The organism is Pseudomonas sp. MF4836, from assembly GCF_002018875.1.
Lineage (GTDB): Bacteria > Pseudomonadota > Gammaproteobacteria > Pseudomonadales > Pseudomonadaceae > Aquipseudomonas.
The window spans coordinates 169,978-226,994 of record NZ_MVOL01000006.1 but is presented as its reverse complement, the minus strand read 5'-3'; the positions used below and the strand labels follow the sequence as shown (position 1 = coordinate 226,994).

The following is a 57,017-nucleotide window of genomic DNA, read 5'->3' as shown; positions in this document are numbered from 1 at the left end:
GCCGATGCGGCCTTGGCGCAGCGGAAAAAACACAGAACTCTAAAGCCACTCCGCGGCGCCATCGAGACTCTACAGTACTTGCGCAGCAATTGTATGAACGCTTATCCGACCCACCACATCCAATATCGACGCCTGATGCGCAACGGGTCAGAAACACAGCGTAGGCCAGCCCTGCGTCATCTTGATAGTGTTTTCACGAACGGGCACGTATCAGCCAGGGAGGGCTTCCAGGCACCTGAACTGCAACAGGGTGTGTGCTGGAAGCGCCTTGAGAAACCCGGGCGTTGGCCGCTGTTGACGACAGATAGGCGCTGATCCGCCAAAGCGTCCGATGGTGCCGGGCCGTCCGGGACAATGAGAACCCAACCGAAGCGGGCGTATTCCAAAATTGTTTAAAAAACGAGCAACCCCAACTGGACTGAACGCGATAGTGATCAATACTTGAACTGTCGGCGTGACATCTCCCCCAAGTGAAGCGCCGATGAAGGTACCGAAGGACCGCGTGCCTTTGTTTTACTCCTAATGGTCTTAACCCGGATTCACCCCCCAGAACCCGGGTTTTTTTTGCCCGGGATTCAGCCAGGCCCCTCCCCTTGGACCCACCCCGCGCCGTTACAGCGGCGTTCTCAGTCAGCTCGCCCGACATGAGCCAACGGAAACAGGCGCTGGAAATTCTCGGTGGTCTGCGCGGCAAAGGCGTCGTAGGACTCACCGCGCAGCATCGCCAGGAACTCCGCAACTTCGCGTACGTACTGCGGCAGGTTGGGCTTGCCGCGATAAGGGATAGGCGCCAGGTACGGCGAGTCGGTTTCCACCAGCAGGCGATCGGCCGGCACCTGGCGCGCAACATCACGCAGCGCGTCGGCATTGCGGAAGGTGACGATGCCAGAAAGAGAAATATAGAAACCCAGGTCCAGGGCCGCCTTGGCCATGTCCCAGTCTTCAGTGAAGCAATGCAGCACGCCGGCCTGAGGCAGGGCCGCCTCGCGCAACAGTGCCAGGGTGTCGGCCCGCGCCCCACGGGTGTGCACGATCACCGGCTTGCCGGTCTGCTGGGCCGCTTGCAGATGCAGACGAAAGGACGCCTGCTGCAACTCGGCGGCTTCCGGCTCGTAGTGGTAATCCAGCCCTGTTTCGCCGATGGCCACCACCCGCGGATGATCCAGCTCGCGCAGCAGCCAGTCGAGCGCCGGAGCGGCCCCCGGTTGCACGTCCAGCGGGTGCACGCCGACCGAGCAATCGACATCGGCGTAGCGCTCGGCCAGGGCCTTGACGTCGGCAGCGTTCTCGACGCTGACCCCGATACACAGGAAGTGCCCGACGCCGCGCTGGCGCGCCGCGTCCAGCGCAGCATCCAGGGAGCCGTCATGGGCGGCAAGGTCAAGGCGATCGAGGTGGCAATGGGAATCTACGAGCATAAGAGGCCGCAACTACATCCAGTCAATGAAAGGGCCGCAGCCGGGGCGGCGGCCAATGGTTCGGTGTGCTTGAGGACGGGGCTTAGCGCTGGCCGGGCAAGGCCGCCCACTGCACCAGCAGGGCTTCGAGCAGCAGCACACGGTTGAGGTTAGCCTTGCTCAGCACTTTCTGGCGGTGAGCGAGGATCCAGTCCTGAATATCCAGGACCTTGCCCTGAGTCGACTTCTGCGCCAGGTACTGCACCACTTTGCGCATATCGGTCAAGCCCAGGCCCTGCTCATCTTCGGTCAATTGATAACGCAGGATCAGGCTCGACCAGTCGCAGAACCAATCGAACAGCAACAGCAGCGGAATCGCGTTCCAGCTTTCAGCCAGTTGGGTCGGGGATTGCTGCTGCTTGAGCAGCTTCTTGACCCCGTCCACCACCTGTGCCCGCTGCTCGCGAGCGCCCTGGGTGTGCAAGCTCACCGCCGCCAGCGGCGAACCGGCAGCCAGGGTCAGCAGCTCCACCCGCTCCTCTTCGCCGCAATCCGGCAGCGCCCGGGCCAGCCATTGCAGACTCAAGGCCTCGCTGGGCAACGGGCAGGCCTGCTGCACACAGCGACTCTTGATGGTCGGCAACAAGCGGCTCGGCTGGTGGCTGACCAACAGCAACACCGTCTCTCCGGAAGGCTCTTCGAGGCTTTTCAGCAGGGCGTTGGCCGCGTTGATGTTCATCGACTCCACCGGCTCGATCAGCACCACCTTGCGCCCGCCCAGCTGCGCGGTCTGCACCACGAAACTGACCAGATCACGCACCTGGTCGACCTTGATCGCCTTGTCGGCCTCTTCCGGCTCCAGCACGTAGTTATCCGGGTGGCTGCCGGCGTGCAGCAACATGCATGACTTGCAGGTCCCGCACGCATCCAGCCCATCCGGACGCTGGCACAGCAAGCGCGCCATCAGGCGCTCGGCCAGGGCCCGCTTGCCGATACCGACCGGGCCATGCAGCAGATAGGCATGGGCATGCTGGGTACGACCCGCCAGCTGCTGCCAGAGGGCGTCCTGCCAGGGATAGGCCTCAGCCACGGTAAAGCTCCAGTAATTGCGGCAGCAATGCATCCAGCGCCTGCTGGACCTGCGTCAGCGGCTGCGCCGCGTCAACCAGGCGATAACGCACAGGGTCCGCTTCGGCACGGGCCAGGTAAGCGCTGCGTACCGCATCGAAAAATGCCCGGCCTTCCTGCTCGAAGCGGTCCAGCCGACCACGGGCGCTGGCGCGCGCCAGGCCGACTTCTACCGGCAGATCAAACACCAGGGTCAGGTCGGGACGCAGGTCGCCCTGGACGAAACGCTCCAGGGTGGCAATACGCTCCACCGAAAGGCCACGGCCGCCGCCCTGATAGGCGTAGGTCGAATCGGTAAAACGATCACAGAGCACCACGGCGCCACGGGCCAACGCCGGGCGAATCACCCCGGCCAGGTGCTGGGCGCGGGCGGCGAACACCAGCAGCAGCTCGGTGTCTGCATTCATGACTTCGTCACCAGGGGTCAGCAGCACTTCGCGGATGCGCTCGGCCAATGGTGTGCCGCCGGGTTCGCGGGTCAGCAGCACTTCGATACCCGCGGCGCGCAAACGCTCGGCGAGGTATTCGCGATTGGTGCTCTTGCCGGCGCCTTCCGGGCCTTCCAGGGTAATAAACAAGCCAGTCACGGGCGGTCCTTAATCAAAGTCATTGCGGGCTTTTCGGCTCAGGCTCGACGGGAGCCTCGGCCGGCGCTTGCTGCGGTACAGGCGCGGGCGGCGCGGCATCCGGTTCGGCTGCCGGTGCCGGGCTCGGTGCCTCCTGAACCGCTGGGGCAGGCGCTGGCGTCGGTGCCGGGCTGGAGCGGTAGTCGGCGCGGCGTTTTAGCTGGAACTCGCGAACCGCGCTGTTGTGCGCGTCCAGGTCATCGGAAAACACATGACTGCCATCGCCACGGGCAACAAAGTACAAGCTTTTGCCCGGCACCGGGTTGAGCGCGGCATGAATCGCCTCGCGACCGACCATGGCAATCGGCGTCGGCGGCAAGCCGGCATTCACATAGGTGTTGTACGGGGTCGGCTCCTTGAGGTGAGCCCGGGTCAGCTTGCCGGTGTAGCGCTCACCCAGGCCGTAGATCACGGTCGGGTCGGTCTGCAGCAGCATGCCGATCTGCATGCGCCGCACGAACACCCCGGCAATCTGCCCGCGCTCCTGGGGCACGCCGGTTTCCTTCTCCACCAGCGAGGCCATGATCAGCGCCTGGTAGGGGTCGGTATAGGGCACATCGGCGGCGCGTTTGCTCCACTCCTTGGCCAGCACGTCATCGAGCCGGTCGTAGGCTTTTTCCAGCAGTTCGGCGTCGCTCATGCCACGCACAAAGCGGTAGGTATCGGGGAAGAACCGGCCTTCGGGAAAGACCCCGGGGTGGCCGAGTTTCTCCATGACCTGGGTGTCGCTGAGGCCGGTCAGGGTCTGTTCGAGTTTTTCATGCTTGGCCAGGGCGGCGCGTACCTGGCGGAAGTTCCAGCCCTCCACCAGGGTCAGGCTGTATTGCACCACTTCGCCACGCTGCCAGACACCGATCAGGCTTTGTGCAGTCATGCCGGGGGTCATGCGATATTCGCCACTGTGCAGTGGCTGGCCATTGAGGTTGAAGCGCCAGTACAGGCGCAACCAGAACGCGTCCTGCAGCACGCCGTCGGCCTCCAGGCGATTGAAGGTCCCGGTCGGTGTCGAACCTGCGGGCACATCGAGCAACTGCTCCTGTGGCAGGTTGAGCGGTTGCTCCAGGGCCGAGTGCAGTTTCCAGGCGCAAGCGCCCGCCAGCAGCCCTGCCAGAACCAGTCCGGTTTCCAGCAGAAGCAGTAATTTACGTCTCACGAATCAAACATCCAGTAGCGCGCGGGAAATGCCCTGCAGTTTACGGGTGAGCGGCCCAACCGACCAGCTCAGGTCAGCACAGGCCCGTACCGGCCAGATGCCATAAACGCTATTGCAGACAAAGACTTCGTCGGCCTGTCGCAACCGATCGAGGCCAATATCGGCGATTTCCACGGGAATGCCCAAGGACTCGGCTTGAAACACTATTTCAGCGCGCATCACCCCGGCCACGCCGCAGCGGCTCAAATCCGGGGTCAGCAAGCGCCCTTCAGCCACCAGGAACAGGTTGCTGAACACGCCTTCGATCAGGCGGCCGCCTGTGTCGCACATCAGCCCTTCGGCATGCTCGGCATCGCGCCACTCGGAGCGAGCCAGGACCTGCTCAAGACGATTGAGATGCTTGAGGCCGGCCAGCAAGGGCTGCTCGGACAGACGGGTGGCACAGGGGAACAGGCGAATGCCCTGTTCGGCATGGGTGGCTGGATAAGTGGCGGGCGGGCTGCCCTGGAGAATCCGACGCGCCTGGGCGGCAGGGTCGGCGGCATAACCGCGCAAGCTGTCGCCACGGGTGAGGATCATCTTGAGCACACCCTCCCCCAACGCTGCCGCATAGGCCAGCAGCTCACCGCGGATCAGCGAGTGGTCCGCAGTGATCGCCAGCCGCAGACAGCCCTCGGCCAGACGGGCCAGGTGCCGCTCCAGCAACAGCGGCTGCCCGGCCTTGACCGCAATGGTCTCGAACAGGCCGTCGCCATACGCCAGGCCCCGGTCTTTTAGCGACAACGTGTCCGCCGGCTGACCGTCGACCCAGCTCTGCATCACTCGGCGAACCGGCGGAACACCAGGGAGCCGTTGGTCCCGCCAAACCCGAAGGAGTTCGACAGCACTACGTCGATGTCCATGCTGCGCGCGGTGTGCGGCACGAAATCGAGATCGCAGCCTTCATCGGGCTCATCCAGGTTGATGGTCGGCGGCGCCACCTGGCTGTTGATCGCCAGCACGCTGAAGATCGCCTCGATCGCGCCCGCAGCACCCAACAGGTGACCGGTCATCGACTTGGTCGAACTCACGGCCAGCTTGTAGGCGTGATCGCCGAACACCGTCTTGATCGCCTCGGCTTCCGCCAGGTCGCCGGCCGACGTCGAGGTGCCGTGGGCGTTGACGTACTGCACTTGCTCGACGTTCAGCTTGGCATCCCGCAGGGCGTTGGCGATGCAACGCGCAGCACCGGCGCCATCGGCGGGTGGCGAGGTCATGTGATACGCATCACCGCTCATGCCGAAACCTATCAGCTCGGCGTAGATGGTGGCGCCACGCGTCTTGGCGTGCTCCAACTCTTCAAGCACCAGGGCCCCAGCACCGTCGGACAGGACGAAACCGTCGCGGCCCTTGTCCCACGGACGGCTGGCACGGGTCGGCTCGTCATTGCGGGTCGACAGCGCACGGGATGCGCCAAAGCCACCCATGCCCAGGCCACAGGCAGCCATTTCGGCGCCGCCGGCGATCATCACGTCAGCCTCGCCGTAGGCGATATTGCGCGCAGCCATGCCGATGCAATGGGTGCCGGTGGTGCACGCCGTGGAAATGGCGTAGTTAGGTCCCTGGGCACCCAGATGGATGGACAGGAAACCGGAAATCATATTGATGATCGAGCCTGGCACAAAGAACGGAGAAATCCGTCGTGGGCCGGAATCATGAAGTGTGCGGCTGGTTTCTTCGATATTGGTCAAACCGCCAATACCCGAGCCCATGGCTACACCGATGCGCTCGCGGTTGGCGTCAGTGACTTCCAGACCGGAGTTGCGCACCGCCTGAAACCCTGCGGCCAGACCGTATTGAATGAACAGGTCGAGCTTGCGCGCTTCCTTGACCGACAGGTATTCCTCGACATTGAAGCCCTTTACCGAGCCGCCAAAACGGGTGGAATAGGCAGAAAGGTCGGTGTGTTCGATCAGACCAATGCCACTGCGGCCAGCCAGAATGCCCTGCCAGCTGCTCGGCACATCTGTACCCAGTGGCGACAACATACCCATACCGGTGACTACGACGCGTCTACGCGACACAGCACTCTCCTTTTTCTAATGACGACTTTGCATCAGGCCTAAAGAAAAAACCGCACGCCATGAGGCAGTGCGGTTTTTCCATGACAGCAAGCAACGACTACAAACTATTACGCCTGGTGGCTAGTAACGTAGTCGATAGCAGCTTGAACAGTAGTGATCTTTTCAGCTTCTTCGTCAGGGATTTCGGTCTCGAATTCCTCTTCCAGAGCCATCACCAGCTCAACGGTGTCAAGGGAGTCGGCACCCAGGTCTTCAACGAAGGAAGCGGTGTTAACAACTTCTTCTTCTTTAACGCCCAGTTGCTCAGCAACGATTTTCTTGACGCGCTCTTCGATGGTGCTCATACCTTGTTTTCACTCCTAATGGACAAATTCAGGCAGCTGGCCAGTGGGTAAGTGTATAGAAAGGCTTTTCAGCTTTTCAACTGAAAGCTTCACTCCTCAAACCCTTTGGCCATCTGCCTATAAATAGATTGCAGCTTTATAACGGATTTTAGACAGCTCGTATGACATTTTTTTGAAGCAATCCGTCACATTTAACTCACATATACATCCCGCCGTTGACCGGGATTGTAGCCCCAGTAACGTATGCCGCACCGTCAGAAGCCAGAAAAGCGACCACTTGCGCGATCTCTTGTGCCTGCCCCAGACGGCCCAGCGGAATTTGTGTCAGCAAGGCATCACGCTGCGCTTCAGGCAATTCGCGAGTCATGTCGGTATCGATGAAACCCGGTGCTACCGAGTTGACCGTAATCGACCGCGAACCCACTTCACGCGCCAGAGCACGACTGAAACCTTCCAGACCCGCCTTGGCGGCTGCGTAGTTTACTTGGCCTGCGTTGCCCATGGCACCCACTACCGAGCCAATACTGATAATTCGACCCCAACGAGCCTTGGTCATGCCGCGCAAAACGCCTTTGGACAGGCGAAACAGACTGTTCAAGTTGGTATCGACCACGTCGTACCACTCGTCATCTTTCATGCGCATCATCAGGTTGTCACGGGTGATACCGGCGTTATTGACCAGGATCGCCGGCGCGCCGAACTGCACCTGAATGCTCGCCAGGACCGCCGCAACCGATTCGTCGCTGGTGACATTGAGCTCAAGGCCAGTGCCTTGAATGCCGTGTTCCTTGAGGGTCGCAGCAATGCGCTCAGCACCCGAGGCGGAAGTCGCGGTACCCACGACAATCGCGCCCAGACGACCCAGCTCAAGCGCGATGGCCTGGCCAATACCGCGGCTCGCGCCAGTCACCAGTGCAACTTTACCTTGCAGACTCATGCAGGCTTCTCCTAATTCAGGCCAGTGCTGCGCGAGCGGCAGCAAAGGCATCGGGGGTATTCAGGTTGGAGGTCGATACGCCTTCGGCGCAGCGCTTGTTCAGGCCGGCCAGGACCTTGCCCGGACCGCATTCGACCAGCTGGGTCGCACCTTTGGCTGCCAGGGCCTGGACCGACTCGACCCAACGCACCGGCTTGTACAACTGCTCCAGCAGGTCGCGCTTGAGGGTCTCGAGGTCTGCCGGCACTGCCGCGCTGACGTTTTGCACCACCGGGATCTGCGGCGCCTGCCAGTCGATCGCGGCGATCGACTCGGCGAAACGCTCGGCAGCCGGGCGCATCAGCTCGCAGTGCGACGGCACGCTGACTGGCAACGGCATGGCACGCTTGGCGCCGCGCGCCTTGCAGCCTTCGATGGCGCGCTCTACAGCCGCCTTGGCACCGGCGATCACCACCTGGCCAGGGGAGTTGAAGTTGACTGCGCTGACCACTTCACCTTGAGCCGCCTCGGCACAGGCCGCCAGCACGTCGGCATCTTCCAGGCCGAGAATCGCAGCCATGCCGCCCTGCCCCGCAGGAACAGCTTCCTGCATCAGTTGGCCACGACGCTCTACCAGCTTCACCGCGTCACCAAGACTCAGGCTGCCAGCGGCGACCAGCGCGCTGTATTCACCCAGACTGTGGCCTGCGACGAACGCCGGGCGAGCACCGCCTTCTGCCAGCCACAGACGCCACAAGGCGACGGACGCAGTCAGAATGGCCGGCTGGGTTTTATCGGTTTGATTGAGCAGCTCTTCCGGACCTTGCTGGGTCAGAGCCCACAGGTCGTAGCCCAGAGCATCGGAGGCTTCTTTGAAGGTGTCGAGGATCAACGGGTATTGCGCGCCCAACTCGGCCAACATGCCGAGGGACTGCGAGCCCTGTCCTGGAAAGACGAATGCGAGGGAAGCAGACATGTAACAAGCCCCTAATGATCTTGTCGTCGGAGAATTGACGCCCTGCCGAAGCGGACGCAAGAAACTGACAGTTGGATGGCCAATTGAACCGAGCGGTCACATTTAAGCACTCCCGAGGGGAAACGCCTAAAGCAACAGATCCTCAAGCCGCCCGTGCAGACGCTCGGGAAGGTTCTCCTGAATCTCTATCAGCGCCCGCTGGATGGCACTCTGAAAGCCCTGAACACCTGCCGAACCATGGCTTTTCACCACGATCCCCTGCAAACCCAGAAAACTCGCACCATTGTGCCGCGCCGGCGCCAGATCAGCCTGCAGACGCCGCATCAGCGGCAATGCCAGGGCTCCCACCAGGCGCGAAGCGACATTGCGCTTGAACAGCGCCTCGATCCGCGCGGCAATCATGGTCGCCAGGCCCTCGCTGGACTTGAGCAGAATATTGCCGACAAAGCCGTCGCACACCACCACATCCGCTTCGCCGCGATACAGCCCATCACCCTCGACAAAGCCGATGTAATTCAAGCCACGAGCATTTTGCAGCAAGGTCGCCGCGAGCTTTACCTGCTGGTTGCCCTTGATGTCTTCGGTGCCGATATTCAGCAGCGCGACCCGCGGACGCGCGATGCCCAGCGTCTCGGCCGCGACCGACCCCATCACCGCAAACTGGAACAGGTGCTCGGCGCTGCAGTCGACGTTGGCCCCCAGGTCCAGCAACTGGCAATAGCCACGCTGGGTCGGGATGGCGGCCACCATCGCCGGACGATCAATCCCCGGCAGGGTTTTGAGCACATAGCGCGACAACGCCATCAGCGCACCGGTATTCCCCGCACTGACACAGGCCTGGACCTTGCCTTCACGCAACAACTCAAGGGCCACCCGCATAGAAGAGTCGGGTTTGCCGCGCAGAGCCTGGGAGGGCTTTTCGTCCATGCCGATCACTTCGGCGGCCGGCACAATCGTCAGGCGCGCGCGATCCACAGCCGAATGGCCGGAAATCAGATCTTCTAAAAGGGAGGGTTGACCGACAAGGGCCAGGTGCAGCGAGGGCGTAGCAGACAGGCAAGCAAGACTGGCCTGAACAATGCTGCGGGGACCGAAGTCCCCGCCCATTGCGTCAATCGCGATGACTTGAGCAGACAAGTGATTACTCGTCAGCGCCCTTGTCGATCACTTTACGGCCACGGTATACGCCTTCTGGCGATACGTGGTGACGCAGGTGAATTTCACCGGTGGTTTTTTCTACAGACAGAGTGCTCGCCGTCAGGGCGTCGTGCGAACGACGCATGTCACGGGCAGAGCGGGATTTTTTGTTCTGCTGAACAGCCATAATTGATTAACTCCTAAACGTTTGGGTCACGCTTTAACTGCGCCAATACACTGAACGGGTTGGACCGCGTTACCTCGTCCTCGCTCGGTTCGGGCTCATCGAGACCCGCCGGCTGCTGGCATTCTTCCGGATGATGAGCAGGCACAATGGGCAAGGCGAGCAGAAGCTCCTCCTCGATCAGTGACTGCAGATCCAAAGGATCTTCGCCCAGTTCCAGCACGTCATAACCTTTCGGCAACGACTGGGTATTCGCACCCTCCTTCACCACAGCATAACTGCATTCGCTATGGATCGGCAGGGTGACCAGCTCAAGACAACGCTGGCAAACCATTTTGACTTCGGTGTCGATAAAACTGTGGATTACCACAGACTTACGTTCATCTCGTTCAAAAACGAATTTTGCCTGCACCGTACCGACATCGTCGGAAAGCGGGTCGCAGAGTCTCTTCAAATCGGCCAGCAGCAGTTCACCTTGAAGGGTGGTGCCACGGTCAGCCAATTTGCGCGGGTCAACGTGAGGTGGAATCGGGTCATTCAACATAGGCGCAGCATTATAGGGATGCACCCGGCCATGTCAAAGGAAATTCAACCCTGTCGGTCACTTGCAAGCCTCGCTAGAATCCGCAACCCGCCTCAGGAGATGCGCATGCTGCCTTTATTACTCGCTTCAAGCTCGGTCTACCGCCGAGAATTGCTGGCCCGCCTGCGGCTGCCGTTCACCTGCGCCTCCCCGGACATCGACGAAAGCCATCGATCCGGAGAGACCGCCACGCAGCTGGTCGAGCGCCTGGCCAGGGAAAAAGCCCAGGCGCTCGCCGCCACTCATCCGCAACACCTGATCATCGGCTCGGACCAGGTTGCCGTGCTCGGCGAGCGCATCATCGGCAAACCTCACAGCTTCGAAAAGGCCCGCGACCAGCTTCTCGCCGCCAGCGGCAACAGCGTGACCTTCCTCACCGGCCTGGCCCTGCTCAACAGCCAGACCGGAGCCTGCCAGGTCGACTGCATTGCCTTCACCGTACACATGCGCAGCCTCACTGCAGAACGCATCGAGCGCTACCTGCACGCCGAGCAACCCTACGACTGCGCCGGCAGCTTCAAAGCCGAAGGCTTGGGGGTCAGCCTGTTTCGCAGCACCGAAGGCCCTGACGCCACCAGCCTGGTCGGCCTGCCGCTGATTCGCCTGGTGGACATGCTCCTTGCCGAAGGCATCGAGATCCCCTGACCCGCGCCCACGAAAAAGCCGGCGCGAAGGCCGGCTTTTCGTGGATACAGAAGAACTTACCGCAGGGCAGGCCCCTGGAAGCCCATCCACATTGCCAACTGCTCAGCCACACTGGCGCCGAGCTTCTTCGAGAAGCGATCAAACGGCGACTCCTGAACAGTGAAGTCCACCAACTCTTTCTCGCCAATCACATCGCGCGCCACCGAACTGGTATTACCCAGGCCATCGATCAAGCCCAATTGCAGCGCCTGCTGACCCGACCAGATCAAACCGGAGAACAGCTCGGGGTGATCCTTGTCCTTGAGACGATCGCCACGCCCCTGCTTGACGCTGGCAATGAACTGCTGATGAGTGGTATCGAGCACGCCCTGCCAGAACTTGGTTTCGTCGGGCTTCTGCGGCTGAAACGGATCGAGGAACGACTTGTGCTCACCCGAAGTGTAGGCGCGCCGCTCCACCCCCAGCTTCTCCATGGTGCCGACAAAGCCGTAACCGGCCGCCGTCACACCAATGGAGCCCACCAGACTGGCCTTGTCGGCGTAGATCTGATCAGCAGCGCTGGCGATGTAATAGGCACCCGAGGCACCCAGGTCGGAAATCACCGCATAAACCTTGGTGTCGGCATGCAAGCCGCGCAAACGGCGAATCTCGTCATAGACATAGCCGGACTGCACCGGACTGCCGCCTGGGCTGTTGATGCGCAAGACAATGCCCTTGACCTTGGGATCCTCGAACGCCGCGCGCAGGCTGCCGACAATATTGTCAGCACTGGCCGCTTCCTTGTCGGCAATCACCCCCGTCACGTCGATCACCGCCGTGTAGCCCGCACCCCGGGTGGCACTTTTCTCCATGTCCATCAGCGGCGTAAACAACACCAGCGCGCCGAACAGGTAAATAAACGTCAGAAACTTGAAGAAGATCCCCCAGCGCCGCGAACGCCGCTGCTCCTGCACACTGGCCAACAGGGTCTTTTCCAGGAGCTTCCAGCTCTTGTCATCGCCGCCTTCAGCGCTCGCCTTGCTCGGCGCCTTCCATTCATCGGTCATGCCATCTACCCCAGCAAAAACTTAATTGGCGCGCAGGCTAAGCCAGGCGTGCAACTCAGGAAAACTATCAATAGCGATGCGCGGCTCGAATGCGCGCAAGGCCTCCAGCGATTGAGCTCCGTAACTGACAGCAACCGAGTCCATGCCCGCATTGCGTGCCATCAACAGATCGAAAGAGGAGTCACCCACCATCAGCGCCTGCTCGGGACGCACATCGCAATGGGCAAGAATCTGCTCCAGCATCAGCGGATGGGGTTTGCTGGCGGTTTCATCGGCAGCGCGGGTGATATCAAAATAATCCTCCCAGCCATGAGCCCTCAACACCCGATCCAGCCCCCGCCGCGCCTTACCTGTAGCCACCGCCAAGCGGTAGCCCTCCGCCCGGAATGCGTCAAGGGACTGCACCACCCCAGCGAACAGCGGCGAAGGCTCCGCCTCAAGGGCGATATAGCAATCAGCATAATGCTGGCGAAAGGCAATCAGCTGCTCGTCATCGATTTCCGGGTACAGGGTGCGAATCGCCTCCGGCAGCCCAAGACCGATAATGCCCTTGACCACGAAGTCATCGCGACGCGCAAAATTGGAACGATCGGAGGCCACATGCATGGCCTCGACAATCCGACCAACGGAGTCGGCCAGAGTGCCGTCCCAATCAAAAATCAGCAGCTTGTAATCAGGATGCACTCAGGCGCTCCACGGTCTTGGCCCAGATCTCATCCACTGGCGCCTGCAACTTGAGCTCACCCCCATCGGGTAGCGGCACAGTCAGCATGTAAGCGTGCAGGAACAGGCGCTTGCCGCCCAGATCACGAATTTCCTTGCTGAAGTCGTCGTCGCCATACTTGGTGTCGCCGGCAATGCAATGCCCGGCGTGCAAGGTATGGACGCGGATCTGGTGAGTCCGGCCGGTGATCGGCTTGGCTTCGATCAGGGTGGCAAAGTCGCCGAAACGGCGCAGAACCTTGAATACGGTGACCGCTTCCTTGCCCTCGTCTTCGTCGACCTCGACCATCCGCTCGCCGGAACGCAGGTTGCTCTTGCCCAACGGCGCCCGAACTTGCTTGATCGAGGCCGCCCAGTTGCCACGCACCAGCGCCATGTAGCGCTTGTCCACGCCATCGCCGCGCAGGGCCGCGTGCAAGTGCCGCAACATGCTGCGCTTCTTCGCGATCATCAGCAGGCCGGAGGTATCACGATCGAGCCGGTGAACCAGTTCCAGCTCCTTGGCATCAGGGCGCAACTGGCGGAAGGCTTCGATCACGCCGTAAGTCAGGCCGCTGCCGCCGTGAACCGCAATGCCGGTGGGCTTGTTGATCACGATCAGCGCCTTGTCCTCGAAGACAATCGAGGCCTCAAGGCGCTGCAGCAGGCCCTGGGCCAGCGGCACCGGCTCGTCGCGCTCAGGCACGCGAACCGGAGGCACGCGCACGATATCGCCCGCCTGCAGCTTGTATTCGGGCTTGATCCGCCCCTTGTTCACCCGCACTTCGCCTTTGCGCAAAATGCGATAAATCAAGGTTTTGGGCACGCCTTTGAGCCGGGCGAGAAGGAAGTTGTCAATTCGTTGGCCGGCATATTCCGGCGAGACTTCAAGCAGTTGCACGCTTGGAGTCGAGGGGGCAGTAGTCGTCATGCCGCAAATGATAACAATTTTTTATGGAATTGAAGCACTTAATGATTGCTGCTATAGTCGCGAACGCCGCCAAAAGCGGCCTGGACAGCGGACTAACGGTCAAAAACCGGCCCTGACCAACGCAATTCACCAGGACGCGAGGCCGTCCTACGGGGCTTTCGCTACGTAACGGTGGAGTTTGCAGGTGTAACGAGCGCAGGTGACATGAGGCCTGAATCAAGCGGCAAAGCAGAGTTTTCACTCGCCTTGCGAGCCAATATTCATGGCCAGTTCACAAAGTGCAGTCAGCTGCGAATGACCCCGAGCGAAGGCTTCGGAAACAACGCCTAAATTAGCCATGATGCGTGACCTCCCCTTTCGGAGCTCACGGTAAATGCCAACCCGCTGCGGATTCTGCGCGCGGCAGCACCCGAACTATCAGGGATACGTGTAGGGTGGAGATGCACAACCGTCGGACTGTGTAGCATTAGGCTTTATCAAGACGCTTCATCTCGTCCACAGTTACCGGTTGATTCCTCCTCCTGACAAACTTTTGCTTAAGCGGTGCCTTATGTCACCACAGCAAGCAGGACGCGTGAGTCGCGACTTCGCCCCCTTTGGTCGAACCTCGCTAGACACTCGAGTGGCCAACCACTCCTGACGCACCTGACACCGACCGTGAGAAGTCGTGTGTGCCGAACGCCGTTTCCGGCAGCCCGGAAACCGACGGTACTACATGAAAAGAATGCTGATTAACGCAACTCAACCCGAAGAGTTGCGTGTTGCACTGGTAGATGGCCAGCGCCTCTACGACCTGGACATCGAATCCGGTGCACGCGAGCAGAAAAAGGCCAACATCTATAAAGGCCGGATTACTCGCATCGAACCAAGCCTCGAGGCTGCCTTTGTCGATTTCGGCTCTGAGCGCCACGGCTTCCTGCCCCTCAAAGAAATCTCCCGCGAATACTTCAAGAAAGCCCCCGAAGGCCGCGTGAACATCAAGGACGTCCTGAGCGAAGGCCAGGAAGTCATCGTTCAGGTCGAGAAAGAAGAACGTGGCAACAAGGGCGCCGCCCTGACCACCTTCATCAGCCTGGCCGGTCGTTACCTGGTTCTGATGCCGAACAACCCGCGTGCCGGCGGCATTTCCCGTCGCATCGAAGGCGAAGAGCGCAACGAACTGCGTGAAGCTCTGAACGGCCTGGTTGCCCCGGCTGACATGGGTCTGATCGTGCGCACTGCCGGCCTGGGCCGCAGCAGCGAAGAAATGCAGTGGGACCTCGATTACCTGCTGCAACTCTGGACCGCCATCAAAGAAGCCTCGCTGGATCGCTCCGCGCCCTTCCTGATCTACCAGGAAAGCAACGTGATCATCCGCGCGATCCGCGATTACCTGCGCCAGGACATCGGCGAAGTGCTGATCGACAGCGTTGAAGCCCAGGACGAAGCCCTGACCTTCATCCGCCAGGTGATGCCGCAGTACGCCAGCAAGATCAAGCTGTACGAAGACAGCGTTCCGCTGTTCAACCGTTTCCAGATCGAAAGCCAGATCGAGACCGCTTTCCAGCGCGTCGTTGAACTGCCTTCCGGCGGCTCCATCGTTATCGATCCGACCGAAGCCCTGGTGTCCATCGACATCAACTCGGCGCGCGCCACCAAAGGCAGCGACATCGAAGAAACCGCCCTGCAGACCAACCTTGAAGCTGCCGAAGAAATCGCCCGTCAGTTGCGCCTGCGCGACATCGGCGGCCTGATCGTCATCGACTTCATCGACATGACCCCTGCCAAGAACCAGCGCGCCGTGGAAGAGAAAGTCCGCGAATGCCTGGAAGCCGACCGCGCTCGCGTGCAAGTCGGTCGCATCTCGCGCTTCGGCCTGCTGGAAATGTCCCGTCAGCGCCTGCGTCCATCCCTGGGCGAAAGCAGCGGCATCGTCTGCCCACGCTGCAACGGCACCGGCATCATCCGTGATGTGGAATCGCTGTCGCTGGCCATCCTGCGCCTGATCGAAGAAGAAGCCCTGAAAGACCGCACCGCCGAAGTTCGTGCCCAAGTGCCGATCCCGGTAGCTGCGTTCCTGCTCAACGAAAAACGCAACTCGATCACCAAGATCGAACTGCGCACCCGCGCCCGCATCGTCATCCTGCCGAACGATCACCTCGAAACCCCGCACTTCGAAGTTCAGCGCCTGCGTGATGACAGCCCAGAAGCCAGCATCAACCAGTCCAGCTACGAAATCGCCGCTGCCGCTGCTGAAGTTGAAGAAGTCCAGCCAGCCGCCGCGACCCGCACCCTGGTTCGCCAGGAAGCCGCCGTCAAGACCGCACCGGCACGTGCCAACGCTCCGGTTCCGGTTGAAGCCGCAGCGCCGGTCGCCGCTCCAGTTGCAGTCGCCGAGCCAAGCCTGTTCAAGGGCCTGGTGAAATCCCTGGTCAGCCTGTTCGCAACCAAGGAAGAGCCTGTCGCCCCGGTCGTGGTTGAAAAGCCTGTGACCGAGCGCCCTGCTCGCAACGAAGAGCGTCGCAACGGTCGCCAGCAAAGCCGCAACCGTAACGGTCGCCGCGACGAAGAACGCAAGCCGCGTGAAGAACGTGCACCTCGCGAAGAACGCGCCCCACGTGAAGAACGTGCGCCGCGCGAAGAGCGTCAGCCACGTGAAGTACGCGAGGCTCGCGAAGAAGTTCAAGCCACCGCTCGCGAAGAACGCGCACCACGCGCTCCACGTGAAGAGCGTCAACCACGTGCACCGCGCGAAGATCGCAAGCCTCGTGGCGAGCGTGAAGAGCGTCCGGTCCGTGAACTGCGCGAACCTCTGGATGCCGCCCCGGCCGTTGCAGCTGCTGCTGCCGCGACCACCGAGGAACGTCCAGCTCGTGCGCCACGCGAAGAACGCCAACCGCGTGCACCGCGTGAAGAGCGTCAACCTGCTGCTGAACAAGCGGCTGCCGTTGCCGATGAAGAGCTGCTGAACAACGAAGAGCAACTGTCGGAAGACGGCCAGGAGAACGCCGAGGACGATCGTCCACGTCGCCGCTCCCGTGGCCAGCGTCGCCGCAGCAACCGTCGTGAACGTCAGCGCGATGCCAACGGCAACGTGATCGAAGGTTCGGAAGAGAACAGCGAAGAACCAAGCTCTGCCGATCTGGCTGCCGGCCTGGCAGTCACTGCCGCCGTTGCCAGCACCGTGATCAGCGCACCTGCCGAAGCCCAGGCCAACGAGCAGGCTGAGCGCGCTACTGCCGCTCTGGAAACCGCAGTGGTTGAAGCGCCTGTGGTTGAAGCCACCACGCCGGTAGAAGCACCTGTCGCTCCTGCGGTTGAAGTACGCGAAGTTCGTGAAGTTCGCGAAGAGCAACTTCAGCTTGAAGTCTCGGTCGAGCCTGCTGTCATTGCCGAACCGGCCACTCCAGTTGTGATCGAGCAACCGGTGATCAGCGAAGCCGTTACTGCAGAACCTGAGTTCCAGGCTCCTGCCGAGCAAGCTGCTGCACCTGCCGAAGAAGCGCCAAGCGCTTTCGAACGCATTGCCGAATCGATCGTGGTCGAAGCACCTGTCGAGGCTCCAGCCCCGGTGGTTGACGTGGTTGAGCAAGCAGCTCCAGTGGCAGCCGAAGTCGTGGAACCGACTCCAGCCGCCGTTGAAGCTCCGGTTGCTGCCGAAGTGGTTGAGCCAGTGGCCGAAGCCGCTCCTGTGAGCGCCTTGGGCAGCAATGGCCGCGCGCCGAACGACCCACGTGAAGTGCGTCGCCGCAAGCGTGAAGCCGAGCGTCTGCAGAAAGAAGCCGAACAGGCTGACGCCGCAGCTCCAGTTGTGGCGCAAGAGCCTGCTCCGGTTGCGGCCCAAGCCGAACCTGCGGCAGTGGTCGAGCCGGTTGTTGAACAGCCAGCTTCCATCGACGAGAGCCCTCGGGTGGTCGAAGAAGCGGTAGAGCAGCAACCTAAAGCCCTGGAAGAAGAGCACGAGCCTAAACCCCTCGTCTGATTCCGGTCGCTACTGAAAAGCCCCGCCTGGTCACCCAGGCGGGGCTTTTTTATGGCTATTGTCGTGCTCCTGCACTCAACCGCTGAACAGCAGCGCCTGCGGCACATCCACATCCCACAGCACACCTGGGTCCGTTACCGACACCGGAACCAGCGTCCCCTGCGCAAACAGCCGCCTGGCCCCACGATCACCGGACAACCCCAGCAACGCAGCGCCATAGCCTCGGCCAAACCCCACCGGATGCCCATACTCGGCGCCCAGCACGGGGACGCTGATAGCGCCCTCCTCCATCTCCTGCACCACGCGCTCGACAGTCGACGCCAGGATGAACGGCATATCCCCCGGCATCACCAGCCAACCGCCCGCATCGGTACAGGCGCCGACCCCGGCCGCAATGCTATGGCCCATGCCCGGCGAATCCACGCGCAGCACCTGGCACCCATAGGCTTGGCCCAGGCGTGCGACTGCGTGTCGATCTGCCGTCGTCACCAACAGCCGCCGGGACAACCGCGCAGGCAGGTTGACCAGCACGTGTTCAAGCACCGGTCGCACCACCCCATCGCGACCGATACAGGGCGCTAACAGCTTGTCCTGATCAGCCCCCGCCAACTGTCGGTAGCGGCTGCCCTGCCCCGCTGCCAGCACAATCACCGCAGGCTCCTGACTCAAGCCGGCGCCTCGTCCACGACCAGCGCGGGCTTTTTCTGCAGCAAGTCGATGCCATTTTTGATCGCCACAATCTCCGACATCAGGGACAGGGCAATTTCGGCCGGCGTATGACTGCCGATATGCAAGCCGATCGGCCCATGCAATCGCTCGATGGCGTCTGCCGACAGCCCCAGCTGGGCAAGGTTGTCTCGCCGCTTCTGGCTGTTGATCCGCGAGCCCAGCGCGCCGACGTAGAACGCCGGCGAATTCAGCGCCGTGAGCAACGCCATGTCATCCAGGCGCGGGTCGTGGGTCAGCGCGACAATCGCCGTGCGCTCATCGGTCTCGATAGTCAGCACCGCATCATCCGGCATACCACCGACGAATCGACCCTGCTGGTCTTCCCAGCCATGGACGAACTCCTTGCGCGGGTCACAGACCAGGACTTCGAAATCCAGCAAGCGCGCGATCTGCGCCACGTATCGCGACAACTGGCCGGCCCCGATCAGCAGCAAGCGCCAGCGCGGTCCGTAGATTGCCCGCAGGGTCTGGCCATCGCAGCTCAAGACGTCGCTCTTGCTCGCCACCTCCAGTTCGACCGCCCCGGTTTTCAGGTCCAGCACCCGGGCGACGATTTCATGGGCCTCGCAGCGCCGCAGCAGTTCGGCGACCCAGGCCGGATCGCCGACCCGCTCTTCGGCCAGGCGCAAGGTACCACCACACGGCAGGCCGAAACGCGCGGCTTCGTCACGACTGACGCCGTAGGTAATCCACTGCACCGGCGGTCCCTCTGCGGGCAAGCGCCCGTCTTGCAAGCGGGCAATCAAATCATCTTCGATGCACCCGCCGGACACCGAGCCAATCACCACTCCATCTCCGCGCAAGGCCAGCATGGCGCCAGGGGGCCGCGGCGCACTGCCCCAGGTCTGGACCACACTGTAGAGCACCACAGCGTGCCCGGCACGGCGCCAATCCAGCACACTGCGCAAGACATTCAGATCGACGCTGTCCATCAACTGGCGGCCTTTTGCTGCCAGCCCTGCAACTGATAGCGCACCGGCAGGTTGCGAATCCGCTGCCCGGTGGCGGCAAAGATCGCATTGCACAACGCCGGGGCGATCGGCGGCACGCCCGGCTCACCCACTCCACCCAGGGGTACGTTGCCCGACGGAGTGACCAAATGCACCGCCACCTGTTTCGGCGCCAGGGACATCCGCGCCACTTCGTACATATGGAAGTTGTCCTGCTGGACCTTGCCCTCCTTGAAGCTGATCTCACCCAGCACCGCATTGCCCAGCCCCATCACGCAGGCGCCTTCGAACTGCGAGCGAATGCGCTCGGGATTGATCTGCGGGCCGCAGTCCACGGCAATGTCGGCCTTGTGCACGATCAGCGTGCCATCGTCCTTGACCTCCACTTCAATCACCGCCGCCACGTAGGTGACAAAGCTGTAGTGCACCGCCAGCCCCAGGCCTCGACCTTTGGGCAGGCTCCGGCCCCAGCCGGCGGCCTTGGCTGCGACTTCCAGCACGCCACGCAAGCGCGCGGTATCGATGGGATAACGTTCCGGGGATTCGCCGTAGTTCCACTCTTCGCTGAGGGTTCGCGGATCAATCTGACGATCCGGCCCCAGCAGCTTGAGCTGGTACTTGAGTGGGTCCTGCCCCGCCTTGTGCGCCAGTTCGTCGACAAAACTCTGAATCGCGAAGCCGTGGGGAATATTCGACACCGAGCGATACCAGCCGACGCGGGTATGGGCTGCAGCCTCGGGGTTCTCCAGGCGCACGTTGGGGATCGCGTAGGCCATGTTGGTAAAGCCCATGCCCAGCTCGAACGCGCCCTCGTGGTTCATGCCCGGGGCAAACAACGCGGTAATGCTGGGCGCCACGGTGCGGTGCAACCAGCCGGAGGGCATGCCGTCCTTGCCCAGGCTGGCCTTGAGGTACTCCGCCGAGACGGTATGGAAGTAGGAGCAGTGGATGTCGTCCTCCCGGGTCCATTGCACCCGCACCGCCTTGCCGGGCACCGCCTGAGCCAGGATCGCGGCCTCGAGGATGAAATCCGGCTTGGATTTGCGGCCGAAACCGCCCCCGAGCAAGGTCACGTTGACCGTGACCTTGTCGAAGGCAATGCCTAAGCGCTCGGCGATCCGCTCGCGGGTGACCTGCGGCGCCTGGCTCGGAGCCCAGGCCTGGCATTCACCGTTTTCGAAACGAGCCACGGCCACCATCGGTTCCATGGGCGACTGGGCCAAGTGCGGCAGGTAGTAGGCCGCTTCCAGGCTGCTGTCGGCGCTGTTCAGCGCGGCATCGATATCGCCGGTGCTGCGCACGACCTTGCCGGGCTTGCGGGCGGCGTCCTCCAACTCCTTGCGGTAGGCAATCGAGTCATAACCGGCATTGATCCCGTCATCCCACTCGATCTTCAAAGCTTCGCGGCCCTTGATCGCCGCCCAGGTGTTGCTGGCAATGACTGCTACACCGCCCAGGGGCTGGAACTCCGAAGGCAGCGGCCGACTGTCGATCTGCAACACCTTGATCACCCCAGGCACTTTCAGCGCTGCGCTGTCATCGAAAGATTTGACCTTGCCGCCATAGACCCGTGGGCGCGCCACGGTGGCGTACAGCATGCCGTCGAAATGCACGTCGGCGCCGTACAGCGCCCGGCCATTGACGATATCCGCGCCATCAATGGCGCGGGTGGCCTCCTTGCCGATGTAGCGAAACTCCGACGGCTGCTTCAGCCGCAGGCTGTCGCGAGCCGGTACAGCCAAGGCCGCCGCGGCCACGGCCAGGGCTCCGTAACCCAGTTCACGCCCGCTGGGTGGGTGCACCACCTTGTGCAACTGCGCCCGGCATTCACCCAGCGGTACATTCCACTGGGCGGCAGCGGCCTGTTCGAGCATGGCCCGTGCCGCAGCGCCGCAGCGCCGCATGGGCTCGTACCAGTGGCGCATGCTGCGCGAACCGTCGGTGTCCTGGTTGCCAAAGCGCACTTCATCGCCCGGAGCCTGTTGCACCTTGACCAGGGCCCAGTCGGCGTCCAGTTCATCGGCGACCACCATGCTCAGGCTGGTACGTACCCCCTGGCCCATTTCCGAACGGTTGCAGACCACCGTCACGCTGCCGTCGGCGGCGATGCTCACATACACCTTGGGATCGTCGACCCAGCCATGGGGCATGCCATCGGCGCCGAACTTCTTGTCTTCGGCAAAGGCATCCTGCCAACCCCAGCTCGCTGCCAACACCAGGGCACCGGTCGCACCGACGCCCTTGAGAAAACCGCGCCGGCTGAGGTTGCTCAGGGTGAAATCATGGGGTAACCGACTCATGCCCGGCCCTCCTTGAGGTGGGTCGCGGCCTGGCGAATGGCGGTCTTGATCCGGTTATAAGTGCCGCAGCGGCAGATATTGCCCAGCATGGCCTCTTCGATCTGCTCGTCGCTGGGGTTGGGGTTGACCTTGAGCAAGGCGGTGGCGGACATGATCTGCCCGCCCTGGCAATAGCCACATTGCGCGACAGCGGTGTCCAGCCACGCCTGCTGCACGACTTGGCCGACAGGGTCGGCGTGCAGGTTGTCGATGGTGCCGACGTTCTGCCCGAGTACCGAGCCGATCGGCGTGATGCAACTGCGGGCCGGCGAGCCGTCGATATGAATGGTGCAGGCACCGCACAGCCCCATGCCGCAGCCGAATTTGGTGCCGTTGTAACCCGCCACATCGCGGATCGCCCAGAGCAGTGGCATGTCCTCGGTGACATCCAGTTGATGATCTTGACCATTGAGCTTCAGGGTAATCATGGGCACGCCCGCATAGGTTCGGTTATGGGGTCGAGCAATCTGCAGCGGGATGGCGCGGTTCGCGGCGCAAACAGATTGACTCAGGCTAATGGGCTCTCTTGTGAGGACGAATCTTCACCGGGCCTTTTGGGGGGCAAAACAGCTGCATTGTCAGCAGGTCACGTTAAGCCGCCGTTAATAAAAAAGCCTTGCCTGGAGTGACCCAGGCAAGGCTTTGGTTCAAGCATTGAGACTAGCTCAAGCCAGGATACTCAATAGAGGTTGGGCTCCATCTCAAGGTTCACTTTGAAACGCCGGGCAACGTCCTGCTGGATCTTTTGCGCCAACTGCAACAGTTGCAAACCGGTGGCCGCCCCGTAGTTGACCAGTACCAGCGACTGCAGGCGATGCACCCCGGCATCGGCCTCGCGAAAACCCTTCCAGCCTGCTTGCTCGATCAGCCAGCCAGCGGCCAGCTTCACCTGCCCATCGGCTTGTGGATAACCCACCAGCCCCGGGTATTGAAGCTTGATCTCGGCCGCCAGGGCCGCCGGAATCACCGGGTTTTTGAAGAAGCTGCCGGCATTGCCCAATACCGCAGGATCCGGCAGTTTTTCGCTGCGAATGCTGCAAATGGCCCTGCTGACATCGCTGGCGGTCGGCTGATCGATGCCCTGCTCGGTCAGGCGCTGGCGCACCGGGCCATATTCCAGGTGCAGATGGGCCACTCGCTGCAAGGTAAAACGCACGCGCAGAATCAGCCAGCGCCCGGCCTGGCGTTTGAACAGGCTGTCGCGGTAGGCAAAGTCGCACTCGTCGACACTGAACTCGCGCAACTCGCCGGTCTGGCGATCGAGGGCGGTCAGGCCGGCGAACACATCCTTGATCTCCACACCATAGGCACCGATGTTCTGCATCGGCGCGGCGCCGACAGTGCCGGGGATCAGGCTCAGGTTTTCCAGACCGGACAGGCCCTGGTCCAAGGTCCACAACACAAACGGATGCCAGGCTTCACCGGCTTCGGCCTCGACCACGACCCGCTGGCCGTCGTCGCTCAGCAAACGCAGGCCACGGGTCGCCATGCGCAGCACCAGTGCCGGGATATCGGCGGTCAACAACAGGTTGCTGCCACCGCCGATCACCAGCAGCGGCAACTGGTGTTCGGCGCAGTAGGCCAGGGCCTCGCGCACGTCGGCATCGTTATGGGCCTCGGCGAACTGCTGCGCCTGCACATCGACGCCAAAGGTGTTGAACGGCTTGAGGGAAACCCGGGCCTGCACCTGCAAGGTCATAGGCGCCCCTTCAATTCGATCACCAGCCGGTCACAGGCCTGTTCAATCAGGTCCAGCACCTGCTCGAAACCCTGGTCGCCGTCGTAGTACGGGTCCGGCACCTCATCCACCGCGCCTTCGTAGCGGCGCAGGAACAAGTCCAGCTCAGCCTTGGCCCCCGTTGGCTGCAGTGCATTGAGGTTGCGCAGGTTGCTCTGGTCCATGGCAAGGATCAGGTCATAGCGGGCGAAGTCTTCGCGGCGGGCCTGCTGGCCACGTTGCGCCGACAAATCGTAGCCCCGCGCCAGGGCCGCCCGCTGGCTGCGAGCATCTGGAGGCTTGCCGACGTGCCAGTCGCTGGTGCCGGCCGACGCCACTTCGACCTGCTCGGCCAGGCCCGCCTGAAGCAGCTTGTGGCGCAGCACGCCCTCGGCGGTTGGCGAGCGACAGATGTTGCCCAGGCAGACAAACAGAACCCGCATCAGGCCTCCAGCAGGCGACGAACGCGCTCAAGGTCTTCGGCGGTATCCACCCCCGGCGGCGGCGCTTGCAGCGCGTCGGCCACATGGATACGCACGCCGTGCCACAGGGCACGCAATTGTTCCAGGGATTCGGTGTTTTCCAGCCAGCACGGGCCCCAGCTGACAAAGTCATGCAGGAAGCCGGCGCGGTAGGCATAGATGCCGATATGCCGCCGATACGGTACGCCTTCCGGCAACAGCCCGGGGTTCCTGGCGAAGGCATCACGGGCCCAGGGCAAGGTGGAGCGGCTGAAGGTCAGCGCCAGGCCATTGAGGTCGCTGACCACCTTGACCACGTTCGGGTTGAACAGGGTCTCGACGTCTTCGATCGGCTCGGCCAGGGTCGCCATGCGCGCCTCGGTGTGGGCGGCCAGGTTGGCGGCCACCTGATCAATCACCGCAGGCGGGATCAAGGGCTCGTCGCCCTGCACGTTGACCACGATGGCATCTGCCGCCAGGCCCAGCTGGGCAGCCACTTCCGCCAGGCGGTCGGTGCCGGAGTTGTGGTCTTCACGGGTCAGCACGGCTTCGGCGCCAAAGGCCTGGCAGGCCTGGAGGATGCGCGCATCATCGGTCGCCACCACCACGCGCTCGGCGCTGCTTTTGCAGGCCTGTTCCCAGACATGCTGGATCATCGGCTTGCCGGCGATCAGGAGCAGCGGCTTGCCCGGCAAGCGGGTGGAGGCATAACGCGAGGGGATGACAACGGTAAAGGCGGTGGTCATTTATCCAGGCGCTCGTCGTTGCTGAGGGTACGGGCTTCGCTTTCCAGCATCACCGGAATGCCATCGCGGATCGGGAAGGCCAGGCCGGCGCCCTTGCTGATCAGCTCGGTCTTGTCGGCGCTGAGTTTGAGCGGCCCCTTGCAGATCGGGCAGGCGAGGATATCGAGCAATTTGGTGTCCATGAGAATTCCCTGGATAACAGCGTTAAGGCAAAAGACGAGCAGGCAACAGGCGCATCAGTTGGGTATCGAACCAGGCCACGAAGGCCGGCGACGGCACCGCATCCACCGCCAGGTACCACCAGTCGGCCGCCGCAAAAGTGCGGCACTTCACCGCGTCCTTTTCGGTCATGACCACGGGCAGCAACGGCGTGAAACTCAAGGCCTGGGCACTGTATTCGGCGTGGTCGGCAAAAGCATGGGGGACGGGTCGCCAGTGTAGCGTTTCAAGGGTGGTGAAGAAACGTTGCGGGTTGCCGATACCCGCCACCGCATGCACCCCCTGGCCTGGCGCAAAATGCTCGAGCCCACGGCGCTCGCCAGTCAGCAGGTTGACCAGCGCCGTGGGCTCCAGGCGAAAGGCAAAGCCATCCTCGCGATCATCACCGGCGCCGTTATAAAGCACGGCATCGACGCTTTGCAGGCGCTCCACCGGTTCACGCAGGGGGCCGGCCGGCAGGCAGCGGCGATTGCCCAGGCCCCGGGCGGCGTCGATCAGCACCAGCTCCAGGTCACGGGCCATGCGGTAATGCTGCATGCCGTCGTCGGAAAGAATCAGGTCCAGAGGTTCGGCGGCGAGCAGCGCTTGCACGGCACGGCTGCGATCCGGATCGATCATCAACGGCACGCCGCTGCGCTGGACAATCAGCAACGGCTCGTCACCGGCGACCTGCGCGCTTTGCTCGGGCGTGACGCGCCAGGGCAGTTGCGGCGGCTTGGCGCCATACCCCCGGCTGACCACGCCAACCCGCAAACCGCTGCGCTGGCAGTGTTCAATCATCCACAAGATCAGCGGCGTCTTGCCGGTGCCGCCAACGGTGATATTGCCGACCACGATCAACGGCACCGGCGGCTGGTAGACAGCCCCCTCTCCCGCCAGAAAGCGCTCGCGCTTGCGCACCACCACCCGTCGATACAGCCATTCCAGGGGCTGCAGCAGCTTCAACGCGGGATGGCCGTTGTACCAGGCGGCGAGCAAGCGATCAGAAAGTGCCATCAGGGTGCCGGTGCCGCCTCGACGGTGGTCATGCGCAAATGGCTGAAACCGAGCTTGCCGGCGGCGTCCATGGCTGTGATGACCGCCTGGTGCTGGGTCTTGCCATCCGCACTGATGGACAGCGGCATATTGGTGTCACCCCCCGACTCCTTCTGCAAGGCATCGATCAGGCCGGCCAGGTCGTTTTTCGGCAGCAATTGGTTGTTTACCGAAAACACCCCATCGGCACTGATGGCGATATCCAGTTGCTTGATCTGCTGGTCTTCAGCGGGCGAACCGCTGACGGCCTCGGGCAGGTCGACACGCAATTGGGTTTCGCGGGTGAACGTGGTGGTGACGACGAAAAACAGCAACAGGATAAACACCACGTCGATCAATGACGCGAGGTTGATATCGACGGTTTCCCGAGGTTTGCGGCGGAATTTCACGCTTTGCCCTCGACCATGTCGACGTCACGGTCGCCCTGTACCACTTCGACCAGCTTGATCGCTTCCTGCTCCATGCCCACGACCAGTTCATCGACCCGGCGTTGCAGGAAACGGTGGAAGAACACCGCAGGGATACCCACCATCAAACCGGCCGCGGTAGTAATCAGCGCCTTGGAGATACCACCCGCCAGCACCGCGGCGTTGGTGGTCATGCCCGAGCCCATGAACGAGCTGAAGATATCGATCATGCCCAGTACCGTCCCCAGCAACCCAAGCAATGGGGCCATGGCGGCGATGGTGCCGAGGGCGTTGAGGTAGCGCTCCAGTTCATGAATGACCCGGGCCGCGGCCTCTTCGATGCATTCCTTCATGATCTCGCGACCATGCTTGGAGTTGGCCAGGCCCGCCGCGAGGATTTCCCCCAGGGGCGAATCGGCACGCAGCTCCTTGAGCTTGTCTTTATTGAGTTGTTTGTCCTTGATCCAGCGCCATACCTGACCCAGCAAATGGGGCGGAGTGACACGGCTGGCGCGCAGGGTCCACAAACGCTCGGCGATGATGCCGACAGCGGCGATGGAACTCAGAATGATCGGCAACATCATCCAGCCGCCGGATTTGACCAATTCCCACACAGTGACAGCCCCCTCGAAAAAGTGCGCCACTCTAACATAGGGCCCGGGCGCACCGAAGACCGTGATGTCGCATCCTCCGACGCTTTAATAACTCACGGCTATTTAAGGAGATGCTGACGCCTGGCGCCAAAACCTGGGTTGCGCGCGCATCACCTGCGGCGCGCTGAAAGCGCCCAATTGCAGCCTCAGGGCGCCGTGGCGCGCGCTGTCGTACACCTCGCTTCCGAGCCGCCGATAACGCTCCAGCACCTCGGGGTGCGGGTGGCCAAAACTGTTGCCGTGGCCCCGGGAAATCAGTACCGCCTCCGGTGACAACTGCTGCAACAAGGCCATGGATGACGAACTGCGACTGCCATGGTGCGGCGCCTGCAACCAGTCGGTAGCAACTGCCAATGGCCCGGCGAGCAATCGGGCTTCGGCCCAGGTGTCGATATCTCCCGTCAGCAACAGGCGCTCGCCATTGGCCTCGACTTGCAGCACACAGGAACGCTGGTTGCCGGTCGCCCCGTCGAGTGCCTGCCAGAGCCTGAAGTTCACCCCATTCCACTGCCAACCGCGTCCGCTTTCGCAAGGACCGGCCTGCAAGCCGGCGGGCAAGGCACTCGGCTCACCACTGACGACCTCAGCCACGGGCAAGCCGCGCTGAACCGCCAAGGCTCCGCCTGCGTGGTCGGCATCGGCATGACTGAGCAACAACAGATCCAGGCGCCGGATCGCCAGTTGCCCCAGGGCCGGCAGCACCACGCGTTCGCCCAGGTCGAAGTCGCCAAAGCGCGGGCCGGCGTCGTACAACATCGCGTGATCGCGGGTGCGCAGAATAACCGCCAGGCCCTGTCCGACATCCAGTTGCCAGACTTCGACCTGTCCTTCGGGCACGCGGTTGCCCGGCGGATACACCGCCAGCAACAACATCGGCCAACCCAGCAGGCGTATCGGCAGGCCCTTGGGCAATAAAAGCAACAGTGCGCCCAAGGTGCTGATCACCCAGGCCCAGAACGGAATCAGCGGTGCGACCCAGGCCGGCCAGTAGCCGGCCACCAGTGCCAGGGCCCAGAACAAGCCGTCGAGCAATCCACCGGCCAACCACAGCAACCCTTCGCCCACAGGCGGCAGCGGCAGCAGCAAGGTCCCGAGCAGGGCCGGCGGCAACACCACCAGGCTGACCCAGGGCACCGCCAGCAAGTTGGCCAAGGGGCCGCTGAGACTGATAGGCAGCCCCAACGCCAGCAACACGGGGCACAGGCCGATGGCAATCAGCCATTGGGCACGGGTCCAGGCCTGCCACCAGCGCCACGCCCCCAATCGCCCGCCAAAGGTGAAGATCAGCACCGCCACCGCGGCAAAAGACAACCAGAATCCCGGCTGCAGGCTGGCCAGCGGCTCCCACAACAACAGCGCATTCAATGCCAGCAGCAGCGGCCACCAGGCCCCCAGATGGCGAAAGCGCAGGCGCCAGAGCAATACCAGGCCGACCATCACGCAAGCGCGCTGCACCGGCACATCGAATCCCGCCAACAGCCCGTAACCCAGCGCAGCGGCAAAAGCCAGCGCACAGGCCCACGGCAGCCAGGGCACGCGTCGCGGCCACACCCCATAGCGCGCCAGCCCTGCAACCGCGGCATAGATCACCCCGGCCAGGAGGCTGATGTGCTGCCCGGAAATCACCATCAAGTGCACGGTGCCGGTGTCCTGCAGCACCCGCCAGTCCTCCCTCGTCAGACCTGATCCGTCGCCCAGCACCAGGGCCACCAGGCCGCCTTCGCGACCTTGGGCATCGACTTCCAGCAGACGCCGGCGCAGGTCATCACGCCAGGGCGCGCGGGCGGAGCGCAGTAACTGGCCGTCCTTGACCGTGCCGGTGGCACCGATGCGCTGGGCAAACAACCACGCCTCATAGTCAAAGCCTTGCACATTGAGCAGCCCCACCGGACGCTTGAGTTTGACCGCCAGCCGCCAGCGCTGGCCGGCATGAATCGGCGGCCCGCCATACCAGGCAAGGCGCAGACGCTGCGGCAAGCGCCCACGCCTGGAGCGAGCCTCTTCCAACTCAAAACGCACCACGCCGTCCACCTGCTGCGGCAAGCCGCTGACCCGCCCTTCAAGCCAGCGGGTCTGTCCGTCGAGCTCAAACGACAGACGGTCATTCAACGCCCACTGCGCGCTGATGCAGGCCCAACTGAAGCCAAGCAGCCAAAAAGCCAGCGGATAACTGCGAAACGGCAACAGCATCAATGCCAGTAACGGCATCGGCCACAACAGCCAGCCAGGCGGCAACTGCGGCAGAAAACGCAGCGTCAGCAGCCCCGTAGCCAGCGCCAACATCCCTGTGCGCATAAGCCAGTCCTTGAGAATCCCCTCTCCTGGCTTAGCTCACGGGCGGCCGCCACCGCTATATCATTTGTCACAAAGTCTGAATGGGCGCCTCGTAGAATCCGGGCATACTTGCCCCTCGAACCGACCGAGAAGCCTTATGCCCCGGCGCTTAATCAGACGTTACATGCCCGATCCGAGCAGCATCAGGGAACACAAATCCTTACGCTTTCTAGGCACCCTGCTGCATGACCCGAACCTCTGGCACCTGAACCGGCACTCGGTGGCCCGAGCCATGGCCGTGGGTCTGTTCGCGGCCTTTATCCCGATACCGATGCAGATGCTGCTCGCCGCCGTGCTCGCGGTGACGGTGCGCGGCAATATGCCGATTGCAGTCAGCCTGGTGTGGCTGACCAACCCCATCACCATGCCTCCCGTGTTCTTCTGCACTTACCAGCTCGGCGCCTGGCTGATGAATGTACCGCCTCGCAGCTTGCCCGATGAGCTGACCTGGGAATGGATCAGCAGCCAGCTCTCGACCCTGTGGCAACCATTCCTGCTGGGTTCGGTGGTGGCCGGCGTGGTGCTTGGCGCCCTCGCCTATTGCCTGACGATGCTCTATTGGCGCTGGTGGGTGGCTCGACAATGGAAGCGCCGCAAGCGCAGCCGCTCCTGAAATGCAAAAAGGCCTCCACATGGGAGGCCTTTTTCATGCAACGGTCGTGGCCATGACGCCTACTGGCGCATGCCGCGCCCGCTGACCAGCAACCGCGCGCAGCCGATGTACAGGACCACGGTCGCCACCAGCATAAAGGTGATGGCCACGCTGATCTTGATGTCCGAAACACCCAGGATGCCGTACCGGAAGGCATTGACCATGTGCAGCACCGGGTTGGCCAGGGACACGGTCTGCCAGAACGGCGGCAGCAGGGTAATGGAGTAGAACACCCCGCCCAGGTACGTCAACGGCGTCAGGACGAAGGTCGGGATAATCGAGATATCGTCGAAGTTGCGCGCAAAAACGGCGTTGATAAAGCCCAGCAGGGAGAAGATCGTCGCCGTCAGCACCACCACCAGGATCGTCAGGCCCAAGTGATGCACCTGCAAATGGGTAAAGAACAGCGAGAGCAAGGTCACGATCACCCCGACCATCAACCCGCGCAGCACGCCGCCCAGGGTGTAGCCGATCAGAATGGTGTGCGGCGACACCGGCGATACCATCAGTTCCTCGATGGAGCGCTGAAACTTGCTGCCGAAGAAGCTCGACACCACGTTGCCGTAGGAGTTGGTGATCACCGACATCATGATCAGCCCCGGCACGATGTACTCCATATAGGTGAAACCACCCATATCGCCGATTTGCCGACCGATCAGATTGCCGAAGATCACGAAGTACAGAACCATGGTGATCGCCGGCGGCAGCAGGGTCTGGGGCCAGATCCGGGTAAACCGCCGCACCTCGCGGTAGACAATGGTATTGAGCGCGACAAGGTTGGGCTGCAGCTCGGAACTCATACCGCCACCTTCGACAAGTTTTTCTCCACCAGGGACACGAACAACTCCTCAAGGCGATTGGTTTTATTACGCAGGCTCAGGACTTCGATGTTCTGCAATGCCAACTGCCCGAACAACGCAGTGATGCCCACGGCTTTGTCGACCTGCACTTCGAGGGTGTGGCTGTCGACCAGACGGTTCGGGTAACCGATCAGTTGCGGCGCCACCTGCATGTCGTTTTTCAGATCGAGCAGGAAGGTTTCCACATGCAGCTGACCTAGCAGGTTACGCATGCTGGTGTTCTCGACGATGGTGCCGTGGTCGATGATGCCGATGTTGCGGCACAGCTGTTCAGCCTCTTCCAGGTAATGGGTGGTGAGGATGATGGTGATGCCTTTCTGGTTCAGTTCGGTGAGGAAGGTCCACATCGAACGCCGCAGCTCGATGTCCACGCCGGCCGTCGGTTCGTCGAGAATCAACAGCCGCGGTTCGTGCACCAGGGCCCGGGCGATCATCAGGCGCCGCTTCATCCCACCGGACAGCGAGCGTGAGGGCACATCGCGCTTGTCCCACAGGCCAAGCTGGGTCAGGTACTGCTCGGCGCGCTCCTTGGCGATTTTCGCCGGGATGCCGTAGTAGCCAGCCTGGGTCACGACGATGTCGAAGGTCTTTTCGAACTGGTTGAAGTTGAATTCCTGCGGCACCACGCCAATGCAGCGCTTGAGCGCGGCCGGTTGACGATCCAGGTCGTGGCCAAAGATGTTCACCGTACCGCTGGTTTTGTTCACCAGGGTCGAGAGGATGCCGATGGTGGTGGATTTACCGGCGCCATTGGGGCCGAGCAGGGCAAAAAAGTCACCTTCGGCGACGTCCAGATCGATACCACTCAGGGCCTGGAAACCGTTGCCGTAGGTTTTGGTTAACTGCCGGATGGACAGAGCGGAACTCATATCGGATTCATGCACCAAGAAGGGGGAAAGAGAATAAATAAGAGCGCACCGTTGCAATTACAACGGCGTCGAACCCGGCAATGTTGCTTGGCGACGCCGCACAAGTACAGTCACGCGTAGTGATAGTCAGTATTAAGTCAACGCGGTCATGACCGCCAGGCGATACGCCGGACGCGCCTTCAAACGTTGATACCAGGCCTCTAGATTGGGCATCTGCGGCCGCTCGACGGGCATCTCGAACCACGCATAAATAAAGCTGCCGAGGGGAATATCGCCGACACCGATTTCCTCGCCGGAGAGGTACGGATGCTGCGCCAGTGCCTGATCGACCACCTGCAACAGATCACCGCAAGTTTTCAGCGCAGCGTTGATCTTGACCCAGTCCTGCTCCGCCGCAGGAGTGCGCAACACGCCCCAGAACAGATGCCGGAACGGTTCGGCAAAGGTCGAGGTGGTCCAGTCCATCCACTTCTCGGCGCTGGCTCGGGCCTGGGGATCAGCGGGGTACCAGGACGAATCGGCGGCGTGGCGCGCGGCCAGGTAGCGCACGATAGTGTTGGATTCCCAGAGCACGAAACCGTCGTCCTCGATCAACGGAATCCGCCCGTTGGGATTCATCGCCCGGTATTCAGGCGTATCGACCACACCAAAAGCGCCGCCGGCATCCAAGGCCTGGTAGCTCAGCCCCAGCTCCTCGGCGCACCACAGTGCCTTCCTGACGTTCGATGAGTTTTTCCGACCCCAGATCTTCAGCATGACCGCTCCTAAATAGTGAGTGCGCAGCAGTCTACGCCGGATCAGCCGCGACTCAAATCACTCTGCATGTCCCCCAACAGCTGGGGTTGCTGCTCGCCAAACAGGTGGGGATAGCATTTTTCCAGGTGGGCAAAGAAGAAGGTCTCGGGCACATCGGGGAACTGGCCGTGGTCCACCAGATACTCCATCAGAGGCGCGCCCTGACGGTTGAACGGGTGGAACACGCTGTCGTGCACCCCGTCGAACTCCAGCGGCGCCACATCGAACAGGGTGCACAAACCTTCGTTGAAGGCAGGCGTGGCCTTGACCCAACGGCCTTCCAGGTACAGCTCGGTATAGCCGTGCATGGCAAACACATCGCTGCGCAGCAACTCCAGCAGGCGCGGAGTCGACAGATGATTGCGCACGTCGGCCAGGCCGATCCGCGCCGGTATCGCGCACTGCCGGGCACAACCGGCAAGCAGGGTGGCCTTGGGCACGCAGTAGCTTTCGCCAGCCTGCAATGCGTAGCTGCCGCACAGGGTCTGGGGATCGAGACTGAAGGTGTAGGGGTTGTAGCGTACCGCTTCGCGAACCGCGTAGTAGAGGCTTATCGCCTGCTGTCGAGGGTCACGACTGGAACCTCGATGAGTTTCGGCGAACTCCACCACCGCTGGGTGGTCACTATCGATGAAGCGGCTGGGGCTCAGGTACTGATGCATGAGGCTGGTCTCCGGCGCAAACCTGGAGTCTAACCAGGCATCCGGCCCAGAGATAACGACGTTTCGGCCAATTATCAGTGCCTGGCGCTGTGTGCTGCACCCCACTCAAGAACCCGCCTGACGTTGTCTGTCGGCTATTTCTTACCGATTCAAAGGTACCGCGCTGATCACCCGTTTTATCGGATGCCGACTAAGCTCTGAGGGTGATTTTGCCCCTGGTTTCACGGAGGATTAAATATGCTGTTGTTGTGGATACTGGTTCTGGTGGTCGGTATTGCCTATCTGGCACACCGGCGCATCGCCCCCCTGCCCGCCCTGGGTGTGGTCGCCGTTTACCTGTTGGCCATGGGCGCATTCACCCACGCGCCAGGCTGGCTGCTGCTGATTTTCTGGGTGCTGCTGGCGGCCGTTGCCGCGCCGTTGCTGCTGCCTGACCTACGGCGCAAGCATTTCAGCGCGCCGCTGTTCAATTGGTTTCAAAAAGTATTGCCACCGATGTCGCAGACCGAACGCGATGCCATCGATGCCGGCACCGTCTGGTGGGATGGCGAATTGTTCAGCGGGCGGCCGAATTGGGACACCCTGCTGGCCTACCCCAAAGCCCAGCTGAGCGAAGAGGAACAGGCCTTTATCGATGGCCCGACCGAAGAGCTCTGCGCCATGGTCAGCGATTGGCAGATCGGCCAATCCATGGACCTGCCGCCTGAAGCCTGGGACCACATCAAGCAACATGGCTTCTTTGCCCTGATCATTCCCAAGGAGTTCGGCGGCAAGGGCTTTTCCGCCTACGCCCACTCGCAAGTGGCGATGAAGCTGGCGACCCGCAGTGGCGACCTCGCCTCCACCGTGATGGTCCCCAACTCCCTCGGCCCGGCCGAATTGCTGCTGCACTACGGCACCGACGAGCAACGCAACCACTACCTGCCGCGGCTGGCCCGTGGCGACGATATTCCCTGCTTCGCCCTGACCGGCCCGTTGGCCGGCTCCGACGCCGGTGCGATGCCCGATACCGGGGTGATCTGCAAAGGACAATGGCAAGGCGGGGAAACCCTCGGCCTGCGCCTGAACTGGGAAAAGCGCTACATCACCCTCGGCCCGGTCGCCACGTTGCTTGGCCTGGCCTTCAAGGCCTATGACCCGGACCACCTGCTGGGCGACAAGGAAGACCTGGGCATCAGCCTGGCACTGATCCCGACCGAAACCCCGGGTGTCGACATCGGCCGGCGCCACCTGCCCCTGGGCGCGGCGTTCATGAATGGCCCGAACTCGGGCAAGGATGTGTTCATCCCCCTCGAATTCCTGATCGGCGGCCAGGAAATGCTCGGCAAGGGCTGGATGATGCTGATGAATTGCCTGTCGGTCGGGCGCTCCATCTCCCTGCCGGCGGTGGGCACCGGCGCGGCCAAGTTCACCAGCCTGGTGACCGGCCAGTACGCCCAGGTGCGTGAGCAGTTCAATGTGCCCCTGGCCGCCTTTGAAGGTATCCAGGAAGCCCTGGCGCGCATCGGCGGCAACGCCTGGCTGATGGACAGCGCGCGCATGCTGACCGCCAACGCCGTCGACCTCGGGGAAAAACCCTCGGTGCTCTCGGCCATCCTCAAGTACCACCTGACCGAACGCGGCCGCGAATGCATCAGCCACGCCATGGATGTGCACGGCGGCAAGGGCATCATCATGGGCCCGAACAACTACCTGGGCCGCAGCTGGCAGGGCGCACCGATCTTCATCACCGTGGAAGGCGCGAATATCCTGTCGCGCAACCTGATGATCTTTGGCCAGGGAGCGATTCGCTGCCATCCGTTCGTGCTCAAGGAAATGGCCCTGGCCGGGCGTGAAGACAAGGATCAGGCCCTGCGCGAATTCGATGGCCTGCTGCTCGACCACATTGGGTTTGCGGTGAGCAACGCCGCCAGCACCCTGGTGCTGAACCTCGGCTTCGGGCATCTCGAACAGGCCCCCGGCGACAAGCTCAGCCAGGGTTATTTCCGCGCCCTCAACCGGCAGGCGGCGGCGTTTGCCATGCTGGCCGACCTGAGCATGATGCTGCTGGGGGGCGAATTGAAGCGTCGTGAACGCCTCTCGGCGCGCCTGGGCGACGTGCTCAGCCATATGTACCTGGCCTCGGCGGCGCTCAAGCGATATCACGATCTCGACTCGCCGGAATACCTGCAGCCGCTGTTCGCCTGGGCCATGGAGGAAAGCCTGGGGCATTCCGAGCGCGCACTGGATGAACTGCTGAGCAACTTCCCGAGCCGGATTCTCGGCTGCCTGTTGCGAGTGGTGGTATTTCCCTTTGGCCGTCGTCACACCGGGCCTTCGGACACGCTGGACGCTGAAGTCGCGGCCATCCTGGGCAGGGCCAAAGGTGACCCGGCGCTGGAAGCGGTGCTCGCCGGCTGTTATCGCCCGCAATCGAGCGACGACCCGGTGGGTGCCCTGCAACACGCCTATGACTTGCTGGGCGCCAGCCATCCGCTGCAGAAAAAACTTCACGAGGCGCTCAAAAGCGGCCAGGTCAAACCTGCCGCGGGTGAACATGCCATCGACGCCGCGCTGCAAGCCGGCGTCCTGCAGCCTGGGGAAGCCCAGACCCTGCGTGACGCAGAAGCTGCGCGCCGCCGCGTGATTGATGTGGATGATTTCGCCAAGGAAGAGTTGACCTTGAGCGAGGGGAAAATCCGCTAGGCCAGATCGCCTCGCAGCGGGGCGATTATGAAACCGGGCGCCGGAGCTATATACTCCCGCGCCCGTTTTGCTCTTGAGGACTTATGTCATGTCCAACGTCGTCGCCGATCATCTTGTCCTGCTTGACCACCTGCGCAGCATTCTGGTCGCGGTAGGTGAAGCCGAGCAGGTTCCCGAAGAAAGCCACGCCCTGTTTCTGGAACGTTTCGACGAACTGCGTGCCCTGCTGCCGGTCGACCCGATCGAAAGCCAGTACCTGGGCCAGGACCTGATGTGCCAGGTCATCCAGCGTTATCCACAAGTGGCACACCTGGTGCCGCGGGATTTGCTGTGGTTCTTCGCCGGTGACTGCCTGCACTACATGCCCGATGAAGAAATCGACCTGTACCAGGCCCTCGAAGAGCGTCGCTTCGAAGCGGAGCAGAATGACGAGCCGTTCGATTGGAACCAGGAAAAACAGCTGCTGGCGCTCTCCGCCCAGGACAGCAAGCACTGAGCCCGAATCGCTTGCTAAAAAGGCCCACACGGTAACCCCGGCGGGCCTTTTTTTATGCTGGAACCTGCGCCCTAGAGCAGGCCGTCGCACTCGGGCAATTCGTATTTACCCGCAACCCGCATCGCGTCGCCCTGCTTGCCCGGCTTGCTCAAGGTCGGCTCCCTGGCCAGGCACTCCACCAGGTAGTCGATAAACACCCGCAACTTGGGCGGCAGATAACGGGTCGGTGAATGCAGCAGCCAGGCGCCGCCGTGGTAGGAGGCGTGGAAGGTCCAGTCCGGCAGTACCTGCACGATCAGCCCCTGGGCCAGGGCATGGCGCGCGGTGAAATAAGGCAGGCTGCCGATGCCGATATGTTCCAGCACCGCGCCCAGGCGCACGCCGGTGTGATTGGCGGCGTAGCGCCCGCGGACGCCCACAGTCACCGCTTTCGAGCCTTTCTTGAATTTCCAGCGGGCGTCGCTCGGGGTTTCTCCCAAGTAGATGCAACTGTGATCGAGCAGGTCATGGGGGTGGCTGGGAGTGCCATGCTGCGCCAGGTAATAGGGTGTCGCGCAGAGGATGTGATCGATGGTCAACAACTGGCGCCCCACCAGCCCCGCCGGCGGCCGATCGGTGATGCGGATCGCCAGGTCGACGTTATCGTCGATCAGATCGACGCTGCGATCCTCCAGCAGCAACTCCACATCCACTTTGGGATAACGGCGCAGAAATTCCGGCATATGGGGGTGCACGACAAACCGCCCCACGGCCTTGGGCACGCTGATACGCACCAATCCTTCGGCCTCGTGGGTGAACTGGCCGCTGATCTCCATCACTGACTTGGCGGCGCTGACCATCTCGCTGCAACGTTTGAACACCTCCTCTCCGCCTTCGCTTAACCGCAGCTTGCGCGTGGTGCGTTGCAGCAAACGCGTGGCCAGGGCCTTTTCCAGACGGGAGATGCTGCGGCTCACCGCCGAGGGCGACGAGCCCAGTTGCCGCGAGGCCTCCGAGAAGCTTCCGGTCTCCACGACTTTGACGAAAATCGCCATTTCACCCAGCAGCGGCAGCGGAAGATTTATGCTCACAACGCAACAGTCCTTTGATGTTTGAATGGATTATCACGCAATCAGCCCCTTCATATAATTAAAAATTCAATTTTAATAAGAGCCGGGAATATGACGCTTCGCCTCTTCTTCCACAGCGATGAACTCAAGGCCAACGTGGAAGTTCTCGAGTGCAGCGCTCACGAGGACCACTTTGCGGTCGTGCTGCGCGCCACCCTTTTCCACCCTCAAGGCGGCGGACAACCCTGCGACACCGGCTGGATCGGCGAAAGCCAGGTACTGAAAGTAGTCCAGGAACCGGAGCGCATCGTGCATTACGTCGACCAGCCGGTGAAACCGGGGATGATTCAGATCCAGGTCGACCCCCAGCGACGCCAATTCAATACCCGGATGCACTCGGCCGGCCACCTGATCGGCCACTTCGCCGAAACCCTGGGCTGGATACCGACCAAGGCCCACCACTGGCCGGGCGAAGGTCGGGTGTCATTCAAACCCGGGGAAAACCCTCAGGATTTCGACACCGCGACCATTCAGCACGCCCTCGAACAATGGATCGACAATGACCTGCCACGCCTGATTTCCCTACGCGAAGGCTCGCGGGAAATCGGCTTCGGCGAGTTGCCTGCCTACGGATGCGGCGGCACTCATGTCAAGCGCCTACAGGAGTTGGGCACAGTCAATATCGCTTCCCTTTCCAACAAAAAGGGAACGCTCTCGGTTCACTACAGCGTGGACTGACTCATTCAGCGATGTCGCTGCAGACATCACGCGCGACTCATCGCCTGAAGCAAGGGGGGATTGCGCGTGCGCGGTCCCCAGGACTATCTAATAGAGGGATCTAGGACATGATGCTTGACGTCGAGCGGCTCGATGAAACGTGCATAAAAAAACTGGCCAACGAGGAAGTGCTCGCCCTGAGGCTGAAAAACTTCCTGGGACAGCCCCAGGCGATCGAACTGGGCGACAAGATTCTCGCCCCCGGCTTTGAAGGCTATATCAATGCCCCCAGCATCGGACGCATCGGCATGGCGTTCTACGAAGCGGAAAACCAGCCGCTGCTGATCGAGGACTACTTCGAGCGCGCCACCTCCAACATCACCGAACTGCGCAATCGCTGCGCGCCCTTCGCCTCCCCCGTCGACACCCTGCGCTGCATGCTCGACGAATCCTGGCCCGCCGGCGCCCACCTGGAGAACCTCTACGGACGCAAGATGTACGTCGGCCTGTCGCGCGTGGTCAAACCCGGCGTGTGCTTTCTGGCTCACCACGACATCTTCGCCAAGGACGCGCCGGAGAGCTTTCAGGCCCGCAGCCTGGAAGCGCAGTTTGCCTGCAACGTCTACCTGAACATGCCCGACGCCGGGGGCGCCTTGCAGATGTGGGACCACGACATTTCCCCCGACCAGTTCGACGAAATGCGCGGCGACAGCTACGGCATCGACCCTGCCCTGCTCGGCCCGCCGACCCTGGAAATCCTGCCCGAGCCCGGGGATTTCATCATGTTCAATTCACGACGCATGCACTCGGTCACGCCCGGCATCGCTGCGCCGCGCCTGAGCCTGTCGTTCTTTGTCGGCTACCGCGGCAATTCGTCGCCCCTGACTTTCTGGAGTTGAAATGCTTTCCAACTATCTTGGCGAATTCCTCGCCCTGGCGACCATCCACTTCCTGGCCGTGGTCGCCCCCGGCCCGGACTTTGCGGTGACCATCCGCCAGAGCGTGCGTTTCGGGCGAATGGTCGGGCTGTGCACCGCCATTGGCATTGGCGCCGGTATTTCCGTACACGTGCTGTACACCCTGCTGGGGGTCGGCGCGCTGATGCACACCACGCCCTGGCTGCTGACGGTGGCCAAGGTGATCGGCGGGGCCTACATCCTGTACCTGGGGATCAGCCTGTTGCGCAGCAAACCCAAGACCGCCGTCGAAGGCAGCAACGATAGCGTCGAACCGGCGCAACAGCAGACGCTGGGCAAAGCCTTCATGACCGGCTTTCTGACCAACGCCACTAACCCCAAGGCCACGCTGTTTTTCCTGGCGATTTTCACCACGGTCATCAGCGCCAGCACGCCGCTGAAGATTCAGGCGCTGTACGGGATGTGGATGTGCATGGTCAACGCGCTGTGGTTCATCATCGTCGCACTGTTCTTTTCCAGCGCCCGCGTGCGCCAGTTGTTCATGCGCCTGGGGCATTGGTTCGAACGCTGCATGGGGGTGATCCTGATTCTTTTCGCCGGGCGCCTGATCCTGTCGATGTAGCCTCACGCATACCAAAAAGGCCCGCCGGCAATGTTTGCCGACGGGCCTTTTTGGTTTTCGCGTGTGCTGAAGATTCAGCGCGACAGCATGAAAGTGTCGTACTCCAGGTCTTCCAGGGCACTGGAAAGACGATGCAGCCCCAGCAGCACGCACACCAGCAGCGACAGGGTGAACCCATAGCCGAAGAAGCTCGGGCCCAGGTACTGGCTGAACAGGGTCAGGACTGCGTTCAACACCGCGAACAACACGCACAACTCCAGGACCACGGTGCGCTTGTCGAGGTAGAAAAACACGTTGAGCAAGGCCATGAATACCACCTGGATACTCACCCCCACCAGGTCGATGTAGAACAGCGGCAGGTAGTAACTGGAGATCCCCAGCCAGTCCAGCAGACGCGGGGCAAACAGAAACAGCAGCACCACCGTCAGCCCCTGCACCTTGCAGATTTCCAGCAGCCCCTGACGAATCGACAAGGTCATTTCGGTTTTCAACTGGCCGATGTGTTGCAGCGTCTCGCCATCGCGAATCGCCCGGAACAGGCGGTCGTACCATTCGGCGAAGTCGGTTTCGATGCGCACCAGGAACACCGCCATGCCGGGGATGATCGCCAGGTACGCGATAAAGATCGGCAAGTCATAGAGGATCGACGCGCGCAACGGGCCGATCACCTGCCCCGAGGTCCCGGGGTTGAACCAGAACATGAACTTGTCGATCCAGATTCCCAGGTTATAGAAGAAGCCGGTGGCCAACAGACTGAGGAATACCTGGCGGCGCTCGAGGAAATCGAAGGCGATCAGTTTCTCGGCGCGGTACTCGCGCAGGATGTCGTACAGGAACAGGAACAGCAGCGTGCTATGGCCAATCAACAACGCCAGCAGCAGCCCGGGCATCTGCAGGAAACTCAGCAGGTAGGCGCTAACCACCATCAGCGTATAGCCCACCAGCATCACCAGCAGGATGCGGTTATAGGCCTTCATCCCCGACAGGAAGATGATCACCAGCCACAGGTTGCACAGCACCACGAAGTTCGCCAGCACCAGCAACCGGTAGATCAGCGGCTGATCGAACAGCAGCGCCAGGATCAACGTACCGAGGATTCCCGCCGCCAGGGTCACCAGCAACAACACCCCCAGCAGGTTGGGCAGGATCTGCTCAAAGCGCCGCTCGAACAATCGGTCGGAAACGAAGCGGGTGAAAAACAGCTGCAAGCCGCCGGTGAGGATCAGCGAGGTGGCCATCAGGTAAGTGACCGTCACCAGAAACTGCCGCACCAGCACATCGGGCAACAGCAGGCCAAGGCTGATGATGCCCACCAGCATCACGCTGACAATCGACAGGACCCAGGGCCCCGAGCTGATCAGCCCGGCATAGACATAGGCGTGCAGGGTGGCGGTGTAGGAATCCCGGGAGAGGATTTTCCGCAGTTCGAAGCCGATCCCGGCCATTAGCAATTCTCCATGGCAGTCTGGTACAGCTCGCGATAGCGCTTGAGCATCAAGGCCTCGGTGTAATAACGGGTCACGCGCAGCAGGCCACTGGCCTGGGCCGCCTGCCAGCTCGCCGGACTGCGCAGCAGCTCGAGGATCGCCGCACAAGTGGCCTGGGGGTCGGCAATCGCCACCACCTTGCCCGCGCTGCCCAGGTCACGGTCTTCGGCGCTGCCGCCTTCGATCAGCTCGCGGCACGAACCCACGTCACTGCTGACCACCGGCGTCCCGGCGGCCCAGGCTTCGAGAATCACCAGGGGTTGCGCCTCGCTGATGGAGGTCAACACCATCAGGCCCAGTTGCGGCAGGATGTCCTGGATGCGCTGGAAACCGAGGAAATGCACCTTGCCTTCCAGCCCCAGACTGGCCATCAGGCTGCGGCATTCGCTGACGTATTCCGGGTCTTCTTCTTCCGGGCCGACAATCCAGCCCTCGGCCTCGGGCATCGCGCTGATCACCCCGCGCATGGCCCGCAGGAAGGTTTTGACATCCTTGATCGGCACCACACGGCCGATCAGCCCCACCACCGGGGCGATGCCCGGCGCGCGCGCCTCAAGGGCGGCGCTCCATTGCGGCAGGTCGATGCCGTTGGGGATCACCTGGGTCCGCGCCGGGTCGGCACCGTCCTTGATCTGCCGTTGGCGGTTGCCGTCGTACAGGGCGATGATCTGGTCGGCGCTGTTGTAGGTCAGTTGCCCGATGCGTTCGAAAAACCGTACCCACAAGGTGCGGATATAACCCGAACCCGCATCCAGGCTGCCGTTCAGCGCCTGGCCCGAACTCTCGGCGATCCAACTGGCCTGGGCCAGGTCGATCTTGCGTTCCTTGGTGTAGATGCCGTGCTCGCTGAGCAGGTAGGCGCAATTCCAGCGCTGCTTGAGAATGCACCCCAGCATGCCCGCGTACCCGGTGGAGATCGCATGCAGCACCCGCGCCCGGGGCATGCGCCGCGACGCTTCGGCCAGCATCAGCAGCGGCGACTGCATCGAGCGCAGGGTCCAGAAATAATTGACGAACGACGGGTCGGCGCAATGCTCGCGATAGCCCTCGCTGAGGGTGGCCCAGCTGGCGCGGCTGCGCAGCACATCATCCAAGGTCAGTTGGCTCTGGGCGATGCTCGCCAGCAGGCGCTCACCGAGCTCGACCGCCGGCTGCTCCGGGTGATGCAGAAAGCGGTACAGGTCCGACAGTTGCTGCTCGTCGGCTGCTCGCGGTGCGGCCCGGCTTTCGCTGAGGTGCGTGGCGTCCTCGAGAAACACCTCCTCGATATGCAGCACATTGGCCGGAATCCCGTAGCGTCGTTCAGCGTACGCCTCGCGCTGGCCGCCGATAAACATCACGGAAAAGGTGAGGTCCGGCAAACCGAGGATCATCTGGTGGATCCAGCTGGAAACACCGCCGCGCACGTACGGCCAGGTGCCTTCGAGCAGCAGGCAGATATCGGTCAACGGGGTGTCGTCGCTATGGCTCATGTCCAGCTCCTGACCAATGCCGCGAAGGGCGGACGCTGGCGCATGTCTTCCGGCAGACGGGCCAGCAGCCCGCCGATCTCGTGGTAGCGCCTGGCCTCGAAGGCCAGCTCGGCACAGAACGGCAGCACCTGGGCTTCATCCATGTCACTGGCGCGGGCCTGGTTCAACAGCACTTCGGCCCGTGGAATATCGCCCCGCTCCAGGGCGATGCGCCCGGCCAGCAGCAACAATTCGCCGCCCTTGCCGGCCAGCAGGCCCTGCTCGGCATGTTCACTGGCCTGGTTCAACACGTGTTCGAGCACGCTGCCCTGGGCCAGGCCCAGGTAGGCCAGCTCCCAGTACCAGCGCGCCAGGGTGGCATGCAAGGCTCCCGCCGCCTGCGCGTTTGCGCTGGGCAACTGCGCGAGGGCCAGCTGGATCCGCAGGTTGATGTCGTTTTCCTGCTTGTCGAGCATCGAATACGCCAGCAGCCGCACATCGTCGCTCGGGTCGCCCAGGGCCAGCTTGAGGATCGGCACCGCGTCCCGCCCGGGCATGCGCCGGGTGGCCAGCAGACCGGCCAGGCGCTGATCCGGGTCCGGCGCATGGCGCAGCACATCCTGCAGCCCGGCATCGGCGAAGGTTGGCGAATGCAATTGCACCTGGGCGCGGAATGGCAGCGTGGGAATGCCCACCGCCTGCCAGGCCTGCTTGTCGCGTTTGCGCGGCAGGTACAGCGCCGGGAAGATCGCCGCCACCACGCCCAGGGTGCCCAGCACCGGCACAAAGAACGCCAGGCTGAAGATAAACAGCGGGCTCCAGGGCAGCGGCGCACGGTAGCGTGCCGGCAACAGGCGCCATACGGCCGCGCACAACAGCGCGCTGGCCAGGCCATGGCTGAGGGTAAACGCCAGGAATTGCTGCCATTGCGGGGCGACCATCCACAGGCTGGCCCAACTCCCCGCTTCCAGCAGCAGTGCGCCGCTAAACAGCCACTTGCTGATCATTCAGACCACACTCATTGAACAGGAAATTACGCAGCTCATTACGCTCACCGGCAGGTTCGAGGCTGTAAGGCAGCACCCGCACACCCAGGCTGGCCAGGTCGCTGTCGATGCCGAAATGCTCGTGCAGCATCAGGCCGATACGGGCCAGATAACCTTCGCCGCCTTCCGGGCTGGTCAGGGGCAGGAGCACCAGCAGCAGGCGATTGCCTCGGCTGTTGAGTAACGGCAACTGCAGGTCCAGGCCACGCTGGCTGCGTTCGAACAGGCGCGCCAGTTCGTCGTTGGCGCGGGTCATTTCGAAACCGAACAGGCCAGCGGTCAGGCCGTGCTGCTCGACATCCACCAGCGAACGCTTGAGCTGCTGGGTGAAATGCTGCGCATCGGCATCCGCCAGTTGCAGAACCTGTTGGTCGCGACGCAGCAGGTCGGCGATGTGCCCGGCCAGCAGCGCCAGCAAGCTCAAGGTGCGCTCCTGGAAAGCGAAGAACGGCATCTGCCGCACTGCCAGGATCGCCAGCAGGCGGTCTTCGGCGTCGATCAACGGGATGCAGGCCTGCAACGAAGAAAACTGCATCGAATGACCGGCATCGATCAGTTCCTGACGCACGCTCACCAGCTCGCCGCGCTCCAGGCACAATTTGATCAGTTCGTCGTCAACATCCAGCGCGCCCATGACCCCGATGCTGGCCAAGGCCTCAGGCAGCACCTGTTTTTCGTTCTCATGCACCCGGTACAAACCGGCCACCCGCAACGAGCCGTACTGGCCCAACACCGCCAGCACCGCATCGGCCAACAGCGCCAGGCCATCGCCCTGCCCCGGCATCAGCCGCAGTTTGTCGCGCAGGCCCAGCAGGGAGCTGCGCAGGCTCTGGTCACTGCCCGCCACACGCTGCTCGAGCAGGTCGTGGGAGACCCTGAGGATCTGGTGCGAGCGGGTGAACTCGTCAAGGCGGTACTGGCGATAGTTGTTGGCCATCTGCAAGCGCTGCAGGCGCCGCTCCCACAGATCCCGGACCTCGCCCACCAGCATCCCGCAGACCAGTACGCCGACAATGAATGACGGTTCGATCTCGGCATAACCTTCAAGCCCGTTATGACGCAGGACAAACACCGCCAGCACCAACAGCCCGGCGCTGAGCAGCCCGCGGACAAAACCGTAGCGCACCCCGACCAGCAATGGCGCCAGCACCGGCCAGGGAAAGGGCGCGAACATCTGCAGCGGGTCGTTCGGGGCCAGCCACAGCCCCAGGCCGATGGCAAGGCCGGTGACCAGGAAGGTTTCCAGCCAAGACACCGGGCCGCTGGCGCGAGGCGCCAGGCTGTAATCCATGTGCGGAGAATTCATTGCGATCACTCGAACCGAAGGGCGCCAACAAGTTTGCCGAGCACCTTTTGCGCAGTGCCGGCCAGGCTTTCACGGGACCAACCGGCGCGCGCGCCACTCTTGCTCCACAGCACACGACCAGTGCCGGCTTCCAGCACGCGCAGGCTGATGCCTACCGCCGGCTCGCCGTCGAGACCGTTCTTGTACTGCCATTCCTCGACGCTGCCGGCGACCACATAATCGAGCTTCTGCTCACGGGCCCAATCCAGGGCACCGGCCAGGCGCTCGTTGTCATCCATCAGCGCCTGTTCGCCCTGGGTCGAGACCGGGTAGACCTGCGGCTGCACGCCATGGCTGCTGAGCACACTGAGCAGAATCTGCTCGCTGCGTTCACCGGCCTGGGGCGTCTGCGAGTAGTTGACCATCGGCACGATGCCCCACTGTGCATTGCGCGGCAGGCCCGGGCTGGTTTCGCTGGTGAAGCTGGCGCAACCGGCCATGAGCAGGGCGGCCAGCGCCAGGCTCAGGTTACGAATTGATTGCATAGGTTTTATCTCCTGTAGACATTCCATGATCAGCGTCCGAAACGCACGCCGTAGCTCACACCCAGGATGCCGCCGGACTGCCCGTCCCCGCCTTGTGGCGCAGATTGGTAGCCAAGGGTCAGGGCCAGTTCGTCATCCCCAAGAATCTCGACACCGATACCGGTGCTGAGGCCGTAGTTGAAACTTTTGTCGAACCACTGCCAGCCGGCCGTGACATCCACCAGCCAGGTGTATTGCGGACGTGTGCGGTTCAAGGCGCCGGGCATGCCGCGCCGCCACGAACTGCCCACATACAGCTGGCCGTAACGGCTTTGCAACAGATCACTGGCCAGCACCGTGGGCGACTCAAGCGGGTTGTCCGGGTTCTTCACCGGGCCACCGTTGCCACTGGCCAAGTCGTCCAGGGTGCGGTCATCGACCCGGTTGTGCTGGTAGTCGATACCGCTGCGCAGGGTCCAGTTCGGCCCTTCGAATTCCAGGGTGTGGTTGTATTCCATCTTCAATGCCTGCCCCTGGCCCAGGGAGTCGCCACCCCGGGTGGAAAACGACTTCTGTGCCACTTCCCAGCTCAGTTGGTCACGGGCAGACAACCCATGGCGCCCGGCCAGCCAGACACTGTCGTGCTGGCCGAAAGCACGCATCAGCCCGCTGTCCTCGCTCTTGCGGTGCCAGTCGACCCCGGTCTCCAGCTCATCGCTGACGCCCAGCTGCCAAGTGCGGCTGAGCCCCAGGCCATTGCGGTCATCGTCCCGACGCTGGCTGGTATCGGCGATCAGTTTGTAGCTGCCGTTCTCTACCTGACGCTGCAAGGTCAATTCGCCATTGCGCTCCTGACCCAGGCGCGAAGAAATCAGCTGGTCACTGTTGTAGGTGCCCTGCTCCAGGACCAGGTTGGCGTACCACTGGTCCCCCAGGTTGCGCGCAACCCGCAGGCGCGGCGCGTTGAACTCCAGCCCGCCGTAGTCTTGCTCCTGCCACGACAGTTGCGCGCCCTGGGGCGTGCGCTCGTGGATCTCCACGGCCTGGCGTCGCAACTGCTCGCGTACGGCCTGGGGCTGCTCGTAGCCGAGGGCCGACAGGCTCACGTCCAGGGCCGCGCCGTCACGCCCCAGGCGACTCAGGGCCTGGGCCCGTTGGGCCGGGTTGAGGTCACTGCTGGCAAGCAAGGTTTCGACCTGCGCCGTGTTGCGGCTGCGCAAGGCTTCCTGAATCTGCTCATAGCGCTCGACCTTCAGGCCTTGCTGGCGAGCCCAGGCCAGCCATTGATCCTTTTGCGCTTCCTGATTGGTCGCGTCGAGGCGCGCCAGCAAGCGGTCGAACCACAATTGCAGCATGGCCGGCGAACCGTCCTGCCACTTCAGCACCTGCTGCTGGGCCTTGCGCGGCGAGTAACTGCTGGCCACCAGGCGCAGCCAGATCCCGTAGCGCGGCGATTGCGGCTGCAGGTTGTCGCCCTCGGGGCTGCGCAACAGCTTGAGGCGCAAACGCTGGGCCGCGTCCTGATAACCGGCGCCGTCCAGGGCATCGGCATAGGCCGCCTGCACCAGCCAATCGTTGGGGCTGCCCTTGAGGTACAGGCGATACCAGGCCAGGGCCTCGCTGTTGCGGCCAAGCATCTGGCTGGCGCTGGCGAATGGCAGCCACAGGGTCCGGTCCTGCCGCGCCTGGGTCCGCCACTGGCTGAGCAATGGCTTGAGCTGCTCGACCCGGCCCTGATCGACATACAGCCACATCAACCGTTCGCGAAACAGGTTGTCGTAGGGGAAGCGGGCCAGGCCCGACAGGTACAGGCGCTGCGCCTCGTCGAACTGCCCCTGCTGCATCGCCAGGGCACCGCGCGCCGCCACCACCTGGGCCTGATCGTAGACCGCCGGGTACTGCTCGGCGTCCTTGATCAACGCCGCCACCTGCGGCCAGTCCTGCAGTTCCTGGGCTTGCTGCAAGGCTTCCACCAGGCGCTGCGGATCATGGCTGCGCTGCCAGCCGGCGACCATCAGGGCCAAGGCTCGTTGCGGATCGCTGGTGCGATACAGGGTGATCAACTGGCTCTCGTCGCCGCTGTTCAGCGAGCCCTTGAGCGCCAGCAGTTTCTCCAGGGAAACCTGCAACTCATCATCCAGCTCCAGGTCCCAGGCCAGTGCCGCGCGGGTACGCCAGTAGCTGTCGTCGGTGATCTTGCGGTTATCCACCTGCAACACCTTCCAGGCGGCCTGATTGTCGAAGAGCTTGAGCCAGGTGTTGGCCCAGTCGACGCGTTCGGTGCTGGTCAGGGCAAAGCGGCTCGACATGCCGCTGTAGGCCTTGGTCTTGGCCGCGAACTGGCCGGTGTTTTCCAGGTTCTGCAGCAGGCGGGTCCAGGCCAGGCGGTGTTTCGGGTACTTGCGCAGATAGGTGTGCAGCCAGGCCTCGGCCTGCTCCGGGGTGCCGCGGGATTCATGACCGTAGATCAGCGCGTCGAGCTCGACGTCAGTCAGCGCCCGCTGGTCCATGATGCCGGCCAGTAACGGGATGCTGCGATCAAAGTCGAATTGCTGGCTCGCCAGGCGCCAGGCGTGCTCGCGGGTCTGCGGGTCTTCACGCAGCGCCAGAAGGCGGATCCAGTACCCCAGTGCCTCATAGGTCTGCCCCCGCCATTCGCCAAGGTGGCCCATCTGCTCCAGCAGCTCGGGGTCATCCGGGTGAACCGCCAGCAGTTGCTGGCCGGCACTCCAGGCGCCGTCGAGGTCGCCGAGGGCCAGGCGCATCGTGAAGTCCTTGGCCAGGATCCGCGGGTTATCCGGCTGCAAGGTGCGCCATTGCTGCACCAGGCGCTGCGCGAGGTCGAAGCGCTTGTTGGCCACGGCCACATCCACGCCCTGTTCCAGCCAGGCCGCATCGGTTTCCGGGTTGTTTAGCTGATCCAGTTCATCGGCCAATACCTGCGCCGCCTGCTCGCCACGTCCGGCGGCCAACAGGCTGTTAAAAGCCAGCTGCGCGTAACGACGGCGCTCTTCGGGTTGCTGAGTGTCCTGCTTGAGCAGCAGGTAGATGTCCGCGGCACGGCCCGGCTCCTCCCCCGCCAGGTACCACTGGGCGGCGGATTTGAGCGATTCGATACGCTGCTGCGGGTCGCGCTCGGCCAGTTCTTCATAAACCCCGGCGGCGAACGCCGGGGCTTGCAGGCTCAGCGCCAACTTAGCCAGGCGCTGCAATTGTGGCAGCGGCAACTGGCGATGGTCGAAGGCTTGCAGACGCTCCACCAGGCCCTTTGCGGCGCCCTGTTCCTGGCTGCTGGCGGCGACCAGGGTGTCGATTTCCAGCTGGTAATACGCGAGCAACGTCGGCTGCGGATGGGCCCAGCTGTCCAGGTTCTGTCGGGCTTTGGTGTAGTCGCGCAACTGGATCAACAGGTCCACCAACTGCAAGCGCAGGCGGTCATCTTCCGGGTGCGCAGCCAGCAGCAGTTCGGCGTAATTGGCCGACACGGCGTCCGGCTGCCGGCCATCGGGCTCGAACAGTTCTTCTCGCTGGAAGGTCAGCCACAACAGGCCGCCCACGGCGACCGCTATCACTACCAGTGCCCAGGGATTGAGCAGGCGGCTGCTTTCAGTTGCAGAGGAGTTGGGCATGACTCACCTGCTTCATGGGGAGTTGGAAATGCCAGAGGCCTGCCGACCCCTGACCCGCGAAACGCTGGCCGTCGACTTCAACCCGGCAGGCGCCAGGCGCACGTACCGAGAAGCTCAAATCGACCTGGCCGGCAAAAGAGAAACTCACCCGGCGCTCATCCAGGTAGCGCCATTCCTGCAGCGGCAAGTTGGCTTCCTCCAGGGCCAGACGCGGGTCGCGATCGGCCCGCAAAACCAGCAACGCACGGTCGCTGCTCAAGTGCACATATCGCCCTTGGGGCAAATCGCGAACCCCGGCGATACCGCTGGAGCGACCCAGGTCCGGCCAGCCCATCTGCGGGTCCAGGCGCAGGGTGCGCAAGGCATCCATGCCCCGTACCTGCCAGGCGCCATCGGCGGTGCGCGCCAGGCTGGACTGGTACAGGCCGTGCAGGCGATCCAGGTAATCACTCATCCACAGGGAGATCGGCTGCTGGCCTTTCATGTAGCCGTAGATCTCGTTCATGGCCTTGATCGAGGCCTGCTTGGTGCTGGAATAGAAGTGGTAATACAGGTGCAGGCCGCGCATGCGCCGTGGGCTGTCGGTCAGCTCGAAGGTGTCGATCACATCGCGAAAGCCGTAGTACGGGCCTTTCCACAAGTTGGTGTAGAGGTTCTCGTTGATGATCGGCGCGTAATACTGCAAGCCGCCTTCGGTGGGACGCAGCAGCGGGTTGAGCCCGGTCAGCGACGGGTTGGCGCGGGTCAGCATGGTCTCGGCGCCGTTCACGTTCTTCAGCCCGGCGTCGTAGGCCAGCTTGATGGTCGACGGCGCGGGCAAAGCGTCACCCGGCCAGAACACCACCTTGACCGGTTTCTCGGGGGTGGTCAGGTGCTGATTAATGTAGTCCCGCGAACCGAAGATCTCACGCCGAAAATCGATTTTGTCGTAGCCCGGGATGGCCATTTTCAAGCCGTACTCAGGGTTGAAACCTTCGCGTTTCTTCGCCACTTCCGGCTGCATGAAAAACGGATGGCTGAAGGTGTGGGTGGCGACTTCGACTTTCGGGTCGGCAAAAATATCCCGGGCAATCGGCTCCAACTCCCGGGCCAGGAACGGGAACATGCCGCGCGGGGAAATCTCGCCTTCGATGATCGACACCGACGTCAGGAACGGGTTGGGACGGATGAAGTCATCCAGCACCTGCTTGCCGGCATAAGGCGTACCCCGGACCTCGGCGCGCGAGGGGAAGCCGTCACCGTCAATGTGCACCGTGGCAATGCGACGACCGTTTTCGGTGGTGGTGTCCGGACGCGGCTGCACCGGCAGGCGCAAGGCCGCCTGGAGGAAGGCAAACGGATCGAGAATCCAGCGGCTGCGCTCGTTGTTCACTTCCAGAACATAAGGCGCCAGCGCCAGGCCGCCCCACGCCGCGACCGCTACTGGCGCAAACTCCTGGCCGCCCTCGCCCTTGAGCAGCAATGCGGCCTTGGGGCCTTTGGGCAACAGAGAGATGGCGGTCAGGTCACGGGAACGCGGCTGCACCGGTGCTTCGAACGCGCCGATCAGGGCCTTGTCCTGGTAGGTAATCTGCAACGCCTGGGTCGCCGGCGGCGCGGAGCGTTCGAGCCCCAGGCGCTTGAGCAGGACCTTGTCCTCCACCGGAAGGCCGGCGAAAAACACCAGCGGCACCTGCTCGTCGAGGCGCTTGTTGAGCCAGCGGTTGAACACCTGGCTGTCTTGCGGCGCACCGCTGGTCATCCAGGTCAAAACGCCGGCGTACAGGCCGCTGAAGCTGTACTCAGGCAGCGCATCGGCCGCCAGGTAATCCACGCGATAGCCCAGGTACTCCAGCAAGCCGCCGAGCAGGGTGTGCCCGGCATTGCGGATCAGGTCGCCTTCACGCGGGTCGAACACCAGGGCGATACGCCGGGGCTGGACTTCAATGCTGCTGATGCCTAGGGAATCCAGGTCCGGGGTGCCGATGTAAGGGATAAACCCCTCGTCGCGCAGGCGCCGAGCCAGTGTGCGCGCCTCTTCACGCCGTTCCGGCGGCAGGTAGTCGATGGCCACCAGCGGGATGCCCTTGGCGCGCAACGGTTGCAGGTGAGTTTCCAGCCACTGGCGATCCGCTTCCGGGACCGGGCGATAACGCTTGGCCGAAGCATCCCAACCGGCGTGGATCGACTCCACGGCGACCGCCGCAGGCACACCCTCCAGCTCCGGCAACACCTCGAAGCCGCGGTTGAAAAACAGCTTCAGGGCCGGTTGGCGCTGATGCAGTTCCCGCAGGAAACTGGCCAGGGCCAGGCGCTGGGCTTCCTGGTCTGCGGCCGGAAGCAGTTGAAAACTGTCCAGGGTGTCGAGGAACAGACCGGCATAACCCTGGGCCTGCAGCGCCTTGGCCTGGGCGAACAGCTACTCGCGCCAGGCCGGTGCTGCCAGGTTCATCACCTGGCTGTTCCAGGCCTTGTTGCGCGTCGGGCTGACGGCGGCGCCCAGGGCTTGCTGGTCCAGCTCGCGCTTGCCGCCGTGGAACTCACCCACCGAGAGATAAGCGAACGGCTGGCTGCCCATCCCACTCAGGGTTTTGACATCCGCGGCCGCCATGTGCCCCGGCTCGACCACGGCCCAGTCAAATTGCGCCAGCTCCGGCAACGGCGGTTTATCGGCGTACCAGAACGCCACGTTGGAAGGCGCCACCGGGGCCGCGGCATGCACCGCCGCGCCAGTAAAACAGAGCGTCAGGGCAGCCAGCAGGCGTTTGATGGCCGAGCAGAAGTGCGTCCCGCGAAAAACGTTTTCCATAACTCACTCTTGAGATGACTGAGCCGATACGTGGATGTCTCGGCTGATGTGACGGACCGAGTTACAAACTGCGGATCAGTTGCGCCAGGCCATCGCCGATAGAGGTCGGTGCTGGCAGGGTGAAGCGCTCGAGCAGACGAGTGTTATTGGCGCGCGAGTGGCGAATGTCGCCCAGACGTGGCGCGTGGTGGATCACGGTCAGGGGGCTGCCGGTGGCGCGGCCCAGTTCGCCGATCAGGTCATTGAGGCTGGTGGAACGGCTGAGGCCGACGTTGACCGCACCAGGGGCCGGCTGATCGGCTTGCAGCGCCTGGATCAGGATGCTGACCAGGTCCGCTACATAGACGAAATCACGGGTCTGATCGCCGTCACCGAAGACCGCCACCGGCTGCTTGGCCATGGCCCGCTCGGTGAAGATGCTGATCACCCCGGAATACGGCGAAGACGGGTCCTGGCGCGGCCCGAAAATATTGAAAAAGCGCAGGATCACCGGCTCCAGACCGTGCTGGCGGCGGTAGAAGTCCAGGTAGTACTCGCTCGCCAGCTTGTCGGCGGCATAAGGCGTGAGTGGTGACTTGGCGGTGTCCTCGGGGATCGCCGTGCCCTCGCCGTTATTGCCGTAGATCGCCGCGCTGGATGCGAACACCACCCGGTGGATGCCGGCGTGCAGCATGTTTTCGCAGACGTTGAGGGTGCCGACGAAGTTGCTCTGATGGGTCGCGACCGGGTCGTCCACCGACGCTTGTACCGAGGCCACGGCAGCCAGATGCACCACGGCCTGGCAGCCAGACATGGCCTGGGCGACAGCATCGCTGTCGGCGACATCGCCGATGATCAGGCTCAGGTTGCCATTGTCCATGGGCAGGTTATTCACCTTACCGGTGGACAGGTTATCCAGCACACGGACCTTGTAGCCCATGGCCAGCAACGCTTCGACCAAATGAGAGCCGATAAAGCCAGCTCCGCCCGTCACCAATATCCGCTCAGAAAACATGCAAAAACTCCAAGAAACTGTATCCGCCTGCCACTTTCAGCCTGCCAAGGGGCTGGGCCGGCGCAGGGCATCAATGCCTGCCGCTGTTTTCGTCGGAAAACCCCGCCAAAGACGGCGTTTCGGCCGAATTTGAACGCGATTCGCCGCGACGCATAGCTGGCTATGCGCCATCGAATGCGGCGCCGATAGTGAGATACCCGCCCAAGAGTGTCAATATTTTGTTTTTGCTTTGTATTTTTTCGCGGACAAACGGTAATACGCCAATAAAATGCCATTTGTTTGACGACAATATAGAGTCGCTCTATAAAAAGGACTGCACCCATAGCGGCAAGACGCCCGATCTAAAGCGGTTTCCCTAGGATTGACGCCACGTCAGGCGATTGAGTGGCTCCGACTGAAAGACTGAAAAAATGGCTGATATGCCATGGTGCAGGCGGAACTTCTTGGGGGACTCAAGGACTTCAGGAGGGATGGCAGGCTCGGATTCGTGCCTGGAGATCAATAATCCACTGTTTGAAAAAACAGTGGATCGGTAAATCGCGGACAAACAAAAACGCCGCTCAATGAGCGGCGTTTTTGTAAAATTGGAGCGGGAAACGAGACTCGAACTCGCGACCCCGACCTTGGCAAGGTCGTGCTCTACCAACTGAGCTATTCCCGCAAATGGCGTCCCCTAGGGGACTCGAACCCCTGTTACCGCCGTGAAAGGGCGGTGTCCTAGGCCACTAGACGAAGGGGACACGCTAACTGAAATACATGGTGTGTATTCCAGTGCCCAGACCCGAATCCGAAGACTTGGTCCTGGTTTCACTCAGCACCACCCGAAGGCACTGCTGTTTAAAATTGGAGCGGGAAACGAGACTCGAACTCGCGACCCCGACCTTGGCAAGGTCGTGCTCTACCAACTGAGCTATTCCCGCATATGGCGTCCCCTAGGGGACTCGAACCCCTGTTACCGCCGTGAAAGGGCGGTGTCCTAGGCCACTAGACGAAGGGGACACACGTACAACATTCACTGCTTACTGCGTTTCGCTGTGTGCTTTACGCTGTAAGTGGCGCGCATTCTATGGATGGATTGGGGGGTCGTCAACCCCCTGATATAAATTTATTTAAATCAATGACTTCCCCGCCGATTACCGGCCTGGGCGAGCATTTCTGTCGCCCGGGCTTTGACGCCTATATTCTGGCACCCGACAAGGCGTTATAGTCCAGCGCTGCCAATGATGGCAATGTGCACCTATTGCCGCCACTACCTATATAAGCAGCGTTGCAGCTTGGCCCGGCTCGTCGAGCGGCGCTATGCGCCCCCATGCGAAGCCACTACACTCGCACGCGAAATCCTATAAAGAGGTCTTAACGGTGACACCACTCATGATCACCCTGCTAGTTGTAGCCGGGATCGTAATACTGATCGCCATTGGCTACATGAACCATGTGGTGGAAAACAGCAAACTGGAAAAGGCCCGCACCAAGGTCGAACTCAATGATCGCCTGCGTCGTTGCGGCGAAATCACCGAGACATTCCCCGGCCAGTTGATGACACCGGCGCTCAAGCTGCTGCTGACCCGACTGGAACTCAACGTCAACCAGCGCCTGCTCAACCTGCACAAGTCCGATAGCGGGATCAAGGCCCGTATCGCCGAGCTCAATGCGTTGATCGCCCAGGGCGAATCGATCCCGGTGAACAACCCACCCTGCCCGATCCAGACCGAAGCCAAGGCCAAGGATGTGCGCTTTCTGCTGGAAGCCATGCACGGCCAGGTGACGCGCGCGGCCCAGGACGGCTTTTTGCCGACCAATGAAGCCAAGCGCTGGATCCGCGAGATCCGCCATCTGCTGGTGCTGTTGCACATCGAGTTTTTCAACAACCTTGGCCAGCATGCCCTGCAGCAGGGCCAGCCCGGCCAGGCGCGCCTGGCTTTCGAGCGCGGCGCCCAGTACCTGCGCAAGCAGCAGGACCCGAACACCTACAGGGAGCAACTTGAGTACCTGGAGAAGCTCCTGGCCCGGGCCAACTCGATGGTGCTGGCCAGCACCCAGCCGGTCGAAGGCGAAGTCAACCAGTTGACCGAAGGCCTGAAGACCGCCGAAACCGATGCCGACTGGAAGAAGAAAGCGATCTACGATTGATGCCAGCCCCTTGCCCCACGAGCTCCTCGTGCGGCAAGGGCCAGGACCTGCCCTCAACCTGCGGCCAATAACCCGCAGGTGAAGCACACGGCCTCAGAGCCGGAAGTGCCCGACCATCCCCTTCAACTCCACCCCCAACTGCGCCAGCTCAATGCTCGATGCGGCATTGCCCTGCATCGCCAGTGACGATTGGTCGGCGCTGGCACGGATGCTGGTGACGCTGCGATTGATCTCTTCGGCCACCGAGCTCTGCTGCTCGGCGGCGGCGGCGATCTGCTGGTTCATCTGCTGGATCAGGGATACCGCCGCGGCAATGCTGCCCAGGGCGCTTTCGGTTTGCAGGGCATCACTGACCGCCAGCTTGACCAGCTCGCCGCTGCCCTGGATCTGCTGCACCGAAGAGTCCGCCGCCGCACGTAAGGCACTGACCAGGCGCTCGATCTCCTCGGTGGACTGCTGCGTCCGTTTGGCCAGCGCCCGCACTTCGTCGGCCACCACCGCAAAGCCTCTGCCCTGCTCGCCCGCACGCGCAGCCTCAATGGCAGCGTTGAGGGCCAGCAGGTTGGTCTGCTCGGCCACGCTTTTGATCACCCCCAATACCGCGCCGATGTTCTGGATCTCGGCACTCAGGCTTTCGATGCTGCTGCTGGCACTGGTCGCCGAGTCGGCCAGTTGCTCGATGCGCTGCATGCTCTGGCGCACCACCTGTTGCCCGCTCTCCACCTTGTTGTCGGCGGACTGCGCCGCCAGCGCCGCCTCTTCGGCGTTGCGCGCCACGTCGTGGACGGTGGCGGTCATCTGATTCATGGCAGTGGCAACCTGCTCGGTTTCTTCCTTCTGGCTGCTGACTTCAAGGTTGGTCTGCTCGGTGACCGCCGACAGGGACTGGGCCGAACTGGCCAGTTGCTCGATACCAGCCTGCAAGCCGCTGACAATACTGCTGAGCCCTGCCCCCATCTGCTGCATCGCCAGCATCAACTGGCCGATCTCATCGCGCCGGGTGACCTCGACCGTGGCGCTGAGATCGCCGGCAGCGATTTGCTGGGCCACGCGAATCACGCTGCGCAGCGGCGCGACAATCAGCCGGGTAATGATCCACGACGCCAGCAGGCCCACCAAAAGGGCCAGGGCCGAAGAGCCGATGATCAGCCAGGCGTTCTGCTTCAGCTCGGCCTGCATTGAGAGGTCCTGGGCGGCGTAGGCCTGGTCGACCCGCTCCGTCACCTGCGCGGCGCGTTCGCGCAGCTGCTGGTAAACGGTTTTCTCCTGAGCCAGCAGCCCGGTGTACTCCGCGAGTTTTTCGCCGAAGTTGCCAATGTGCCCGGCGACCTCATTGAGCACCGTCTGATAGCCGGCATCCTTGACTGCGGTCTTGAGCTGCTCGGCCTGGGCCAGCGCCTGCTCGGCCTGCTCGATCTTGCCCTGGCCGGCATTTTCTTCGTCGCCCTTGCGGCTTTGATCCAGGCGCAGGCGCGCTTCATTCATGGCCTGCAACATCAGCCGCGAGACCTGGCTGACCTGATTGGCCTGGTCGATGAATTCGCTGCCCTCCTTGCCCTGGGACTCCTTCAATCCGTAGGTGCCATCGTCGGCCAGCCCGGCCTGGAGGACATCGAGGTTATTGGCCACGCTGGAGACCGACCAACTGGCCATCTCCAGCGCCAGGTCCTTGGCCTGGGTCAGTTCGACAAACTCATCGAAAGCCTTGCGATAAGCCGCCAAAGCCTGCTCGACATCGTTCATTACCGGCACGTTCGCCGCCGATTGGCTTTTGAGCTCGGACGCCAACCGCAGCAAACCCTCGACCCCCTCATGCAGGGCATCGACGGTCTTGGGGTCGCCACGCAGGGCGTACTCCTGCTCCAGCAGGCGCACGTTGAGCAAACCGCTGTTGAGGGACGACATCTGCTTGAGGCCATCAAAACGATGGCTGATGGTTTGCAACGACCAGACACCAATGGCCGCCACCACTGCCGT

Annotated in this window: 49 protein-coding genes, 4 tRNA genes and 3 pseudogenes; 10 read left to right on the top strand and 46 right to left on the bottom strand. The window is 62.4% G+C overall.

The annotated features are described in order from the left end of the window. Positions 1-626: 626 nt before the first annotated feature. The 12 genes from MF4836_RS16150 to MF4836_RS16095 form a co-directional block, all read right to left on the bottom strand. The gene (locus tag MF4836_RS16150) at positions 627-1,418 is read right to left on the bottom strand and encodes a TatD family hydrolase (protein WP_020300277.1); all 792 of its coding nucleotides are present in this window, start codon (positions 1,416-1,418) and stop codon (positions 627-629) included. A gap of 82 nt (positions 1,419-1,500) precedes the next feature. Next, the gene (locus tag MF4836_RS16145; protein ID WP_078471094.1) at positions 1,501-2,487 is read right to left on the bottom strand and encodes a DNA polymerase III subunit delta'; all 987 of its coding nucleotides are present in this window, start codon (positions 2,485-2,487) and stop codon (positions 1,501-1,503) included. Continuing rightward, entirely contained in the window at positions 2,480-3,112 is a 633-nt protein-coding gene (gene tmk / locus MF4836_RS16140; RefSeq protein ID WP_078471093.1) for a dTMP kinase, read from the bottom strand. The genes MF4836_RS16145 and tmk overlap by 8 nt, the downstream gene beginning before the upstream one ends. A gap of 19 nt (positions 3,113-3,131) precedes the next feature. After that, on the bottom strand, positions 3,132-4,304 hold the full coding sequence (gene mltG / locus MF4836_RS16135) for an endolytic transglycosylase MltG (RefSeq protein WP_078471092.1): 1,173 nt from the start codon (positions 4,302-4,304) through the stop codon (positions 3,132-3,134). 3 nt (positions 4,305-4,307) lie between these two features. Next, positions 4,308-5,123 carry an aminodeoxychorismate lyase gene (gene pabC, locus MF4836_RS16130; protein ID WP_078471091.1) on the bottom strand — a complete coding sequence of 272 codons (816 nt, stop codon included), beginning with the start codon at positions 5,121-5,123 and terminating at the stop codon, positions 4,308-4,310. Then, complete coding sequence (gene fabF, locus MF4836_RS16125) at positions 5,123-6,367, bottom strand: beta-ketoacyl-ACP synthase II (RefSeq protein WP_078471090.1); 1,245 nt, start codon at positions 6,365-6,367, stop codon at positions 5,123-5,125. The genes pabC and fabF overlap by 1 nt, the downstream gene beginning before the upstream one ends. Positions 6,368-6,474: 107 nt before the next feature. Further along, the gene (gene acpP, locus MF4836_RS16120) at positions 6,475-6,711 is read right to left on the bottom strand and encodes an acyl carrier protein (protein ID WP_003175607.1); all 237 of its coding nucleotides are present in this window, start codon (positions 6,709-6,711) and stop codon (positions 6,475-6,477) included. Positions 6,712-6,907: 196 nt separating this feature from the next. Then, positions 6,908-7,648, bottom strand: coding sequence for a 3-oxoacyl-ACP reductase FabG (gene fabG / locus MF4836_RS16115; protein ID WP_020300271.1), 741 nt, complete (start codon positions 7,646-7,648; stop codon positions 6,908-6,910). 16 nt (positions 7,649-7,664) lie between these two features. Next, positions 7,665-8,603, bottom strand: a complete 939-nt coding sequence (gene fabD, locus MF4836_RS16110; RefSeq protein WP_078471089.1) for an ACP S-malonyltransferase — start codon at positions 8,601-8,603, stop codon at positions 7,665-7,667. 126 nt (positions 8,604-8,729) lie between these two features. After that, positions 8,730-9,740 (bottom strand): phosphate acyltransferase PlsX, encoded by a 1,011-nt coding sequence (plsX, locus tag MF4836_RS16105; RefSeq protein ID WP_078471088.1) that lies wholly within the window; start codon positions 9,738-9,740, stop codon positions 8,730-8,732. A 4-nt stretch (positions 9,741-9,744) separates the two neighbouring features. Beyond that, positions 9,745-9,927 (bottom strand): 50S ribosomal protein L32, encoded by a 183-nt coding sequence (gene rpmF / locus MF4836_RS16100; RefSeq protein WP_008152339.1) that lies wholly within the window; start codon positions 9,925-9,927, stop codon positions 9,745-9,747. A gap of 13 nt (positions 9,928-9,940) precedes the next feature. Next, positions 9,941-10,468, bottom strand: coding sequence for a YceD family protein (locus tag MF4836_RS16095; protein ID WP_020300268.1), 528 nt, complete (start codon positions 10,466-10,468; stop codon positions 9,941-9,943). A 105-nt stretch (positions 10,469-10,573) separates the two neighbouring features. Here MF4836_RS16095 and MF4836_RS16090 point away from each other — a divergent pair, with 105 nt between their 5' ends. Beyond that, positions 10,574-11,152 carry a Maf family protein gene (locus tag MF4836_RS16090; RefSeq protein ID WP_078471087.1) on the top strand — a complete coding sequence of 193 codons (579 nt, stop codon included), beginning with the start codon at positions 10,574-10,576 and terminating at the stop codon, positions 11,150-11,152. 56 nt (positions 11,153-11,208) lie between these two features. Here the strand turns inward: MF4836_RS16090 and sppA are convergent, their stop codons facing one another. From sppA to rluC, 3 genes are read right to left on the bottom strand one after another with little or no spacing between them, the layout of a single operon-like run. Then, positions 11,209-12,198, bottom strand: a complete 990-nt coding sequence (gene sppA / locus MF4836_RS16085) for a signal peptide peptidase SppA (protein ID WP_078471086.1) — start codon at positions 12,196-12,198, stop codon at positions 11,209-11,211. A 21-nt stretch (positions 12,199-12,219) separates the two neighbouring features. Beyond that, positions 12,220-12,882, bottom strand: a complete 663-nt coding sequence (locus tag MF4836_RS16080) for an HAD-IA family hydrolase (protein WP_078471085.1) — start codon at positions 12,880-12,882, stop codon at positions 12,220-12,222. Beyond that, positions 12,872-13,831 (bottom strand): 23S rRNA pseudouridine(955/2504/2580) synthase RluC, encoded by a 960-nt coding sequence (gene rluC, locus MF4836_RS16075; protein ID WP_078471084.1) that lies wholly within the window; start codon positions 13,829-13,831, stop codon positions 12,872-12,874. The genes MF4836_RS16080 and rluC overlap by 11 nt, the downstream gene beginning before the upstream one ends. Before the next feature lie 715 nt (positions 13,832-14,546). On the opposite strand from rluC, the gene rne reads away from it, so the two are divergent. After that, entirely contained in the window at positions 14,547-17,792 is a 3,246-nt protein-coding gene (rne, locus tag MF4836_RS16070) for a ribonuclease E (RefSeq protein ID WP_078471083.1), read from the top strand. 75 nt (positions 17,793-17,867) lie between these two features. Here the strand turns inward: rne and MF4836_RS16065 are convergent, their stop codons facing one another. From MF4836_RS16065 to MF4836_RS16010, 12 genes are all read right to left on the bottom strand, one after another. Continuing rightward, complete coding sequence (locus MF4836_RS16065) at positions 17,868-18,461, bottom strand: nucleotidyltransferase family protein (protein ID WP_078471082.1); 594 nt, start codon at positions 18,459-18,461, stop codon at positions 17,868-17,870. Continuing rightward, the gene (locus MF4836_RS16060; RefSeq protein WP_078471081.1) at positions 18,458-19,453 is read right to left on the bottom strand and encodes an XdhC family protein; all 996 of its coding nucleotides are present in this window, start codon (positions 19,451-19,453) and stop codon (positions 18,458-18,460) included. The genes MF4836_RS16065 and MF4836_RS16060 overlap by 4 nt, the downstream gene beginning before the upstream one ends. Continuing rightward, positions 19,453-21,771, bottom strand: coding sequence for a xanthine dehydrogenase family protein molybdopterin-binding subunit (locus tag MF4836_RS16055; RefSeq protein WP_078471080.1), 2,319 nt, complete (start codon positions 21,769-21,771; stop codon positions 19,453-19,455). Before MF4836_RS16055 ends, MF4836_RS16060 begins: the two co-directional genes overlap by 1 nt. Next, entirely contained in the window at positions 21,768-22,238 is a 471-nt protein-coding gene (locus tag MF4836_RS16050) for a (2Fe-2S)-binding protein (protein ID WP_078471079.1), read from the bottom strand. Before MF4836_RS16050 ends, MF4836_RS16055 begins: the two co-directional genes overlap by 4 nt. A 251-nt stretch (positions 22,239-22,489) precedes the next feature. Beyond that, positions 22,490-23,509, bottom strand: a complete 1,020-nt coding sequence (gene murB / locus MF4836_RS16045) for a UDP-N-acetylmuramate dehydrogenase (protein ID WP_078471078.1) — start codon at positions 23,507-23,509, stop codon at positions 22,490-22,492. Continuing rightward, entirely contained in the window at positions 23,506-23,970 is a 465-nt protein-coding gene (locus tag MF4836_RS16040) for a low molecular weight protein-tyrosine-phosphatase (protein WP_078471077.1), read from the bottom strand. The genes murB and MF4836_RS16040 overlap by 4 nt, the downstream gene beginning before the upstream one ends. Then, positions 23,970-24,734, bottom strand: coding sequence for a 3-deoxy-manno-octulosonate cytidylyltransferase (gene kdsB, locus MF4836_RS16035; protein ID WP_078471076.1), 765 nt, complete (start codon positions 24,732-24,734; stop codon positions 23,970-23,972). Before kdsB ends, MF4836_RS16040 begins: the two co-directional genes overlap by 1 nt. Further along, a complete protein-coding gene (locus MF4836_RS16030) occupies positions 24,731-24,916 on the bottom strand; it encodes a Trm112 family protein (protein WP_020300256.1) in 186 nt (61 codons plus the stop codon). Before MF4836_RS16030 ends, kdsB begins: the two co-directional genes overlap by 4 nt. Positions 24,917-24,938: 22 nt before the next feature. After that, positions 24,939-25,949 (bottom strand): tetraacyldisaccharide 4'-kinase, encoded by a 1,011-nt coding sequence (gene lpxK / locus MF4836_RS16025; RefSeq protein WP_078471075.1) that lies wholly within the window; start codon positions 25,947-25,949, stop codon positions 24,939-24,941. Continuing rightward, positions 25,949-26,377 (bottom strand): ExbD/TolR family protein, encoded by a 429-nt coding sequence (locus MF4836_RS16020; protein ID WP_078471074.1) that lies wholly within the window; start codon positions 26,375-26,377, stop codon positions 25,949-25,951. The genes lpxK and MF4836_RS16020 overlap by 1 nt, the downstream gene beginning before the upstream one ends. Then, entirely contained in the window at positions 26,374-27,009 is a 636-nt protein-coding gene (locus MF4836_RS16015) for a MotA/TolQ/ExbB proton channel family protein (RefSeq protein ID WP_020300253.1), read from the bottom strand. Before MF4836_RS16015 ends, MF4836_RS16020 begins: the two co-directional genes overlap by 4 nt. Positions 27,010-27,111: 102 nt before the next feature. Then, positions 27,112-29,343 carry a DNA internalization-related competence protein ComEC/Rec2 gene (locus MF4836_RS16010; RefSeq protein WP_078471072.1) on the bottom strand — a complete coding sequence of 744 codons (2,232 nt, stop codon included), beginning with the start codon at positions 29,341-29,343 and terminating at the stop codon, positions 27,112-27,114. A 136-nt stretch (positions 29,344-29,479) separates the two neighbouring features. On the opposite strand from MF4836_RS16010, the gene MF4836_RS16005 reads away from it, so the two are divergent. After that, a complete protein-coding gene (locus tag MF4836_RS16005) occupies positions 29,480-29,995 on the top strand; it encodes a DUF2062 domain-containing protein (protein WP_078471071.1) in 516 nt (171 codons plus the stop codon). A gap of 59 nt (positions 29,996-30,054) precedes the next feature. Here MF4836_RS16005 and MF4836_RS16000 read toward each other — a convergent pair whose 3' ends face one another. From MF4836_RS16000 to MF4836_RS15985, 4 genes are all read right to left on the bottom strand, one after another. Beyond that, complete coding sequence (locus MF4836_RS16000) at positions 30,055-30,834, bottom strand: ABC transporter permease (RefSeq protein ID WP_020300250.1); 780 nt, start codon at positions 30,832-30,834, stop codon at positions 30,055-30,057. After that, the gene (locus MF4836_RS15995; RefSeq protein WP_020300249.1) at positions 30,831-31,763 is read right to left on the bottom strand and encodes an ABC transporter ATP-binding protein; all 933 of its coding nucleotides are present in this window, start codon (positions 31,761-31,763) and stop codon (positions 30,831-30,833) included. The genes MF4836_RS16000 and MF4836_RS15995 overlap by 4 nt, the downstream gene beginning before the upstream one ends. A 132-nt stretch (positions 31,764-31,895) precedes the next feature. Then, positions 31,896-32,519, bottom strand: a complete 624-nt coding sequence (locus MF4836_RS15990; RefSeq protein ID WP_078471070.1) for a glutathione S-transferase family protein — start codon at positions 32,517-32,519, stop codon at positions 31,896-31,898. A 41-nt stretch (positions 32,520-32,560) separates the two neighbouring features. Next, complete coding sequence (locus MF4836_RS15985) at positions 32,561-33,220, bottom strand: transglutaminase-like domain-containing protein (protein WP_078471069.1); 660 nt, start codon at positions 33,218-33,220, stop codon at positions 32,561-32,563. Between the two features lie 237 nt (positions 33,221-33,457). Here MF4836_RS15985 and MF4836_RS15980 point away from each other — a divergent pair, with 237 nt between their 5' ends. Further along, complete coding sequence (locus MF4836_RS15980) at positions 33,458-35,905, top strand: acyl-CoA dehydrogenase (RefSeq protein ID WP_078471068.1); 2,448 nt, start codon at positions 33,458-33,460, stop codon at positions 35,903-35,905. An 88-nt stretch (positions 35,906-35,993) separates the two neighbouring features. Further along, positions 35,994-36,401 (top strand): PA2817 family protein, encoded by a 408-nt coding sequence (locus tag MF4836_RS15975; protein WP_020300245.1) that lies wholly within the window; start codon positions 35,994-35,996, stop codon positions 36,399-36,401. Positions 36,402-36,472: 71 nt separating this feature from the next. Here the strand turns inward: MF4836_RS15975 and MF4836_RS15970 are convergent, their stop codons facing one another. Continuing rightward, entirely contained in the window at positions 36,473-37,471 is a 999-nt protein-coding gene (locus MF4836_RS15970; protein ID WP_078471067.1) for a LysR family transcriptional regulator, read from the bottom strand. Positions 37,472-37,561: 90 nt separating this feature from the next. Between MF4836_RS15970 and MF4836_RS15965 the strand changes: the two genes are divergently transcribed. The 3 genes from MF4836_RS15965 to MF4836_RS15955 all read left to right on the top strand — a co-directional run bounded on the left by MF4836_RS15965 (position 37,562) and on the right by MF4836_RS15955 (position 39,706). After that, positions 37,562-38,188 carry a hypothetical protein gene (locus MF4836_RS15965; RefSeq protein ID WP_078471066.1) on the top strand — a complete coding sequence of 209 codons (627 nt, stop codon included), beginning with the start codon at positions 37,562-37,564 and terminating at the stop codon, positions 38,186-38,188. A 107-nt stretch (positions 38,189-38,295) separates the two neighbouring features. Then, the gene (locus MF4836_RS15960) at positions 38,296-39,066 is read left to right on the top strand and encodes a 2OG-Fe(II) oxygenase (RefSeq protein ID WP_078471065.1); all 771 of its coding nucleotides are present in this window, start codon (positions 38,296-38,298) and stop codon (positions 39,064-39,066) included. 1 nt (position 39,067) lies between these two features. Continuing rightward, positions 39,068-39,706, top strand: a complete 639-nt coding sequence (locus MF4836_RS15955; protein WP_078471064.1) for a LysE family translocator — start codon at positions 39,068-39,070, stop codon at positions 39,704-39,706. 74 nt (positions 39,707-39,780) lie between these two features. Here the strand turns inward: MF4836_RS15955 and pelG are convergent, their stop codons facing one another. The 8 genes and pseudogenes from pelG to MF4836_RS15915 form a co-directional block, all read right to left on the bottom strand. Beyond that, positions 39,781-41,151, bottom strand: coding sequence for an exopolysaccharide Pel transporter PelG (gene pelG / locus MF4836_RS15950; RefSeq protein ID WP_078471063.1), 1,371 nt, complete (start codon positions 41,149-41,151; stop codon positions 39,781-39,783). Beyond that, entirely contained in the window at positions 41,151-42,665 is a 1,515-nt protein-coding gene (gene pelF / locus MF4836_RS15945) for a GT4 family glycosyltransferase PelF (RefSeq protein ID WP_078471062.1), read from the bottom strand. The genes pelG and pelF overlap by 1 nt, the downstream gene beginning before the upstream one ends. Then, positions 42,662-43,651, bottom strand: a complete 990-nt coding sequence (locus tag MF4836_RS15940; protein ID WP_078471061.1) for a transporter — start codon at positions 43,649-43,651, stop codon at positions 42,662-42,664. The genes pelF and MF4836_RS15940 overlap by 4 nt, the downstream gene beginning before the upstream one ends. Next, positions 43,629-44,996 (bottom strand): PelD GGDEF domain-containing protein, encoded by a 1,368-nt coding sequence (locus MF4836_RS15935; RefSeq protein WP_078471060.1) that lies wholly within the window; start codon positions 44,994-44,996, stop codon positions 43,629-43,631. The genes MF4836_RS15940 and MF4836_RS15935 overlap by 23 nt, the downstream gene beginning before the upstream one ends. Before the next feature lie 5 nt (positions 44,997-45,001). Further along, entirely contained in the window at positions 45,002-45,520 is a 519-nt protein-coding gene (locus MF4836_RS15930; RefSeq protein WP_020300236.1) for a hypothetical protein, read from the bottom strand. 29 nt (positions 45,521-45,549) lie between these two features. Beyond that, on the bottom strand, positions 45,550-49,128 hold the full coding sequence (locus tag MF4836_RS15925) for a tetratricopeptide repeat protein (protein ID WP_078471059.1): 3,579 nt from the start codon (positions 49,126-49,128) through the stop codon (positions 45,550-45,552). Then, positions 49,106-51,916 (bottom strand): annotated as a pseudogene (locus MF4836_RS15920) (endo alpha-1,4 polygalactosaminidase). Before MF4836_RS15920 ends, MF4836_RS15925 begins: the two are co-directional and overlap by 23 nt. A 61-nt stretch (positions 51,917-51,977) precedes the next feature. Continuing rightward, the gene (locus MF4836_RS15915) at positions 51,978-52,889 is read right to left on the bottom strand and encodes an NAD-dependent epimerase/dehydratase family protein (RefSeq protein ID WP_443217345.1); all 912 of its coding nucleotides are present in this window, start codon (positions 52,887-52,889) and stop codon (positions 51,978-51,980) included. On the opposite strand from MF4836_RS15915, the pseudogene MF4836_RS36155 reads away from it, so the two are divergent. Then, positions 52,779-53,066 (top strand): annotated as a pseudogene (locus MF4836_RS36155) (hypothetical protein); the annotation flags it as partial. The gene MF4836_RS15915 and the pseudogene MF4836_RS36155 overlap by 111 nt on opposite strands. A 429-nt stretch (positions 53,067-53,495) precedes the next feature. Here MF4836_RS36155 and MF4836_RS15910 read toward each other — a convergent pair. The 4 genes from MF4836_RS15910 to MF4836_RS15895 form a co-directional block, all read right to left on the bottom strand. Further along, positions 53,496-53,571: transfer RNA gene (locus MF4836_RS15910), tRNA-Gly, on the bottom strand. A gap of 3 nt (positions 53,572-53,574) precedes the next feature. Next, positions 53,575-53,650 (bottom strand) — tRNA-Glu (locus tag MF4836_RS15905). Between the two features lie 104 nt (positions 53,651-53,754). Then, a tRNA-Gly gene (locus MF4836_RS15900) sits at positions 53,755-53,830 on the bottom strand. Positions 53,831-53,833: 3 nt separating this feature from the next. Then, positions 53,834-53,909: transfer RNA gene (locus tag MF4836_RS15895), tRNA-Glu, on the bottom strand. A 372-nt stretch (positions 53,910-54,281) separates the two neighbouring features. Between MF4836_RS15895 and MF4836_RS15890 the strand changes: the two genes are divergently transcribed. Beyond that, on the top strand, positions 54,282-55,040 hold the full coding sequence (locus tag MF4836_RS15890) for a hypothetical protein (RefSeq protein ID WP_078471057.1): 759 nt from the start codon (positions 54,282-54,284) through the stop codon (positions 55,038-55,040). Positions 55,041-55,133: 93 nt separating this feature from the next. Here MF4836_RS15890 and MF4836_RS36150 read toward each other — a convergent pair whose 3' ends face one another. Next, on the bottom strand, positions 55,134-55,838 hold the full coding sequence (locus MF4836_RS36150; protein ID WP_443217344.1) for a methyl-accepting chemotaxis protein: 705 nt from the start codon (positions 55,836-55,838) through the stop codon (positions 55,134-55,136). A gap of 204 nt (positions 55,839-56,042) precedes the next feature. Beyond that, a pseudogene (locus tag MF4836_RS36145) lies at positions 56,043-56,219 on the bottom strand (HAMP domain-containing protein); the annotation flags it as partial. Between the last annotated feature and the right edge of the window lie 798 nt (positions 56,220-57,017).

Excerpts from the sequence above, each read along its gene's own strand:
- MF4836_RS16150 (WP_020300277.1), bottom strand. The coding sequence starts at position 1,418 with ATGCTCGTAGATTCCCATTGCCACCTCGATCGCCTTGACCTTGCCGCC.
- pabC (WP_078471091.1), bottom strand. The coding sequence starts at position 5,123 with ATGCAGAGCTGGGTCGACGGTCAGCCGGCGGACACGTTGTCGCTAAAA.
- acpP (WP_003175607.1), bottom strand. The coding sequence starts at position 6,711 with ATGAGCACCATCGAAGAGCGCGTCAAGAAAATCGTTGCTGAGCAACTG.
- fabG (WP_020300271.1), bottom strand. The coding sequence starts at position 7,648 with ATGAGTCTGCAAGGTAAAGTTGCACTGGTGACTGGCGCGAGCCGCGGT.
- fabD (WP_078471089.1), bottom strand. The coding sequence starts at position 8,603 with ATGTCTGCTTCCCTCGCATTCGTCTTTCCAGGACAGGGCTCGCAGTCC.
- rpmF (WP_008152339.1), bottom strand. The coding sequence starts at position 9,927 with ATGGCTGTTCAGCAGAACAAAAAATCCCGCTCTGCCCGTGACATGCGT.
- MF4836_RS16095 (WP_020300268.1), bottom strand. The coding sequence starts at position 10,468 with ATGTTGAATGACCCGATTCCACCTCACGTTGACCCGCGCAAATTGGCT.
- MF4836_RS16090 (WP_078471087.1), top strand. The coding sequence starts at position 10,574 with ATGCTGCCTTTATTACTCGCTTCAAGCTCGGTCTACCGCCGAGAATTG.
- sppA (WP_078471086.1), bottom strand. The coding sequence starts at position 12,198 with ATGACCGATGAATGGAAGGCGCCGAGCAAGGCGAGCGCTGAAGGCGGC.
- rluC (WP_078471084.1), bottom strand. The coding sequence starts at position 13,831 with ATGACGACTACTGCCCCCTCGACTCCAAGCGTGCAACTGCTTGAAGTC.
- rne (WP_078471083.1), top strand. The coding sequence starts at position 14,547 with ATGAAAAGAATGCTGATTAACGCAACTCAACCCGAAGAGTTGCGTGTT.
- MF4836_RS16060 (WP_078471081.1), bottom strand. The coding sequence starts at position 19,453 with ATGGACAGCGTCGATCTGAATGTCTTGCGCAGTGTGCTGGATTGGCGC.
- MF4836_RS16055 (WP_078471080.1), bottom strand. The coding sequence starts at position 21,771 with ATGAGTCGGTTACCCCATGATTTCACCCTGAGCAACCTCAGCCGGCGC.
- MF4836_RS16050 (WP_078471079.1), bottom strand. The coding sequence starts at position 22,238 with ATGATTACCCTGAAGCTCAATGGTCAAGATCATCAACTGGATGTCACC.
- murB (WP_078471078.1), bottom strand. The coding sequence starts at position 23,509 with ATGACCTTGCAGGTGCAGGCCCGGGTTTCCCTCAAGCCGTTCAACACC.
- MF4836_RS16040 (WP_078471077.1), bottom strand. The coding sequence starts at position 23,970 with ATGCGGGTTCTGTTTGTCTGCCTGGGCAACATCTGTCGCTCGCCAACC.
- kdsB (WP_078471076.1), bottom strand. The coding sequence starts at position 24,734 with ATGACCACCGCCTTTACCGTTGTCATCCCCTCGCGTTATGCCTCCACC.
- MF4836_RS16030 (WP_020300256.1), bottom strand. The coding sequence starts at position 24,916 with ATGGACACCAAATTGCTCGATATCCTCGCCTGCCCGATCTGCAAGGGG.
- lpxK (WP_078471075.1), bottom strand. The coding sequence starts at position 25,949 with ATGGCACTTTCTGATCGCTTGCTCGCCGCCTGGTACAACGGCCATCCC.
- MF4836_RS16010 (WP_078471072.1), bottom strand. The coding sequence starts at position 29,343 with ATGCGCACAGGGATGTTGGCGCTGGCTACGGGGCTGCTGACGCTGCGT.
- MF4836_RS16005 (WP_078471071.1), top strand. The coding sequence starts at position 29,480 with ATGCCCCGGCGCTTAATCAGACGTTACATGCCCGATCCGAGCAGCATC.
- MF4836_RS16000 (WP_020300250.1), bottom strand. The coding sequence starts at position 30,834 with ATGAGTTCCGAGCTGCAGCCCAACCTTGTCGCGCTCAATACCATTGTC.
- MF4836_RS15995 (WP_020300249.1), bottom strand. The coding sequence starts at position 31,763 with ATGAGTTCCGCTCTGTCCATCCGGCAGTTAACCAAAACCTACGGCAAC.
- MF4836_RS15990 (WP_078471070.1), bottom strand. The coding sequence starts at position 32,519 with ATGCTGAAGATCTGGGGTCGGAAAAACTCATCGAACGTCAGGAAGGCA.
- MF4836_RS15985 (WP_078471069.1), bottom strand. The coding sequence starts at position 33,220 with ATGCATCAGTACCTGAGCCCCAGCCGCTTCATCGATAGTGACCACCCA.
- MF4836_RS15980 (WP_078471068.1), top strand. The coding sequence starts at position 33,458 with ATGCTGTTGTTGTGGATACTGGTTCTGGTGGTCGGTATTGCCTATCTG.
- MF4836_RS15975 (WP_020300245.1), top strand. The coding sequence starts at position 35,994 with ATGTCCAACGTCGTCGCCGATCATCTTGTCCTGCTTGACCACCTGCGC.
- MF4836_RS15965 (WP_078471066.1), top strand. The coding sequence starts at position 37,562 with ATGACGCTTCGCCTCTTCTTCCACAGCGATGAACTCAAGGCCAACGTG.
- MF4836_RS15960 (WP_078471065.1), top strand. The coding sequence starts at position 38,296 with ATGATGCTTGACGTCGAGCGGCTCGATGAAACGTGCATAAAAAAACTG.
- MF4836_RS15955 (WP_078471064.1), top strand. The coding sequence starts at position 39,068 with ATGCTTTCCAACTATCTTGGCGAATTCCTCGCCCTGGCGACCATCCAC.
- pelG (WP_078471063.1), bottom strand. The coding sequence starts at position 41,151 with ATGGCCGGGATCGGCTTCGAACTGCGGAAAATCCTCTCCCGGGATTCC.
- pelF (WP_078471062.1), bottom strand. The coding sequence starts at position 42,665 with ATGAGCCATAGCGACGACACCCCGTTGACCGATATCTGCCTGCTGCTC.
- MF4836_RS15940 (WP_078471061.1), bottom strand. The coding sequence starts at position 43,651 with ATGATCAGCAAGTGGCTGTTTAGCGGCGCACTGCTGCTGGAAGCGGGG.
- MF4836_RS15935 (WP_078471060.1), bottom strand. The coding sequence starts at position 44,996 with ATGAATTCTCCGCACATGGATTACAGCCTGGCGCCTCGCGCCAGCGGC.
- MF4836_RS15930 (WP_020300236.1), bottom strand. The coding sequence starts at position 45,520 with ATGCAATCAATTCGTAACCTGAGCCTGGCGCTGGCCGCCCTGCTCATG.
- MF4836_RS15925 (WP_078471059.1), bottom strand. The coding sequence starts at position 49,128 with ATGCCCAACTCCTCTGCAACTGAAAGCAGCCGCCTGCTCAATCCCTGG.
- MF4836_RS15890 (WP_078471057.1), top strand. The coding sequence starts at position 54,282 with ATGATCACCCTGCTAGTTGTAGCCGGGATCGTAATACTGATCGCCATT.
- MF4836_RS36150 (WP_443217344.1), bottom strand. The coding sequence starts at position 55,838 with ATGACCGCCACCGTCCACGACGTGGCGCGCAACGCCGAAGAGGCGGCG.